This is a genomic window from Rouxiella sp. WC2420 (genome assembly GCF_041200025.1).
Lineage (GTDB): Bacteria > Pseudomonadota > Gammaproteobacteria > Enterobacterales > Enterobacteriaceae > Rouxiella.
This window is the reverse complement of sequence record NZ_CP165628.1, coordinates 3,106,626-3,164,296: the sequence shown is the minus strand read 5'-3', so window position 1 is coordinate 3,164,296 and position 57,671 is coordinate 3,106,626. Positions and strand designations below refer to the sequence as shown.

At 50.8% G+C, this 57,671-nt stretch carries 52 protein-coding genes (2 of these 52 cut by a window edge); 24 read left to right on the top strand and 28 right to left on the bottom strand.

Features of this window, described 5'->3' with window-relative positions; genetic code table 11:
• From AB3G37_RS14410 to glnT, 8 genes are all read left to right on the top strand, one after another.
• Positions 1–54 carry the end of an FAD-dependent oxidoreductase gene (locus AB3G37_RS14410; RefSeq protein WP_369788228.1) on the top strand. 1,614 nt of this gene lie to the left of the window's left edge, so 54 of the gene's 1,668 nt are visible here — the last part of the coding sequence; its start codon lies beyond the left edge, outside the window; it ends in the stop codon at positions 52–54.
• The gene (locus AB3G37_RS14405) at positions 51–815 is read left to right on the top strand and encodes an SDR family NAD(P)-dependent oxidoreductase (RefSeq protein ID WP_369788227.1); all 765 of its coding nucleotides are present in this window, start codon (positions 51–53) and stop codon (positions 813–815) included. Before AB3G37_RS14410 ends, AB3G37_RS14405 begins: the two co-directional genes overlap by 4 nt.
• Before the next feature lie 15 nt (positions 816–830).
• Positions 831–1,604: an amino acid ABC transporter ATP-binding protein gene (locus tag AB3G37_RS14400; RefSeq protein WP_009635355.1), complete on the top strand. Its 774-nt coding sequence runs from the start codon at positions 831–833 to the stop codon at positions 1,602–1,604.
• 46 nt (positions 1,605–1,650) lie between these two features.
• Positions 1,651–2,568, top strand: coding sequence for an amino acid ABC transporter permease (locus AB3G37_RS14395; RefSeq protein ID WP_237712970.1), 918 nt, complete (start codon positions 1,651–1,653; stop codon positions 2,566–2,568).
• A 50-nt stretch (positions 2,569–2,618) separates the two neighbouring features.
• Positions 2,619–3,644 carry an LLM class flavin-dependent oxidoreductase gene (locus tag AB3G37_RS14390; protein ID WP_369788226.1) on the top strand — a complete coding sequence of 342 codons (1,026 nt, stop codon included), beginning with the start codon at positions 2,619–2,621 and terminating at the stop codon, positions 3,642–3,644.
• Positions 3,645–3,740: 96 nt separating this feature from the next.
• Positions 3,741–4,907, top strand: a complete 1,167-nt coding sequence (locus AB3G37_RS14385) for an aromatic ring-hydroxylating dioxygenase subunit alpha (RefSeq protein WP_369788225.1) — start codon at positions 3,741–3,743, stop codon at positions 4,905–4,907.
• Positions 4,908–4,954: 47 nt separating this feature from the next.
• Positions 4,955–5,941 carry an aldo/keto reductase gene (locus AB3G37_RS14380; RefSeq protein ID WP_009635359.1) on the top strand — a complete coding sequence of 329 codons (987 nt, stop codon included), beginning with the start codon at positions 4,955–4,957 and terminating at the stop codon, positions 5,939–5,941.
• A 39-nt stretch (positions 5,942–5,980) separates the two neighbouring features.
• Positions 5,981–7,351 (top strand): type III glutamate--ammonia ligase, encoded by a 1,371-nt coding sequence (gene glnT, locus AB3G37_RS14375; protein ID WP_009635360.1) that lies wholly within the window; start codon positions 5,981–5,983, stop codon positions 7,349–7,351.
• 59 nt (positions 7,352–7,410) lie between these two features.
• Here the strand turns inward: glnT and AB3G37_RS14370 are convergent, their stop codons facing one another.
• Positions 7,411–8,055 (bottom strand): TetR/AcrR family transcriptional regulator, encoded by a 645-nt coding sequence (locus tag AB3G37_RS14370; RefSeq protein ID WP_369788224.1) that lies wholly within the window; start codon positions 8,053–8,055, stop codon positions 7,411–7,413.
• A gap of 197 nt (positions 8,056–8,252) precedes the next feature.
• On the opposite strand from AB3G37_RS14370, the gene AB3G37_RS14365 reads away from it, so the two are divergent.
• Positions 8,253–9,236: an alpha/beta fold hydrolase gene (locus AB3G37_RS14365; RefSeq protein WP_369788223.1), complete on the top strand. Its 984-nt coding sequence runs from the start codon at positions 8,253–8,255 to the stop codon at positions 9,234–9,236.
• A gap of 96 nt (positions 9,237–9,332) precedes the next feature.
• Here the strand turns inward: AB3G37_RS14365 and AB3G37_RS14360 are convergent, their stop codons facing one another.
• From AB3G37_RS14360 to AB3G37_RS14335, 6 genes are all read right to left on the bottom strand, one after another.
• Positions 9,333–9,758, bottom strand: a complete 426-nt coding sequence (locus AB3G37_RS14360; RefSeq protein ID WP_009635363.1) for a hypothetical protein — start codon at positions 9,756–9,758, stop codon at positions 9,333–9,335.
• 31 nt (positions 9,759–9,789) lie between these two features.
• Positions 9,790–10,266 (bottom strand): hypothetical protein, encoded by a 477-nt coding sequence (locus tag AB3G37_RS14355; RefSeq protein ID WP_369788222.1) that lies wholly within the window; start codon positions 10,264–10,266, stop codon positions 9,790–9,792.
• A 238-nt stretch (positions 10,267–10,504) separates the two neighbouring features.
• Positions 10,505–12,007: an FGGY-family carbohydrate kinase gene (locus tag AB3G37_RS14350; RefSeq protein WP_369788221.1), complete on the bottom strand. Its 1,503-nt coding sequence runs from the start codon at positions 12,005–12,007 to the stop codon at positions 10,505–10,507.
• A 62-nt stretch (positions 12,008–12,069) separates the two neighbouring features.
• On the bottom strand, positions 12,070–12,909 hold the full coding sequence (locus AB3G37_RS14345) for a class I fructose-bisphosphate aldolase (protein WP_369788220.1): 840 nt from the start codon (positions 12,907–12,909) through the stop codon (positions 12,070–12,072).
• Positions 12,893–14,668 carry a glycerol-3-phosphate dehydrogenase/oxidase gene (locus AB3G37_RS14340; RefSeq protein ID WP_369788219.1) on the bottom strand — a complete coding sequence of 592 codons (1,776 nt, stop codon included), beginning with the start codon at positions 14,666–14,668 and terminating at the stop codon, positions 12,893–12,895. Before AB3G37_RS14340 ends, AB3G37_RS14345 begins: the two co-directional genes overlap by 17 nt.
• A 164-nt stretch (positions 14,669–14,832) precedes the next feature.
• Positions 14,833–15,459 (bottom strand): TetR/AcrR family transcriptional regulator, encoded by a 627-nt coding sequence (locus AB3G37_RS14335; RefSeq protein WP_369788218.1) that lies wholly within the window; start codon positions 15,457–15,459, stop codon positions 14,833–14,835.
• A 284-nt stretch (positions 15,460–15,743) separates the two neighbouring features.
• On the opposite strand from AB3G37_RS14335, the gene AB3G37_RS14330 reads away from it, so the two are divergent.
• A complete protein-coding gene (locus tag AB3G37_RS14330; protein WP_369788217.1) occupies positions 15,744–17,171 on the top strand; it encodes a coniferyl aldehyde dehydrogenase in 1,428 nt (475 codons plus the stop codon).
• A 335-nt stretch (positions 17,172–17,506) separates the two neighbouring features.
• Positions 17,507–17,965, top strand: a complete 459-nt coding sequence (locus AB3G37_RS14325; RefSeq protein ID WP_009635370.1) for a YbaK/EbsC family protein — start codon at positions 17,507–17,509, stop codon at positions 17,963–17,965.
• Positions 17,966–18,045: 80 nt separating this feature from the next.
• Here AB3G37_RS14325 and AB3G37_RS14320 read toward each other — a convergent pair whose 3' ends face one another.
• From AB3G37_RS14320 to AB3G37_RS14290, 7 genes are all read right to left on the bottom strand, one after another.
• On the bottom strand, positions 18,046–18,495 hold the full coding sequence (locus AB3G37_RS14320; RefSeq protein ID WP_369788216.1) for a DUF4385 domain-containing protein: 450 nt from the start codon (positions 18,493–18,495) through the stop codon (positions 18,046–18,048).
• Positions 18,496–18,601: 106 nt separating this feature from the next.
• Positions 18,602–19,648, bottom strand: coding sequence for a cyclase family protein (locus AB3G37_RS14315; protein WP_369788215.1), 1,047 nt, complete (start codon positions 19,646–19,648; stop codon positions 18,602–18,604).
• Positions 19,649–19,660: 12 nt separating this feature from the next.
• Entirely contained in the window at positions 19,661–20,968 is a 1,308-nt protein-coding gene (locus AB3G37_RS14310; protein WP_369788214.1) for an MFS transporter, read from the bottom strand.
• A 97-nt stretch (positions 20,969–21,065) separates the two neighbouring features.
• The gene (locus AB3G37_RS14305) at positions 21,066–22,385 is read right to left on the bottom strand and encodes an MFS transporter (RefSeq protein WP_369788213.1); all 1,320 of its coding nucleotides are present in this window, start codon (positions 22,383–22,385) and stop codon (positions 21,066–21,068) included.
• Positions 22,386–22,482: 97 nt separating this feature from the next.
• Positions 22,483–23,433: a phosphoglycerate dehydrogenase gene (locus AB3G37_RS14300; RefSeq protein WP_369788212.1), complete on the bottom strand. Its 951-nt coding sequence runs from the start codon at positions 23,431–23,433 to the stop codon at positions 22,483–22,485.
• Positions 23,434–23,478: 45 nt separating this feature from the next.
• The gene (locus AB3G37_RS14295; RefSeq protein ID WP_369788211.1) at positions 23,479–24,363 is read right to left on the bottom strand and encodes a dihydrodipicolinate synthase family protein; all 885 of its coding nucleotides are present in this window, start codon (positions 24,361–24,363) and stop codon (positions 23,479–23,481) included.
• On the bottom strand, positions 24,360–25,526 hold the full coding sequence (locus AB3G37_RS14290; protein WP_369788210.1) for an iron-containing alcohol dehydrogenase: 1,167 nt from the start codon (positions 25,524–25,526) through the stop codon (positions 24,360–24,362). Before AB3G37_RS14290 ends, AB3G37_RS14295 begins: the two co-directional genes overlap by 4 nt.
• A 667-nt stretch (positions 25,527–26,193) precedes the next feature.
• Here AB3G37_RS14290 and AB3G37_RS14285 point away from each other — a divergent pair.
• Entirely contained in the window at positions 26,194–27,408 is a 1,215-nt protein-coding gene (locus AB3G37_RS14285; protein WP_369788209.1) for a M20 aminoacylase family protein, read from the top strand.
• A gap of 100 nt (positions 27,409–27,508) precedes the next feature.
• Here the strand turns inward: AB3G37_RS14285 and efeB are convergent, their stop codons facing one another.
• From efeB to efeU, 3 genes are read right to left on the bottom strand one after another with little or no spacing between them, the layout of a single operon-like run.
• Complete coding sequence (gene efeB, locus AB3G37_RS14280; RefSeq protein WP_009635379.1) at positions 27,509–28,777, bottom strand: iron uptake transporter deferrochelatase/peroxidase subunit; 1,269 nt, start codon at positions 28,775–28,777, stop codon at positions 27,509–27,511.
• 3 nt (positions 28,778–28,780) lie between these two features.
• On the bottom strand, positions 28,781–30,007 hold the full coding sequence (efeO, locus tag AB3G37_RS14275) for an iron uptake system protein EfeO (protein ID WP_369788208.1): 1,227 nt from the start codon (positions 30,005–30,007) through the stop codon (positions 28,781–28,783).
• 11 nt (positions 30,008–30,018) lie between these two features.
• Positions 30,019–31,635 carry an iron uptake transporter permease EfeU gene (efeU, locus tag AB3G37_RS14270; protein ID WP_369788207.1) on the bottom strand — a complete coding sequence of 539 codons (1,617 nt, stop codon included), beginning with the start codon at positions 31,633–31,635 and terminating at the stop codon, positions 30,019–30,021.
• A gap of 325 nt (positions 31,636–31,960) precedes the next feature.
• Between efeU and AB3G37_RS14265 the strand changes: the two genes are divergently transcribed.
• Entirely contained in the window at positions 31,961–32,152 is a 192-nt protein-coding gene (locus tag AB3G37_RS14265; protein WP_369788206.1) for a hypothetical protein, read from the top strand.
• Between the two features lie 190 nt (positions 32,153–32,342).
• Here AB3G37_RS14265 and AB3G37_RS14260 read toward each other — a convergent pair whose 3' ends face one another.
• Positions 32,343–33,254 carry an SDR family oxidoreductase gene (locus AB3G37_RS14260; protein ID WP_369788205.1) on the bottom strand — a complete coding sequence of 304 codons (912 nt, stop codon included), beginning with the start codon at positions 33,252–33,254 and terminating at the stop codon, positions 32,343–32,345.
• A gap of 374 nt (positions 33,255–33,628) precedes the next feature.
• On the opposite strand from AB3G37_RS14260, the gene AB3G37_RS14255 reads away from it, so the two are divergent.
• From AB3G37_RS14255 to AB3G37_RS14245, 3 genes are read left to right on the top strand one after another with little or no spacing between them, the layout of a single operon-like run.
• Entirely contained in the window at positions 33,629–34,165 is a 537-nt protein-coding gene (locus AB3G37_RS14255; RefSeq protein ID WP_369788204.1) for a sugar dehydrogenase complex small subunit, read from the top strand.
• 11 nt (positions 34,166–34,176) lie between these two features.
• A complete protein-coding gene (locus AB3G37_RS14250; RefSeq protein ID WP_009635386.1) occupies positions 34,177–35,781 on the top strand; it encodes a GMC family oxidoreductase in 1,605 nt (534 codons plus the stop codon).
• A complete protein-coding gene (locus AB3G37_RS14245; protein WP_369788203.1) occupies positions 35,778–37,181 on the top strand; it encodes a cytochrome c in 1,404 nt (467 codons plus the stop codon). The genes AB3G37_RS14250 and AB3G37_RS14245 overlap by 4 nt, the downstream gene beginning before the upstream one ends.
• A 45-nt stretch (positions 37,182–37,226) precedes the next feature.
• Here AB3G37_RS14245 and AB3G37_RS14240 read toward each other — a convergent pair whose 3' ends face one another.
• Positions 37,227–38,162: a LysR substrate-binding domain-containing protein gene (locus AB3G37_RS14240; protein WP_369788202.1), complete on the bottom strand. Its 936-nt coding sequence runs from the start codon at positions 38,160–38,162 to the stop codon at positions 37,227–37,229.
• Between the two features lie 127 nt (positions 38,163–38,289).
• Between AB3G37_RS14240 and AB3G37_RS14235 the strand changes: the two genes are divergently transcribed.
• The 5 genes from AB3G37_RS14235 to AB3G37_RS14215 all read left to right on the top strand — a co-directional run bounded on the left by AB3G37_RS14235 (position 38,290) and on the right by AB3G37_RS14215 (position 45,534).
• On the top strand, positions 38,290–39,795 hold the full coding sequence (locus AB3G37_RS14235) for a SulP family inorganic anion transporter (RefSeq protein ID WP_369788201.1): 1,506 nt from the start codon (positions 38,290–38,292) through the stop codon (positions 39,793–39,795).
• A 1,102-nt stretch (positions 39,796–40,897) separates the two neighbouring features.
• Positions 40,898–41,428 carry a spore coat U domain-containing protein gene (locus tag AB3G37_RS14230; RefSeq protein WP_369788200.1) on the top strand — a complete coding sequence of 177 codons (531 nt, stop codon included), beginning with the start codon at positions 40,898–40,900 and terminating at the stop codon, positions 41,426–41,428.
• Positions 41,429–41,539: 111 nt separating this feature from the next.
• Positions 41,540–42,196, top strand: coding sequence for a molecular chaperone (locus tag AB3G37_RS14225; protein WP_369790965.1), 657 nt, complete (start codon positions 41,540–41,542; stop codon positions 42,194–42,196).
• Positions 42,168–44,537: a fimbria/pilus outer membrane usher protein gene (locus AB3G37_RS14220; protein WP_369788199.1), complete on the top strand. Its 2,370-nt coding sequence runs from the start codon at positions 42,168–42,170 to the stop codon at positions 44,535–44,537. Before AB3G37_RS14225 ends, AB3G37_RS14220 begins: the two co-directional genes overlap by 29 nt.
• A 25-nt stretch (positions 44,538–44,562) precedes the next feature.
• A complete protein-coding gene (locus AB3G37_RS14215; protein WP_369788198.1) occupies positions 44,563–45,534 on the top strand; it encodes a spore coat protein U domain-containing protein in 972 nt (323 codons plus the stop codon).
• 160 nt (positions 45,535–45,694) lie between these two features.
• Here AB3G37_RS14215 and AB3G37_RS14210 read toward each other — a convergent pair whose 3' ends face one another.
• Positions 45,695–46,117: a DoxX family protein gene (locus tag AB3G37_RS14210; protein ID WP_369790964.1), complete on the bottom strand. Its 423-nt coding sequence runs from the start codon at positions 46,115–46,117 to the stop codon at positions 45,695–45,697.
• A gap of 264 nt (positions 46,118–46,381) precedes the next feature.
• On the opposite strand from AB3G37_RS14210, the gene AB3G37_RS14205 reads away from it, so the two are divergent.
• Positions 46,382–47,290: a LysR substrate-binding domain-containing protein gene (locus AB3G37_RS14205; RefSeq protein ID WP_369788197.1), complete on the top strand. Its 909-nt coding sequence runs from the start codon at positions 46,382–46,384 to the stop codon at positions 47,288–47,290.
• Between the two features lie 59 nt (positions 47,291–47,349).
• Here AB3G37_RS14205 and AB3G37_RS14200 read toward each other — a convergent pair whose 3' ends face one another.
• From AB3G37_RS14200 to AB3G37_RS14185, 4 genes are all read right to left on the bottom strand, one after another.
• Entirely contained in the window at positions 47,350–48,036 is a 687-nt protein-coding gene (locus AB3G37_RS14200) for a TetR/AcrR family transcriptional regulator (RefSeq protein WP_369788196.1), read from the bottom strand.
• Positions 48,037–48,058: 22 nt separating this feature from the next.
• Entirely contained in the window at positions 48,059–48,940 is an 882-nt protein-coding gene (locus tag AB3G37_RS14195) for an SDR family oxidoreductase (RefSeq protein ID WP_369788195.1), read from the bottom strand.
• Positions 48,941–49,150: 210 nt separating this feature from the next.
• The gene (locus AB3G37_RS14190; RefSeq protein ID WP_009635397.1) at positions 49,151–49,513 is read right to left on the bottom strand and encodes a cupin domain-containing protein; all 363 of its coding nucleotides are present in this window, start codon (positions 49,511–49,513) and stop codon (positions 49,151–49,153) included.
• A 223-nt stretch (positions 49,514–49,736) separates the two neighbouring features.
• Positions 49,737–50,012 (bottom strand): chromosome segregation protein ParM, encoded by a 276-nt coding sequence (locus tag AB3G37_RS14185; RefSeq protein ID WP_369788194.1) that lies wholly within the window; start codon positions 50,010–50,012, stop codon positions 49,737–49,739.
• Positions 50,013–50,756: 744 nt separating this feature from the next.
• Between AB3G37_RS14185 and AB3G37_RS14180 the strand changes: the two genes are divergently transcribed.
• Together AB3G37_RS14180 and AB3G37_RS14175 are read left to right on the top strand one after the other, a co-directional pair.
• The gene (locus AB3G37_RS14180; protein ID WP_009635399.1) at positions 50,757–51,017 is read left to right on the top strand and encodes an acyl carrier protein; all 261 of its coding nucleotides are present in this window, start codon (positions 50,757–50,759) and stop codon (positions 51,015–51,017) included.
• Positions 51,004–52,176, top strand: a complete 1,173-nt coding sequence (locus AB3G37_RS14175; RefSeq protein ID WP_009635400.1) for a pyridoxal phosphate-dependent aminotransferase family protein — start codon at positions 51,004–51,006, stop codon at positions 52,174–52,176. The genes AB3G37_RS14180 and AB3G37_RS14175 overlap by 14 nt, the downstream gene beginning before the upstream one ends.
• A gap of 226 nt (positions 52,177–52,402) precedes the next feature.
• Here the strand turns inward: AB3G37_RS14175 and AB3G37_RS14170 are convergent, their stop codons facing one another.
• From AB3G37_RS14170 to AB3G37_RS14155, 4 genes are all read right to left on the bottom strand, one after another.
• Positions 52,403–53,629 (bottom strand): HlyD family type I secretion periplasmic adaptor subunit, encoded by a 1,227-nt coding sequence (locus AB3G37_RS14170; RefSeq protein WP_009635401.1) that lies wholly within the window; start codon positions 53,627–53,629, stop codon positions 52,403–52,405.
• A complete protein-coding gene (locus AB3G37_RS14165; RefSeq protein ID WP_369788193.1) occupies positions 53,626–55,815 on the bottom strand; it encodes a type I secretion system permease/ATPase in 2,190 nt (729 codons plus the stop codon). The genes AB3G37_RS14170 and AB3G37_RS14165 overlap by 4 nt, the downstream gene beginning before the upstream one ends.
• The gene (locus AB3G37_RS14160) at positions 55,812–57,263 is read right to left on the bottom strand and encodes a TolC family outer membrane protein (RefSeq protein WP_009635403.1); all 1,452 of its coding nucleotides are present in this window, start codon (positions 57,261–57,263) and stop codon (positions 55,812–55,814) included. The genes AB3G37_RS14165 and AB3G37_RS14160 overlap by 4 nt, the downstream gene beginning before the upstream one ends.
• Before the next feature lie 76 nt (positions 57,264–57,339).
• Positions 57,340–57,671, bottom strand: partial view of an Ig-like domain-containing protein gene (locus tag AB3G37_RS14155; RefSeq protein WP_369790963.1) — the 3' portion only. The gene runs 4,381 nt beyond the window's last position; only the last 332 of its 4,713 coding nucleotides appear in the window; its start codon lies off the right edge, out of view; it ends in the stop codon at positions 57,340–57,342.

Genomic DNA, 57,671 nt, shown 5'->3' with positions numbered 1-57,671 from the left:
CGCACTTTGGCCGCACAGTCAGCGTCATTGAATGGGGGTGAAAAATCGTCATGAGTAATTTTAACAACCAGGTCGCACTGGTCACCGGCGGCGCGAAAGGCATTGGCCGCGCTATCTGCCAGGAGCTGGCAAGCAACGGGGCGCGTATTGCGCTGGTTTATCGCCACGACCGCCACAGCGCGGAAACAACCGCGATGGAGATTGTGCAGGCGGGCGGTCAGGTTCAGCTGTATCAAGCTGAGCTCACCGAACGCAGCAGCGTGGCTAAGCTGGTGAATCAGGTTGTCGCCGACTGGGGCGGGATCGACATTTTAGTCAACAACGCCGGAGCCAGCGCCCACGCCAGCCTGCTGGAACTCAGCGATAGCCAGTGGCAAACGGTGTTGCAGTCTAACGCCACCGGCTGCTTTATCACCAGCACCGAGGTTGCAAAAATCATGCTCGAGCGCGGCGGCAGCATTATTAGCATCGCCGGAGCTTCGGCCCACCGTTGTTATCCGGGGGCGGGCGCCTTTGGCCCCAGCAAGGCGGCAATCGTCAACCTGACCACCCAAATGGCGATGGAATGGGCGCAGTACGGCATTCGCGTTAATGGCGTTAGCCCCGGACCTATCCGCGAGGCGAACAGCGGCTGGCAACAGCAGGAAAAAGTATTGGCCGAAGAGGTGTCACGCCTGCCGTTAAGCCGTGCCGGAACGCCTCTTGAGGTGGCAAAGGCGGTGAGTTATCTGGCCAGCGACGATGCCGGTTACACCACCGGGCAGATGCTGATCGTCGACGGCGGCGGGGTTTGTACCTGGTATCTGGCTCCCTGAAAAAGAGGAAACATCATGGCAGCAGGCAATATACCGGCAGTAGATGCCCGGCAGGTGATCAAGCTGTTTAACGGCGTCGAGATCCTCAAAGGCGTAGATCTGCGTATCGAAAGCGGTGAGGTGGTGTGTCTGATTGGCCCTTCAGGCTCGGGAAAATCAACCTTTTTACGCTGCCTTAATCATCTCGAAAAAATTGACGGCGGTTCGCTGCAGGTGTTCGGCGAGTGGATTGGGTATCGACAGGTTGGCGACAAGCTGCACCTGTTAAAGGAGTCGGAAATCGTTCGCCAGCGAGCGCGCATCGGCATGGTGTTTCAGCGTTTTAATCTGTTTGGCCATATGACCGCACTGGAAAATGTGATCGAAGCGCCGATGCAGGTCAAGAAAGTGCCGCGCGCGCAGGCAGTGAGCGAGGCCAAACAGCTGTTGGACCGCGTCGGGCTGAGCCATCGCTATGACGCCTATCCCTCTGAACTTTCCGGCGGACAGCAGCAGCGCGTAGCGATTGCCCGCGCTCTGGCGATGAAGCCTGACATCATGCTGTTCGACGAGCCAACCAGCGCGCTGGACCCGGAACTGGTCGGCGAAGTGCTCGATGTCATGCGCAAACTGGCCGAGGACGGTATGACCATGGTGGTAGTGACCCACGAGATGGCGTTTGCCCGTGAGGTTTGTAGCAAAGTGGCATTTATGGACAACGGGGCGATTATCGAAACCGGTTCGCCGCAGAGCCTGTTTACCGCTCCCGCTCACGCACGCACCCGAGATTTTCTGACCCGCGTGCTGTGAATATCCGGACTGACTGTCCTTCCTTGCGCAAGAGTGAATGAGAGAAATGATGACAGATAATCAGCCTCGCCCGCGACTCGCACTGGCGGAGAAAGAAGCAAGCACGCGAACGCCGTCCTCATTGACGCCACCTACTTTGCAGCCAATGACGGTGGTCGCCCCGCGTTATTACGGGCGCTGGATTTCATTGGCCGTAGGGCTCGCGCTAATCGTCATGGTCGTGCATTCGATGATCACGAATCCTAATTTTGGCTGGCAAACGGTGGGCAAATATTTGTTCTCGCCGACCATTCTTGAGGGCCTATGGGTCACCGTGTGGCTGACTCTGGTGATTATGGCGCTGGCGATTGTCCTGAGTGTTATTTTGGCGGTGATGCGTCTTTCGCAAAATCCATTATTTGCCGGATTTAGCCGTGGATATATTTGGTTCTTTCGCGGCACGCCGGTGCTGGTGCAATTAATTTTCTGGTACAACCTGGCGGCGTTATATCCGACTTTTAGTATTAGTTTACCGTTTATGCCCACTCTTTACTCCGGCAGCATGAATGATCTGATTACCCCGTGGACCGCCGCAATATTAGGACTCGGCCTCAACGAAGCGGCATATATGGCAGAGATTATCCGCGCCGGAATGTCCTCGGTGGATGAAGGCCAGCAGGAAGCTGCCCGCGCGCTGGGTATGCAGAAAATCCAATGGCTGAAACGCATTATTTTGCCGCAGGCGGTGCCGTTTATTATTCCGCCAACCGGTAATCAGGTGATTGGTATGCTGAAAAGCACTTCGCTGGTCAGCGTAATTTCATTATCGGACCTGCTGTATTCCGCACAGGCCATATATTCGCGGACTTATGAAAATATCCCGTTATTGATCGTTGCCTGTATTTGGTATTTGGCTGCGACGACGGTGCTTAGCACTATCCAGAGCAAAATTGAACGCTATTTCCAGAAAGGCAAACGCCGTTAATTCACGCAGTTTTCGCCGGGGGCATGATGAAACTTGGATTATTCAATTTAATGTCTTTTAAGGACAATCCTGGAGGTATTCAGGGGGTCATCAAAGATACCCGTAAAATGGTCGCGCTGGCTGAAGAAATCGGTTTTGAAACCGCCTGGTTCGCCGAACACCATTTTACCAATTATTCACTCAGCGTTTCGCCATTGATGATGGCTGCGCACATGGCCGGTTATACCCAGCGTATCAAACTCGGGACGGCGGTGATCGTGCTGCCGTTGTATCACCCGATGCGGCTGGCACAGGAAATCGCGCTGGTCGACCGTCTGACCGAAGGCCGACTGGTGCTGGGTATCGGCAGCGGTTACCAGGCCTATGAATTTGAACGCTACGGGTTGGACGTTGACGAGCGCAATCAGGCATTGCTCGACGGTTGGGCGCAGGTAGCCTCGGCGTTGACCACTGGCAAAACCGAGTCGCTCGGCTTCAACGGCGAAGCACTGCGCACTGACTTTTTGTTAAATACGCTGCAACAGCCGCTGCCCCCGCTGTTTGTCACCAGCACCAATCCGCATATTCTGCGCGCCTTTGAACCCTGGAACCCAACGCCGTTTATGACTGCCGGTTATCGCGGTTCGCCGCGCCTGAGGCAAATGGTCAGTGATGCTCGACAGGGCTGGGAACAGGCGGGGATCGATAGCCAGCGTCCCGTCGCGGTCCAGCAATATATTCATATCACTGATAGTCAGGTGCAGGCGCATCAGGCTGCCGAGCGCGCGATGTTTGTTGCCCGCATGATTGCCGCGCTGCATGAGAAAGAAACATTGACTGACGGCGCATTTATCACCGCACCGCCGTTTGCCAACGAGCCGGACGCCGAGGAAGTTTGCCGCAATCTGATGATTGGAAATCCGCGCAGCGTGGCCGACAGAATTATTCGTGAGGTGCAGGACACTGGCGCAACGCATTACAACTGCTTTTTCCAGTTTGGCGATATGCCGATAGACCCTGCGCTGCGTTCGCTGACGCGCTTTGGTAACGAAGTCATTCCGCTGCTGGAGAGGGAGCTGGGGCGCATACGCTGCTGAGGCTAGCTGCTGAAAAAACGCCGGATAAACGATCTGCAATTAATCAATCGTCATCATGCAATCTCTTGTATAAATTGAATTTATGGAGGCTACACCATGCTCGACTTGACTCAGAGAATTGACTGTTTATTTGATGATGGACAAGCCATCGCCGATCAGATTACCGCGGCACAAAGCGCTGACGCCGGACTGGCTGCCACTTTGCCGCCGCAGGCTTATAACAGCGATGCATTTTTTCAGCTAGAAAATCAAAAGATCTTCCGTGAGGACTGGTTGTTTATTGGTCACGTTTCGCAAGTGCCTAATGTGGGTGACTATTTCAGTCTCGATATTATCGATGAACCGCTGCTTTGTACTCGCAGCGACGACGGTATTCGCGTGATGTCCCGCGTTTGCCTGCACCGTTGGGTACCGATTGTTGAAGGCAGCGGCAATGCCAGGGCGTTTGTTTGCCCGTTCCATAACTGGAGCTACAACACCAAAGGGCAGCTAGTGGGCGCGCCGTTGATGAATCAGGCCGAGGATTTTGACCGCAAGTCCTGCGAGCTGCCACAGATCCGCACCGAGATCGTCGCCGGGATGATTTTCATCACTTTTTCTGCCAGCGTTGATTCTTTGCTAACCCGCCTTGCGCCGGTCATGCCGCTGTTCGAGAAATATCATTTTGCCGAGTTGCAAACCGCCTATGAGCTGGATTACGACTGTCCGTTCAACTGGAAGATGGCGGTGGAAACTTTTATGGAGTGCTATCACCATTCGGCGGTACATCGCACGACTTTGGAAGACAGCTTTCCCGGCCGTTTGAGCTATATCGGCGAAGACGGGCCCGGCTGGACCTTCTGTCATCAGCCGCTGCGTAAAAATGGCGAAGTCAGCGAGGTATTGACTGCCGGACTGCTGCCGTTTGACGGCATGAGCGAAGAAGATCTGCGCCGTATCGACCTGATGCTTATCTACCCGTTCTGCCTGATCGGCATCAATCCCGACCGTTTAAGCATCAGCACGCTTTTGCCTATCAATAAAGATAAAACTGTTTGGCATCGTCTGGTGCTGGTTTCCAAAGAGTCGATGGCGCAGGAAGGTTTCGCCGCCACGGCAGAAGAGATGAAAAATGGCAGCAAGGCGATCATTGCCGAAGATCTCGAGATAAACAGCCTGCAGCGTCGCGGTAGTCGCTCGCAGCTGGCGAAACCGGGTCGCCTTGGGCATCTCGAACGCACAGTCTGGCATCTGGCCAACTATATGAAGCGCAAGCTTTTATAGTTCAAAAAACTTCAAAAATTAACTCTGATTACACAAAGGGACGCAGTATGAGAACGTTGAAATTAGGCCGCTCAGGCCTGGAAGTATCCGCCGTCTGTCTGGGCTGTTTGACCTATGCGCCAAAGGAAGCCAGTGGATACAGCTGGTCGCTGGACGAAACCGCCAGTCGGCCGTTTATTCGCAAGGCGCTGGATTTGGGCATCAACTTTTTTGATACCGCCAACTCCTATTCCAAAGGAGCCAGCGAAGAGATCCTTGGCCGCGCGTTGAAGGATTTTGCCAATCGCGACAATGTGGTGATCGGCACTAAGTTGTATAACCCAATCCGCAGCGGCCCAAACAGCAAAGGGTTGTCGCGCAAGGCGATTATGACTGAATGCGATGCCAGTCTGCGTCGTTTGGGCACCGATTATATCGATTTATACCAAATCCATCGTTGGGACTATGAAACTCCGCTGGAAGAGACCCTCGAGGCGCTGCACGACTTGGTGAAGGCCGGAAAGGTGCGCTACTTAGGTGCCTCGTCGATGTTTGCCTGGCAGTTTTCCAAGGCGTTACAGGTGGCAAAATACAATAACTGGACGCGGTTTATCTGCATGCAGAATCACCTCAATCTGCTGTATCGCGAGGAGGAGCGCGAAATGCTGGGACTGTGTGAGAGTGAAGGCGTGGCCGTGACGCCGTGGAGCCCGCTGGCGCGCGGTTTGCTGACGCGTCCATGGCAGCAGGCAACCGACAGCCCGCGTGCCGGTCAGGACAGCTACGCAAAACTGCTTTATGCCGCCACGGTTGATGCCGACAGTCGAGTGATCGATGCCGTTGGCGCTGTAGCGAATGCGCGCGGTGTGCCGATGGCGCAAATCGCGCTGGCCTGGCTGTATCGCCACAATTCAGTGGTCGCCCCGGTGATTGGCGCGACCAAATTTTCACATCTTGAGGATGCCGTTGCTGCCAGTGAATTGGTGTTGAGCAGTGAAGAGATCGCCGCGCTGGAAGCGCCTTATATTCCACACAATATCGCTGAGCATGATTAGCGGTCACCATTAAGATTGTTTAACAGGCGGGAACCTTACATGAAGAAATCACCGGAACAGATTGCAGAAGTTGAGCAGTCGTTGAGAGCCAAAGGCGTTGAGTATTGCATCGGCGCGTATGTTGATATTCACGGTATTCCAAAAGGTAAAGTGGTACCAATCAATCACTTTCATCAGATGGCGCAGGGTTCAGAGCGCTATACCGGCTATGCGCTGGACGGGTTGGGGCAGTCTCCACACGAGGATGAATTGACCTCGGTGCCGGATCTCGACCACATTATTCAACTGCCGTGGGAGCCGAAAATTGCCTGGATGCCCGCCGACAATGCCTTTCAGGGTGAACCCTATGCGCTAAACACCCGCGTTGCGCTGCAAAACGTCATCAAGCAGGCCAACGAGATGGGTTTTGGTTTTAACCTTGGCATCGAATGTGAGATTTATCTGCTCAAACGCGAGGAAGACGGCTCGCTGTCAGTGCCGGAAAAAGACAATAAACTGAAGAAACCGTGCTACGACATTCAAGGATTTGTTGAACAGTTCGCCTGGCTGGATAAGGTTTCCACCTGTATTAACAGTCTGGGCTGGGATTTATATTCTCTGGATCACGAAGACGGCAATTCTCAGTATGAATTTGATTTTAACTACGCCGATGCATTGACCACCTGTGACCGAATGATTTTCTTCCGCTTTATGGCCAAGCATTACGCCAGAGAAATGGGGCTGGTGGCGACCATGATGCCAAAACCGTTTTCGGACAAAACGGGCACCGGCGCGCATTTCAATATGTCGCTGTATGATTTGAAAACCGGCAGCAATCTGTTCAAAACTCAGGATGCCAGCGATGAAGATCCCTACGGGTTAGGCTTGACCGAAATTGGCTACTACTTTATTGGCGGGTTGCTTAAACACGGTCGCGCGCTCTGTGCCGCCTTTGCGCCAACGGTTAATAGCTATAAACGGCTGGTGCGACAGGGGGCAATGAGCTATTTCTCATGGGCACCGGTGTTTAACTCCTATGGCTCCAACAACCGCACCAACTCGGTTCGCGTGCCGGCAGGTGGCGGCCGCTGTGAATCCCGCAATGCCGACGGGGCGGTAAATCCTTATCTGGCGGCGACTTTGGCCCTGGCCGCCGGTCTGGAAGGTATTCGTGAGAAAATCGATCCGCGCAAACCGAATGAAGACAACTTGTATGCCATGACTGAAGCAGAGCGTGCCGCTCGCGGTATCGATTTCCTGCCGCAGAATTTGCTCGAGGCGGTGGAAGCTTTCGACAGCGATCCGTTTATTGAGGCGACGTTGGGCAAAGCGCTGAAGGATGAGTTTGTGAAATATAAAACTCAGGAGTGGAATCAGTATCACCTGAGCATCAGCCAATGGGAAATCGAGAAATATAGTTCGATATTTTAATCACTAAATAAGGAATACCTGCTCAGCAACGAGTGGGTATTCCTGTCTTAAAATTTTCACTAAGAGATAGTGTGAGGCTCTAAATGTTCCAGCACAAACTCACGCATGCAGTTGATGGCGTGTTTATATTTAAAATTAGGGAACATCACCGTGCGAAATAAAACCCCGTCCAGAAAGGTTGAAATAAACATCGACATATCCGCGGGATTCACGTCGCGGAATTCTCCGGCAGTGATGCCGTCTTTTAAGGTGTTTTTCAGCACCACTGACTCTTTCTCGTAAAACTTTTTGATCGCTTTATCGATATTGGTCAGATGCTCGTGGGTGTTGGCGTAGTCCAAACTGATTTTGGCTAGCTTCTGCATCAGCGTAAACTGCAAAATATGGATTTCAATCCAAGAGAACAGCACTTGCTTAGGTGTGGCCGAGTTGGCGGTAATAGTGTCAAATTGCAGGAATGCTTTTTCGACCGCAGCTTCTATCACTTTGAGAAATAAATCTTCTTTGGATCCGAAATAATAGTAGATCAACGCCGAGTTGAGTCCGGTGGCTTTGGCAATATCTTTAATTCGCACCGAGGAGTAATTTTGGTTGGCAAACAGGTCAAATGCCGAGTCGAGTAAAATTGCCGCAACATCGCTCTGATTTTTTTTTGCTGGCTTGTCCGTTGCAGTAATTCGGGCCGAGACTTTAGGTTCCTTCATTAGCCATCCTGTTTAAATGCTGCATAATAAGATTAACGTCAGTTTCGCATGAGCAAATGACATAATGAAATGATTTATAGGCATTTTATTAGATAATCTTGGATCTGTTTTAAAATCCCTGTCATCTCAATAAGTTAACTAGTTAATTAATTAGCAGTGAATTTATTTATCCTTTCGCAAACATAAGGAGCGTTATAGTGCAGGATCATCAGCAGTTTTTATTGGGCGATTTTCCCCTGCAAAACGGCGAAGTTTTGCAGCAGGCGTCACTGGCCTATGCGACCTTTGGCGAGCTGAATGAGCAGGGCGATAACGCCATCCTGATCCCCAGTTATTACACCGGATCGCATCGCAACTATTTCAAGCTGATAGGGCCGGGCAAAGCACTGGATCCCACGCGTTATTTCATCGTGCTGAGCAATATGTTTGGCAACGGTCTGTCGAGTTCGCCGAGCCACTCTGGGCCGCAGCATGGCGCTGATTTTCCTACGGTTACGGTGAAAGATAACGTGCGCGCGCAGTATCAACTTAGTCAGGCTCTGGGGATAAATTCTTTTGCGTTGGTTTCGGGCTGGTCAATGGGCGCGATGCAGGCGTGGCAATGGGCGGTGAGTTACCCCGGTCATGTCAGAGCGTTGCTGCCAATTTGCGGCACCGCGCGCTGCTGGCCGCTGAATCATGTGTTTCTGGAAGGTGTAAAAGCCGCACTTCTGGCCGATGGGAAATTTAACCGCGGTCGCTATGAAACGCCACCGCTGACTGGGTTGGCGGCTTTTGGCCGTAACTATGCAGGCTGGGCTTACAGCGCAGAATTCTTCCGCGACGGGCTATATAAACAGCTTGGTTTTGAGTCGCTTGAGGCGCTGCTGTTGAACTGGGAGCAGAGTCACCAAAGCTGGGATGCCAACGATTTACTGGCGATGCTGAAAACCTGGCAGGGCGGTGAGGTCAGTTTTGACGATATCGGCAAGGTCACAGCCAAAACCATTGTGATGCCCGGTAGCACCGACCAGTATTTTACCGTTGAAGAGGCGGGGCTGGAGTTTGAGCAATTACCCGTTGGCATCGGCGTGTGGTTACCGCTGGAATCCCCGTTTGGACACTGCGCGGGCGCACCGGGAAGATTTGCCGCAGAGTCAGAACAGGTCGAGCGGGCGATGCGAGAATTGCTGGGGAGTTAAAAGGGGGGAGCATGGCGAAATATGTGTCGCGGTTCCCCACCTTTGTGCTTCCCCCACATTTAATGCGAAGGAAGCGCATGAGTTTAACAATACGCGTTACTCGATAATGGCTAATTCTACGGTGCGGCCCTGATCGAACCAGGTTTCCAGACCGGTAACACGCAGTTGCAGTGAGCCTTCGATAACTTCTCCAATGTAGGAAATCGGCAGTGGCTCTTCGGCAGTGTCATCGCCGTAGACCACGCAAAACTGCTGGCGCGGGCTGTAGAAACAGACTGAACCGGTGCAGACGCCGTACTTCTCACGGCGCATTCTGCCGACCTCTTCGGTTTTGAACTTGTTTTCCCAAGGGGCGACGATGGGCATGGTGAAAAACACCATATCGCCGATCAGTTTGCCGTGCTGCAAAATACTGGTCATCGGCAGCTTGGCGCGCAGCTCTTTTACCAGATTGGGTACTTTATCTTCCCAAACTTCGATTACGCAGACGGCTTCACCGGCCACGGACATTTGTAATTTCATGCATCCCCCTGATTAGGCTAAAAATAAATGATTAGGCTTTAACGCGGCGGAAGCCGTCGCCAAGGCCCCAGGGAAGAATGAAATCAACCCACATGTGCAGACGATTGGCCCAGGACAGCGCGGCGTGAGACAGGCGAGCCAGTTCATCGAGGTTGGTACAGCGTTCGGCGGTGGCGACGTACAAATGCACCATTTTTGCCGCCTCAGGCAGGCTGACAAAATCAAAGAAATCAGCCTTGTAGCCAATTATCTCTCTGATCAGCAGTTGCAGTGTCTTCAGATCAGCCTCAGCGCTGTCTTCCGCAACGCGGATAAGCCCCCACAACATTTCATCGGCCAGCGTTCGAGCTTCACCTTCGGCAAAAATAATGGTGCTCAGGTATTGCCCGCGCGAACCGGTGCCGCGAGGCACAATGCCTTTGCCGAGATCGGCAATTTCTGCGGGTTGCTCGAACCAGATTTTTTCGCGTTCCTGTTCGAAACGCGCGATCACTTCATCAACCGTCATAACCTTTTCTCCTGATGGGTAAACTACGCCGTAAAGTCGTGCCATTTAATTAATTAACTAATTAAATGCAACTGTTATGCCAATGGGTGAAAATATATTCAGTTGTTGGTTATCAAGGAGATAGAAATTGATTGCGGAAAAGCCGGGATCGATTATTAAAAAGAGGGATCAGCACAGTGCAAAAATGCACCAAAAGCGCCAGTCGGGATCTGGCTGGCGCGGGGATGTGCGGCGAAAGTTAAGCATCGATTTCTTCGCTGGCCAGCCAAAGCTCGGCCATCACAGTTTCAATTCTTTTAAATAAACGGTAGCGCGGCTCATGGAAGGCAAACATTTCCGAATTTGGCATAAAAGGTTGTGCCGTGACGTTAACAGCCTGCGCCACGCCCGCCGAAAGATTTGGCCAGACTCCGATGCCAACTCCGGCACAGATAGCTGCACCCAATGCGCCAGTTTCTTTGCATTCTGTCACGCGGATTGGAATACCAAGCACGTCGGCAAACATCTGCGGCCAGACACAACTGCGCGCCGCGCCGCCGGACAGAGTTGCCTGAGTAAAGGGGACTCCCGCCGCTCTGAGCCTGTCTATGTGGGCGCGGTGGGCAAACGTGACGCCTTCAAATAGCGCATACAGCATATCGGCGCGAGTATGCCAGCCGCCGAGGCCGTAAAATCCGGCTTTCGCCGGGCCTGCCTTACGTCCCGAATACAAATAAGGATGATACAGCGGTAGCTGATTGTTTGGCGTTACGCTGGCAACAATGTCGCTGCTGCGCGCCGCGCCCTGACCCGCACGACCATCGTCAAATTCGCGCAGAAACCAGTCGAGGTTAGCCGCTGAAGTGGCGCTGGCCTCTATTGCCATATAGCGATCGCGCTCGATCATTGAATTCATAAATACCGGGCGCAAATACTCGGGTTTATCGACCACCACCTGATTGATGCTCCAGGTTCCGGCGACAATCGAGGCTTCTCCGCTGTGAACCACGCCAGACCCGACTGCGCTGGCGACTACGTCAAAAATTCCGGCCACTACGGGTATTCCCTCTGGTAAGCCGGTGAGCGCCGAGGCCTGCGCTGTAATATGGCCCACCACGTCGCTGGATTCGTGTAGCGGGGGCAGCAGTGTCAGAGCGTCTTCAATATCGTACAGCGCCATCAGTGATCGATCATAACTGCGGGATTGGTAGTAGAGCAGCCCGGCTCCTGCGGCGTCGGAGAAGTCAGCGGAAATTTCGCCAGAGAGGAAAAAGGCAATGACGTCTTTTGCCAACAGCAGATGACCGATATGACGATACACCTCCGGCTGCTGGTGTTTGAGCCAGCTGATCAGGACCGGCGTGGCGGCTGGCCAAGGTTTCTGCAATGAACGCTGATAGATGGCGCTGTCTTTGCCGCTGAGTTCCAGCTGGTGCACCAGACTGGCGGCGCGATGGTCAATCGACTGGATGCCCAGCAGCGGCTGGCGCTGTTTGTTCAATGCATACAGCCCGTTGCCGTGACCTGCGGCACCCACTGCGATCACCTGCAGACTCTGCTGCGAAACCTGCGCCAGGCAATCCCTTACCGCCTGAGTCACGCCGTGATAAATGTCCTCAATCGGACGCTCGGCAAACCCTTCCTGCGGACGCAAAGTTTCTCCGGCACATTCGGCGACTGACAGCACGCTGCCCTGCAAATCAAACAGCACCGCTTTGATCATGGTATTACCCGCGTCGATCCCAAGCAGACATTGACTCATTACTCCCCCCGCAATCATAGTTTGCGGCGCACTGCCTAAGCGCCAGGTATGACAAATGAAGATTAATAACGTTGATAAATCTCCAGTGCATCAGCGCCGCTTGCCCCATGATGGATGATTGCCATCAGCGCTTTCACCACCTGCGACGGATTGCTGTGCTGGTAAACATTGCGGCCATACACCATGCCCGAGGCACCTTGCGCCATTAGCGCGGCGGTTTTATTCAGCACCGCGGAAAGCTCGCCCTTGCCACCGCCGCGCACAAGAGTAGGGCAGCGTGCGGCTTCGACTACGCGGTGAAAATCTTCAACGTTGTCAGTAGGATCGGCCTTGATGATATCGGCGCCCAGCTCGCGGGCCAGACGCACCAGCGGCACTATCTTGCTGACATCACCCAAAGAACCGTAAGCTGCGCCTTGACCGGCCGGTGCCATCACCAGCGGTTCAATCATCAGCGGCATGGAATATTTTTCGCAGGCGTGGCGCAGCCGGCCAATGTTCTCTACACACTGGCGGAAAATGCCTGGTTCGTCGGGGATCATATACAGATTGACTACCACGGCGGCGGCATCCATCTGCAGTGCTGCGAGGATAGGCTCTTCGGGGTTGTGCAACACTGCCCACATCTCGCGATGGCGCGCGGCGTTATAAGCATTGCCAACGTCGGTACGCAGCACCAGCGCCGGTTTCTTTTGTGCCTGCTGCTGCAATAAATCCGCCTGACCATAGTTGACCTGAATCGCGTCTGGCTGGGCGGCAATCAGGCTGGTCATCACGCTGCTGATATCCTCTAGACCAATCAGGAAATCCGGCTCGTTGGCGATGCCGTGATCGATGGCAACATCAAGGCATTTTCCATTGTTAAACAATCTGTTAAGTCTGACTTTATTCGTTGCTGACATGACTGACTCCCTCTGAAACAGGCAGCGGATAAAGCCCGGTCAGCCCGTGCAGGCTGGCGAGGCGTGAAAGTGTAGTGGCCAGATGTTGGGCGGTATCGTCGACGTTCCAGCCTAGCTCACTGCCGAGCAGGGTGGCTATTTCCTCGACCCGAGCCAGAGTGAGTTTGCCGCTAATCGCCATCGGCGTGCGGCGAACCAGCAGGTCTTCCAGCGTCTGCACCTGTTCGCGGTGGATCAGATAGCGCAATTCATTGCGGCTGTAATCGGGGTAATGCTCAAGAGGGCAGTCAGGATCGCGGCTGATAGAGGCAGCAATATCCGCTGCGCGGGTCCCATAGCGAGAAAGTAGCTGGCCGACGCGCTCGGTTGTTAGCCCGAACTCGTTGCAAATCAGTTGGATCCAGGCCGCTTTTCTCTCTGGTGACGGGTAATCCTTGCCGCCGCCAATCGCCATTTCCGTGGTGCTGATTTTGCGCTTTTCGCCAATCAGGTTCATCACTTTGTCTGCCGCCTGTTCACCAAATTTGCGGAATGTAGTCCATTTTCCGCCAACCAGACACAGGGTCGTAAAGTCGCGTCCGGCTTCGGGGGGCAGCAACACCAGTGAATGATTGCGTGAAATCTTACCGCTGATTTTGCTGTCACTGGCGGGCAGAGGGCGAACGCCGCTAAAGGTGTAAAGCACATCGCGATCGCTGACCTCGAAATCGGGGAAAATGAATTTCAGCGATTGCAGGATATAGCGCTGCTCGTCGGCTTCGCACACCACGTCATCAGGATTGTCGATACGGATATCGGTGGAGCCGACCAGCACGTTGTCATACCACGGGAACATAATGCACACCCGGCCTTCCTGGTTTTCGTAATAGACCATCTCGCCGTTCAGCGCTTTGAACAGCTGCGGATGCCGAACAATCAGGTGTGAGCCTTTGGTTCCGCCGATCAGTTTTTTACTCGACGGGTTTTGCAACAGCGTGCTGTTAAGTCTGTCGATCCACGCGCCGGTAGCGTTAACGACGACGTGCGGGCGAAGGGTAAACCGCTCGCCGCCGAGCGTGTCTTCGAGTGTCAGACTTTCGCCATCGCTGGCAATCAGCTTGATATAATTAAGTGCCAGCGCCTGAGGGTTAGCGAGTTCGGCGTCCAGTATCAGCTCGACTCCGAGTCTTTCCGGCGCGCTTATCCAGGCGTCATAGTAGGTCGCACTACAGGTTGCCCAATCGGCAAAATTTGGCCAGCGCTGCTGTGTTTCTCGCTGATTGTTTAGCCTGTGGCGGGGCATGGAACCATATTGACGAGTGTATAAGTCATACATCGACAGCCCGGTCTTGATAATGATTGCACCGCGCCGGGACGGCTGTTCGCTTAGGCGCAAAAAGCGTTTACCGGCATTGAGCAGGCCGCCGCTCCAACTATCGATAGGAACTGTGGTGCGCAACGGGGCGACGTAATGGGGGGCATTTTTCAATAATCGATCACGTTCCTGCACCGACTCTTTGACCAGCGAAAACTCACCGGTTTCCAGATAGCGCAATCCGCCGTGGATCATCCGTGAAAGCGCGCCGCTCGCGGCCTGACACCAGTCGCCTTGCTCGACCATAATCACAGGAATGCCCTGTAAAGCCAGCTCACGGAAGGTGCTGATACCATTAATGCCACCGCCGACAATCACCACCGGCGTAGCATCGAGATGCTGCATTTTGCTAATTTTAACAGAACGTGGAGAGCTGAACGGCGGTAACGCGTTATCGTGTTCCATCAGTAAAGGCTCCGATTAAGGGCAATAAAAATAATTTTAAAAAAATGAAGGGGTTTTTAATATGAGGTATAGGGGATAAACGGGAAGGCGGCAAAAAATAGGCGATGAACAGTGGTGATACTGTGATCGGCGTCGGTGATTGGGTGTAAAAGGACCAGGCTTGCTTAAGCCTGGATGCCCAGAATTGCTTTGGTGGCTGTCATCGTTTGCGCAAGAGGTTTGCCATCACGATGCAATTTGTTGAGCAGGCTGCCGCCGAGCCACAGTTGGTAAAGTGCGGACGCTGTTTGACGGGCATCATTGGCTGGCAAGGAACCGTCTTGCTGGCCTTGCTCAACACAGGCACTCAACAGGTCAATAACTCTATTAGTACCATCGCGCAGGGTGAGGCGCATTGATTCTGAGAGGTCGGCAACTTCGGCGCTGAGCTTAACCACCAGGCACTCAAGCGCGTCACAATTTAGAGACGAGCAGTCATAGGAATAGCGGTCTTGCCAGTGCTGCCAGTAGCCCATCAGGCGATCGCGGCCGTTGACTCCGGGGGCCGAAAAGCGGCTGTCCATCGCGGCAAGATAGGTGCGGAAATAATCCTCCAGCAAAGCCTGGCCGTATTGTTCCTTGGACTTAAAATAGTGATAAAACGAACCCTTGGGCACGCCAGCCGTTTGCAGCAGTTCGTTAAGCCCTACGCTAGTAAAGCCCTTGACCGCCATCATTCGATAGCCGGTATCAAGGATATGTTGTCGAGTATCATCATAGGCATGTTTCATGCCGGGAATAATATCACTCACTAGACCAGTCGTCTAGTTTTCGTCCGTTGTTTCCCGAAGCCTTTTCCAAGAGTCAACATGATTGTTTAGAAAACCATTGACTTCATAAATCGATAAGCAGAGACTTTAACTGGTTTCTAGACGACTGGTCTGTTATTGGTTTTGATATCGATTTCATGTCTTAGATTTGACTGAGATAAATCAGTCTTAAAAACCAATGACCAACCTCGTTCAAGATATCTACTCGTTTTTAAAGTGATCCTGTAAAGCCGCTATCTTCGACTGCGGATATAAAAGAGAATATTATGCATAATCAATACCAAAGCATCAGCATCAGCCAACTTCCAGACAGGGTTGCTGCCATGAAACTGGCCCATATCGAACAAGGCCCTGCGAGCCTTGAATTACGAATCGATCGCCTGCAACGTGCCGAGCAATTACTTAAGGAAAATCATCAGGATCTGGCCAATGCAATTTGTGCCGACTACGGCAACCGCAGTCGTTACCAATCTTTGGCTGCGGATATCGGCATGTCCATCAAGTCACTGCAATACGCCCGAGAAAACGTGGCGCAGTGGATGCAGAGCCAGGAAAACAGTGAGCCGATGCCAGGTATGCAGGCGAGACTCGAGTTTCAACCGTTAGGTTTGGTCGGCATTATCGTGCCGTGGAACTTCCCGCTGAATCTGGCATTCTCGCCTTTAGCCGGGGTATTTGCCGCCGGTAACCGCGCGATGTTCAAACCTTCTGAATTAACGCCGCGCACCTCGGCACTGCTTGCCAAACTGGTAAGCCAGTACTTTGACCCGTTAGAGCTGACTACGGTATTAGGCGAGGCTGACATGGGCGCGGCCTTCAGCGCACAAAAATTTGATCACCTTATTTTCACTGGCAGCACGGCAGTGGGTCGCCATGTAATGCGTGCCGCGGCTGAAAATCTAGTACCGGTAACGTTGGAATTAGGCGGTAAATCCCCCGTGCTGGTGGCACCTGATGCTAACCTGCGTACCGCAGTGGAGCGCACGCTAACTGTTAAAACTTTTAACGCCGGTCAGATTTGCATGTCTCCAGACTATGTTCTGCTGCCTGAAGGTGCGCAGGATGAGTTTGTTGGCCATGCTCGTGAATTTATGCAGCAGGCGTTCCCCACTCTGTTGGGCAATGCGGATTACACCTCGCTGGTCTGTGATGCACACTTCCAGCGCCAGATTGCGCTGCTCGAAGACGCTGAAAGCAAGGGCGCAACGGTGATATCGCTGGCACCGCAAGGCGAAGCTGCTTATGACGCCGCGACCCGTAAAATGGCGACTGTCCTGGTCCTCAATGCAACCGATGATATGCGGGTAATGCAGGAAGAGGTGTTTGGTCCAGTATTACCATTGAAAAGCTATCAGCATGAGTCAGAGGCCGTGGCTTATATTAATGGCCATCCGCGTCCGCTGGCAGCGTATTATTTCGGGGATAACCTGGCGAATCAGCGTAAAATGGCCGAGATGACGACCTCGGGCGGTCTGGTCATTAACGATATTATGACTCACGCCTCAATTGAGAATCTGCCGTTTGGCGGCGTTGGCCCATCTGGCATGGGCGCATACCACGGTATTCACGGTTTCTTGCGTTTTAGCCATGCCAAAGCGGTGGTTGAGCAAAGTCTGGCTGGGGAATCGAGCCTGACACTGCGTGCGCCTTATGGTGAAAAGCTTGAGCAGCTTGAACAATTTTTGGCTAATTAATTCGAAGGTATAAAGTCGATCTGACGAGCCTGTATTATGTAGGCTCGTCAAATAAGAATAATCGTAGATTTATTCGATCATCGTTAATAAATGTATTTTTTAATGTGCTAAACATTTTGATCGGTATGTTGCTCGTGCCGCCGGTTATATTTCCCAGCTCTCCTTTACGCGAAGGTATAGCAAGATATATCAGCTATTAAAAGCAGAACGTAGATGAATACAGAGGGCAATGAATCCCACTTTTTGTTTACCTGCCATCTCACTCCGCGAAGTATGCTGCTGCCTTGAATATTGGCATTACTATCGTTGATTAATATACAGAATAAGGAGCGATCATGAGTGTTGAACGTGTGCAGCAGTTCCTTGCGAAACATGCTCCTGAGGCTAAAGTTCAGGTTTTGGAAAAAACTACGGCTACAGTGGCGCAGGCAGCAGAAGCTTTTGAGGTTGAAAGCGGCCAGATAGCAAAAACGCTGTCATTTCGCGTTAACGATGAGGTAGTGCTGCTGGTGATGGCCGGTACGGCGCGCATCGACAACAAAAAGTACAAGCAGCTTTTTGGCGTAAAAGCGCGGATGTTGCCTTCTGAGGATGTAGAGGCTTTAACGGGTTATCCGCCGGGCGGGGTTTGCCCCTTTGCCGCCGCGGATGCAATAAAAATTTACTGCGATCAAAGTCTTAACAGCTATGAAGAAGTGCTTCCCGCTGCAGGAAGTGTAAATTCCGGCGTGCGGATTGCCCCGGCCAGGTTGGCCAGCATCACTAATGCGACCTGGATTGACGTTACCAGCTGAGCCGCTGCGGGATACCCTAATCAAGTATGTTTTTTGCCGTTGATTGGGATTAAGAAGCGATACAAAAAAATCATCGTTGATTAGCCATACTTCAACTGATGATTTTTTTTACGTTTAAGATAGTCAGTATCGGCACGCAGGCGATCCCAATATTCTTTAAAGATGGCGGCAGAGGCGGCTTTTTCCTGGTCGATATTTCTGGTATTTATGCTGCGATCTTCTGCATATTTTCGCCCACCGGGATAGTTGGCGTAACGGCGGGCTCGAGTATAGCCCATCTGAATAAACTTTCGTGCCATATCCATGCCGACGAAATCATCTTGTTTTCGATAATTCTCGAATAACTCAATGATTGATTTGGCTGATTTCTCGGCGATAGCGGGAGTTTTAAAGCGCCAGTGCGGCAAAATTTCCGACTTATAAGGTTCAACCATCAGCACGCCTTGCTCACCGCGCCCCACCTGATAAAGCTCTGGCTGCTGGCGAAAATCAATGTTTGCAAAATCCTGCTGATAATTAAATTTGTTCATTGGACTTCCCTAATCCTTTGCTGCATCTTCCATTATTGGTCGGTAACTCTTTAGTTTAGTCGAGAAAAACCCCCTTTCGCGCTTCTGCTACTGCTCTTGCCGTTTTTTAAACAGTGGCAATCGGCGTGGCGGGCGAACCTACAGCGCCGGGCAGTCTTAACGGCGGTGCAGTCAGAAGAAAAGCCGACCGGCGATGCTCGCTCAGCCAGTCTGCCAATGCACTTAAGTGCCAAAGCTCTCCCAGATAGACTCCAAGACGGAATAAACACAAATCATGCAGAGGGTGGGAAGGGTAAAAATCCTCATTCATCGGGCGAGCAGGCAGAATTTCCACTGCCGGATTATCGGCAATCAGCGCGACGACCCCGCTATCTTTGACCCATTGGCGTAAAGCCGGATCGCTGCCGTCGAGTCCGGCGAAGTGATCGCCAAGGTATTGCATGTCTGGTGTTCCTGCCATTTGATAAATTGCTTCATCCATGCCGGTGCGAAAGCACAGCAAATCACCGGGGCGAATATCGAGATTATCTTCGGCAATGATCTGTTGTAACTGTTTAAAACCAAAGGCGAAACGTTCAATGCCAAAGTGTTTTTTGATATCAACCATCACTGCGCGCCCCTGGATCCCGTGGCTAGCCATATTTTCAATGCCGAGAGCTTTGGCACCCAGGTGACTGCCTTGCGAGCAGCCACATCCCGAACGAAAATCCGTTTCGCCCACGATATCTATCCCGGCGCGATAGCCGTTATAGAACACCATCTCGGGCTGCCCGTTACCCTCGGTGTCAAACCACTGTCCCATATGAGCCAGGCTGTCCCATTGGGTTGAATATTGCAGCGCCAGCGTCACCGTGTCGTCGCAAATGATGTCACTTAATTTGTCATTGTCCCGCGACAAAGGGTAAGTCATGTTGGGATGCTCACCCCGACGTGTGGCTGACAGCCTAGGAGGAGGGCGACGCGGATTCATCGCGGTTCCTCCCGGCAAATCCAGAGGCAAACTCAGGCAAAACGTTTTACCTGTTTTAACCTCGGCGACGCCCTGTCGCACTTTGTCTGCGGTGAGTAGATTCAGGCGACCAAGCTGATCGTCAGGCCCAAAATCGCCCCAGGTGGAATGAGCGGGGCGTTGCTTCCATCGATTTTGTTGCATGTCATTCTCCAGTTAAGCAGGTTGTTGCATAGGTTTCACTTCGGGTAACCACCAGCCATAGGCGATAGCGCCCAACAGTCCGACAACCCCTGCCAGCACCAGCGGAATAACAAATGAGTGAGTGAACTGCATCAGCACGCCAATCAGAATTGGCGAGATAATTCCGGCCATATTGGCAGCCATATTTTGGATGCCGCCAATAGTGGCGACGTTGGCGCGGTTAGGTGCCACATCCGACGGCAAAGCCCACAGCGCTGCGGAAGCACAGGTGGCGGCAAAGTTGGCAAAACACAGAGCGGACAGTGCCAGAGTTACCGTTGGCGAGAAGGCAGCAAGGCCAATAACCGCACTACCCAACATGCCAAACACCAGCGGTATTTTACGGGCAACGGTGAGTGAAACGCCGCGGCGGACCAGGTGATCCGATAACAGTCCGCCAAACCAGCCACCGATAATGGCGGCAATGCCTGGCAACATACCCAGCAGGCCAAATTTCAACAGCGAAAGATGGAAAGTTTCTACCAGATAAGTCGGGAACCAGGTAAAGAAGAAGTAGGAGACGAAATTGACACAGAAGAAACCAAACATCATCGCTTGTATGGTTCGCTGGCGAAGCAGGGTGCGAATACTCATTGGCGCGCCGGTTTCGGCATCCTGATTGGCTTCAATAAACACCACTTCGGCAGCAGAAACGGTTTTATGATGGCGTGGATCGCGATACCACAAGTACCAACCGATCGCCCAGACAATGGCAATACATCCTGAAATCGCAAATGTCATGCGCCAGCCAAAGGCAGCAATCAAAAATGAGATGATCGGAATTGCCAATGTCCCGCCAATCTTGCTGCCGTTATTGAAAGTTGCGGCCGCGAAACTGCGCTCCTGGCGTGGGAACCAGCGGGTAACCGTTGATGAACTTGCCGGATAACTTGGAGCCTCTACCGCGCCGAGCAGCAGTCGAAAACCCACAAATGCCGATACGCTGTTCGACAGACCACACAGCGCGGTGGCCAGGCCCCAGGCCAGGCTGCTAACCGCGAGGGTCACCCTTGGACCAAATTTATCAACCAGCCAGCCGCCGGGCAGTTGAAACAACACATAACTCCAGAAGAAGGCCGAGAGCAGTAAACCGCTGTCAGTGCTGGATAAATGTAAATCGCTGGACATAAACGGTATGGCTACGCTCATGGCGGCGCGGTCAATATAATTGATGGCGATGCCCACTGAAAGCACGGTCAGAATCGCATAACGCATTTTGCCCCTGGCGGTTTTTTCGTCAGTTTTGGCCATCACAGCATGGTCTGAAGAGTTGATAAACATCACTGCCTCCAATGGTTTTATTATTTTGTTGTAGGGTCATATGATTTTTACTGCCCCGGCTTAACAGGGCAGCTTTGTTGATTTTCAGGACAAAACTTTAGACTCGATGCGCTGACGCATGGTGTGTCAGACGAAGCGGTGGTTCGACTATTGGCTCGACTTTACCCATCAGGAACAGATAGTTAATGATGCCAAGGACCACCAGTGCCGCCGAGAGCACCAGTGCCATATTGAAAGATCCTGTCGCGGCTACGATGGCGCCTGTCACTATTGGGCCAATGGCACCGCCAAGATTGGATACGGTGTTTTGCAGTCCCGCCACGATCGAAACGCTGTTTTTTGGCGACACGTCGCCCGGTAATGCCCATACCTGAGAGGCGGCAACGGTGGTACCCGATTTGGCGATACAAAGCAGCAGTACTGTCATCGTTACCGACTCGGTAAAGGGCGCAAATCCGATGCACAAGGCCATGAGCAAGCCAATGATCAGGAAAAGCTTGCGGGTGGCGGTGAGAGAGAGCACTTTTTTGTGCACCATGCGATCCGATGCCCATCCTGCAATGACTTCAATCACCATGCCGCAGATAAGCGGAAGCGCGGCGACCATGCCCATTTGCAGGAAACCCATGCCTTTTTCTTTCACCAGATAGGTAGGCAGCCAGGTGATGAAGAAATAGGAGGTGTAGTTAATGGTGAAAAAGCCCAGGCACATGGCCCAGATATTGCGGTACCGCAGCAGCTTGTACCATTTCATCGGCAACACGTTTTTATCGCCGTGCCTGAGTAGCTGCCCGTCACGAATAAGGCTGACTTCCTGCGCACTGATTTTTTTATGATCCTCTGGATTGTCGGCATAAATTAGATACCAGGCGATGACCCACAGCACGCCAAGAGCGCCGACAATTACAAACGTCAGACGCCAGTCAAACATATAAATCATCCAAACAATCAGCGGCATAGCGACTGCGCCGCCAAATTTTGATGCGCTGTCAAACAGGCCGGAAACGGTGGCACGCTCGCGGTCAGGAAACCAGCGTGCAGTAATGCCGGCGTTGCTGGGATAGGCAGCTGCTTCGCCGATGCCCAATGCCAGACGCATAAGCAACAAGGATGTAAACCCGGTTGCCACGCCCATCAATGAGGTGGCTATTGACCACCAGGCCACGGCCAGGCCCAGACCTTTTTTCTGCCCGAATCGGTCGGCAAACCAACCTGCCGGGATTTGTAACAGCGAGTAAGACCAGAAAAATGCCGCCATGATGAAGCCCATCATTTCGGGCGTCAGCTTGAGCTCGGAAATGAGGTGAGGGGCCGCCGCAGAAAGGACGGTGCGATCAATATAATTAATGGCGATCGCAAACCACATCAGGCTTGCGATCCACCAGCGAATACGGGTACGACTTGTCACTTTATTCATGATTTGCAGCCCGGCACAGAGTGTTATTTTGAGCTGAATAGCAGAGCTTTCAGCTTTCGAGTGACAGGCAAGGTAGGGCTTGCCTGTTGGTGAAAATTTACAAACTGTTCATCACGTTTTGTGGACGCTGTTTTTGCTTCACACACTGAATAATCTGCTGTACACAACGTTCGCCAATGGCACTGATAGCGCCATCGGTATAGCCAGCGATGTGTGAAGTAGGGATGAAATTGCCTAAAGTGAACAGAGGATGTTTCGACAGCGGTTCCTGCTCGAAAACATCGGCAGCCGCACCTGCGATAACATTGTTTGCAAGGGCGTCGTAAAGGTCAGATTCGTTGACCACGCCACCGCGCGAAACGTTGATTAAAAAGGCGGACTTTTTCATCTGTTTCAATCTCGCGGTATCAAACAGATTACGGGTTTCGTCGGTGAGCGGCGTGTGCAAGGTGATGAAATCGCTTTGCTCGGTGAGTTGATCCAGGCTGACAAACTGCACATTGTTTTCGGCGGCAAATTTCGCATCGGGATAAAAGTCGAAAGCCAGAACGCGCATGTTGAAGCCTTTGGCACGCAGCGCGACCTGTTTGCCAATGTTACCCAAGCCAATAATGCCCAGCGTTTTGCCATAAACATCGGTGGCAAAAATACGTGGCCATGACCCCGCACGGGTTTCAGCCACGGCCTGTGGCAGCTGGCGTGCTCCCGCCAGGATCAGTGAAAAAGCAAAGTCGGCTACCGCATGCTTGTTGGCATCAGGCACATTGGTCACATAAATCTCACGAGCCTGAGTTGCCTTTAGGTCGATGTTGTCTACCCCAACGCCGTGTTTGCAGACAATTTTCAACTGAGGAGCGAGGTCTAGCAGTGCCTCGTTAACCTCGGTAAAGGCAACAATAATTGCCACCGTTTCGGCGAGGTGCGGCTCCAGCTGGTCGAGCGATGCATCGGCGGCAAGCATAACTAATTCGAAGCCTTGTTCACGCAGCGTGGCGATCAGTTGTGCATCGTATTTGGCGAAAGAGGGGGAGGTACAAATAACTTTCATAATAAATATCCTGGTATCATCATAAAAAAGCCTGCCGCTCGCCGATTACTGCGTGTATTGGTTAACAATTTGGCGGATTTGTTGTTCTTCATGCTCGCTGAATTGCACCGCATAGCGGCTTTCACCCACGTCGTGCCCCATCAGCACCAGCGCTTTTTTAACCGTGGCTGGCGAAAATCCGACGCTGTAAAGCTCGGTTCTCAGGCCGGTGACATTTTCCTGTGCCAAACGAGAACCAGTGACATCTCCGTCGCTAAATTTTGCCCAAATCGCATTGATTTCATTGGGAGCAACGTTGGCCAAACCGGAAATACAGGCTGAGCAGCCATCGACAAAGCCTTGATGAATCAGGGAGTCAGGGCCATTTAGCACGTTAAAGTTGCTGATGCCTTCTGCCGCCTTGAGAAATCCGCCAAGGCTTTCGTAGCTGCCAGCGCTGTCTTTAATGCCGATAATGTTTGGATGCGATGCGAGTGTGCGCACGGTTTCTGGCTGTAACGTGTTACCGGTTCGTGCCGGGATGTTATAAAGAAACAGCGGAACATCAAGACCATCGGCAATCGTCTGATAATGCCAAATCAGTTCTTCCTGTTTCAGCGGCACAAAATAGGGGGTAATCACCGAAACCGCATCCACGCCCAATTTGGCAATTTGCTTGCCCAGACGCAGCGTTTCACGGGTAGAAATCTCTCCTATATGGGCGACGACTGGCGCTTTACCGGCCACTTCGTCAACACAGGTTTGGGTCACGGCCAGCTTTTCTCGTTCATTGAGCACGAAAAACTCGCCATTGGTGCCGCCACAAAAAATGCCATTTCCTGCTGCCAGTTGACGACGAATTTGCGTGCGCATGGCGCGCTCTGAATAGTCACCCTGCTTATCAAAAGTAGTGACAATGGCGGTTAAAACGCCTTTAATTTCTTGGCTCATTTTGCAATTCCCCGAGTAATATTTTCTTTTGGAAACAATGTCAGATAAACGTTACGAACATCTTCTGCGCTAACCGGCATCGGTACATTTTTCATTAGCCGTTGAACGTCGAGTGCGGCATTCACCAGACTCGGTAGGTGGTCAGAACCAATTCCCAGTTCCTCGAGGCTTGCGGGCAGTTTTAGACGTTTAACCAGCGCGGAGAAATACTCAACCAGCGCCAGCGACTTCTGTTGTTGATCAAGTTGCCTATTGGCATCAGGAAGCAGGTCATAGGCCTGAGCGAACTTAGTCACCGCGGCAGGGCGAACAAAAGCCATGCAAGGAGCCAGCAGGATGGCGTTCGCTACACCGTGAGGAATGTGATATTTGCCACCGAGCGGATATGACATCGCATGCACCAAATGGGTGCCGGAATGGGCAATCGCGGCTCCGCCATAGTAAGAGGCCCACAGCATATCGAGTCGTGCCGCCAGATTTTCAGGCTCATTTAGCGTCGTTTCGAGGCTGGTAAACAGTTTTTTCAAGCCAATCAGCGCATAGTTGTCACTCACCGGGTTGGCAATCGTCGCGGTAAAACACTCAATCAGGTGACATAAAGCATCAATGCCTGTCGATGATGCTATGTGGGCGGGCATGCTGGTGGTCAATTCGGGTGCCAGGATGACGTAATCAGGGATCATCACCGGAGAAATAATGCCAATCTTGGTTTGCTTCTCCGGGATGGCCAGAATGGCATTCGGCGTAGCTTCAGATCCGGTGCCTGCGGTGGTGGGAATTAGCAGTGACGCAGTGCGATGGAGTGGCTTTTCGCCTGCCAGCAGCGCATCCAGAGACAGCGCCCCTTGTTTACAGAGTACCGACAGCAACTTGGCAACATCTAATACACTGCCGCCACCAACGCCGACCACCAGGTCAATGTCCTGAGTTTGTACAGAAGCCAACGTTGATGCAACGTCATGATGAGTCGGTTCCGGTGGAACGTTATCCACGATTTGCAGCAAAGCGACTTTGCTCGCGATCTGGCGGATTAATGCCTGAACAGCGGGTATGCCCACAATATTCTTGTCTGTGACTAACAGGACATTCCGCTTGCCGCAGAGCAGATAACCAATGTCGTTAAGTGTCTGATAACCGCTTAACAGGCTGCTATTTATGTTCATTCCCTTACCTTCTGTATTCATCGGTACATCAAAGATTGATTGAATTTCATCACCTGAAAATGCCGCCTTCGTTAAAGCGGACGCATAAATTTATAGATTAAATCGATGTCGATTAATTTGATCTTGCTCACATATAATCAATTATGATTGATTATAATCATTTCTGGCAAGGTGAACCGTGCAGCTCTTTACTCAATTATCCCCACCGGAAATGCGCGGGGCAGTAAAGCACTGACGTTCGCAGGTTATGAGAGGCAATACGAAACATGCTCGTTTATCAACGCGCAGCGAAGCAATGTACAGGCTGACCAATGAGTCACTGTAAAATCACGGTAGCCAATGTGTCTTACAGGCGAATATCGCATTGACCCAGATTAAATATTCCCAAACTTGTTTAATGTCATTTTCATTGTCTAATAAACGGCTCTTGCTACGGGTAATTATTACGTGATGGAATTGTTATTGGACATTTATCGATGGGGTGGAATTGATTATTTATTAAAGTTTTAATTTTTCTGGTTAGATGTCGTTTTTAGTTAATAAAAAAATCACCTATCAATCAGAGTAATTTTGCATTAGTTACAAATGGTATTCTCTACTTCCAAATGCTATTAATAAAATTACTGAATAAGTTTCGTAATTTCTAACCTCATTAGCTGGAGCAAGCATGCCGTATATCGAAGAAGTGATTGAGCAGGTTGAGCCTCGCATTATTCCCCTGATTGCCAGTTATGTACCAGAACTTGTTGCAACCCGTCACGATATTCATCAGCACCCTGAAATTGGTTTTGAAGAGGAGCGCACGTCGGCAATTGTCGCTGAAAAGCTGACATCGTGGGGAATCGAGGTGATTCGCGGCTACGGCGTCACGGGCGTTATTGGTCTGCTTAAGGGTAAGCATCCGGGAAATCGCAAGACTATTGGTTTGCGCGCCGATATGGATGCACTGCCGATGCAGGAAGACACAGGTCTGCCTTATGCTTCTGTTTATCCGGGAAAATTTCACGGCTGTGGCCATGATGCACATACGACTATTTTGCTGGGCGCGGCGCGGTATCTGGCTGAGACCCGTGAATTTGCTGGCACGGTACAGTTTATTTTTCAGCCAGCGGAAGAGGGGCTGGGTGGAGCAAGAGCAATGATAGCCGATGGGCTGTTTCGTGATTACCCAGTGGATGAAATTTACGGACTGCATAATGCTCCTGCCGCTTACTCGAAGCCAAATCTATTAAAGGTTTCTGCTGGCGTTTCAATGGCGGGAGCAGACTTCTTTGATATTCGATTAAAAGGCAAAGGAGCTCATGCGGCACATCCAGACGCCTCATTCGATCCCATTCCGGCGGTTGGTGCGCTTATTCAGGCGTTACAGACGATTGTTAGCCGTAATATTTCCCCTTCTGATCCGGCGGTTCTTTCTATAACCCGTCTGGAAGCGGGATCGGCCTACAACGTTATTCCTGAAACCGCAGTTATTGCCGGAACCGTGCGCGCATTTTCAGACAGCGTTCGTGAAGCCATTCGCCAAAGGATCCGAGACATCGCATCTTATACTGCTGCGGCACACAACCTGACGGTTGAAGTTGATATCCGCGACGTATTCTCGGTGTTATCCAATGATGAAAAAGCGACTGATTTTATTGCCGAATTGGGTCGGGAAGTGCTGGGCGAGTCACGTGTTTCAACGGTATCTAACCCTACTATGGGCAGTGAAGACTTTGCCGATATGCTAAAGCACGCGCCGGGTGCCTTCTTTACTTTGGGGCACGGCGGTGAGAAGCCGGTACACAATCCGGGATTCACCATCGATGACAATATTTTGCCGGTTGGCGCAACGCTGTTTGCTCGACTGATTGAGAAACGATTAGCCGTCGCGGCGGGTTAATCGCCAATCAGTTAACTGACGGCATCGCTATAAAAATATTTATGTTAGTCAGAGGCAGCAGAAAAAAAATGCCCTGATGATTGTTATCAGGGCATTAATATCAGGATTCGAACATCTGGGCACCGATGTAAGAGCCTTCCTGTGGGGCAGGGGGAATAAAGAATATCCCAGAGCCGATATGCGAGATATATTCGTTTAACGCGTCAGCGGCCCCCAATTGAGTTTGCAGCGTTTCAAACTGCGCCGGGTCTTTTTGATAGCTGATAAACAGTAATCCGGCACTCAGCATTCCGAGATTGCTTAGGCCGTCAGTATAATTATACGAACGTCGGAGGATTCGTATCCCTTTATTGTTTTCATGCGAAGCCAGGCTGATGTGCGCGGTGGCCGGAATAACCAGATTCCCAGCTTCATCTTTTTTGGTGAAATCTGGCGTATCAAACTCTTTGGTTCCGCTAAGCGGGGCACCCGAAACCTTGTGGCGGCCAAAAATATTATTTTGATCGCTGACCCGGTCGGTATCCCAGTTTTCCATGCGCATTTCAATTTTACGCACTACCTGATAACTGCCCTGTTGCTGCCAGGCTGGACCGCCATCTTTGATCCAGACGAATTTGTCGAAATCTGCCTTTTCGGTCAGGTTTCGCGTGCCGTCTTTAAAGCCAAACAGGTTACGCGGGGTTGATTGCCCTTTGCCTGCCGAAGCACGGCCAAAACCGAGCACGGACCAGCGAGTTTCAGCCGCCCCGGTCGATTTGGCGATGCGTGCCAGATTGCGGATAGCGTGATAGGCCACCTGCGGATCATCGGCACAGGCCTGCAATGACAGGTCGCCGCCGGACAAATTGGCCTGCAGGTTGTCGCTTGGAAGCGCTATCAATTCGCGCATCAGGGCCGGTTTGAATTTAGCTAAACCATAAGTATCGCCAAACACGCGCGGGCCAAGTCCTACAGTAACAGTCAGGGAGGCAGGGCCTAAATCCATCGCCTCGCCGGTGTCCATCCCCACGCCGCTGTCACGAGCCGGTTCAACCTGGCCGATGGTTTCACCTTTCATTAATTGCGCAATAGCAGACGACCAGCGCGCAAGTAGTACCTGCAAATCACGAGGATTGCTGGTGGTCAGATCAAAGGTCATGTACATGATATAGCGCTGTGGCGGTGTCGCGACTCCGGCCTGCGGGCCGTTACCATAAAACGCATGATCTTTGGATAAATCGACCATATCTTCAGGGTCGTTATTCGCCACTTCTTTGGTATGGGCGGATCCGGCCATCGGGATAGCCAGCGCACTGGCCACCGCTCCTTTTAATAAATTTCGACGTGAAAATACTCCGGCCTCCCTGGCCGGATTTTTATTACCTTTCATTAATCAGGCACCTCCGCTGGTCGCCACTTTCTCCGCAATTTTAGACAGCGGTTCTTGCAAAGCCTGCACGCTGCGGCTCAGCTTGGCGCCGTCTGCGGCTTTAATTTCAGCTGTGTAATATTTGAAACCGCCTGGATTCTTCGGCTCGCGATAGGTATCCAGCAGTTTGTTAACGACATCGAACTGGTCGGATACGCGTTTGGTCAAATCAGGGTCGATCTTCTCAAGACCCGGTTTCAGGTAAGCAAACGACTGTTGCGCACCTTCAACGTTGCCTGCGAAGTCTACCAGATCGATGTGGCTGTAAGCTTCTTCTTCGCCGCTAATTTTGGTGCCTTGTACTTCTTCCAGCAAGTCTGCAGCGCCGTTGGCCAAGTCTTCTGGCTTGTAGGTTAACTGTTTGGCGAGTTTATCCAGATGCGCCACGTTCTGTTGCAGTTCAGCCGCCAGTTTTTTGGTTTCTGGAGTGATCTTGCCATTCTGATACAGATCGCGTTCGATAGCGTGGAAACCATGCCAGCCGACTTTAGGGTCAAGGTTAGAGGCGCGCATGTCAATCAGATAGTCGAGGTTACCGGCATTGTCGGTGGCCTTGAAACCAGGCAGCAGGAAGCCACTAACGTCAGACTCGATACGCTCGTAGAAAGGACGCGCTTTCGGATAATCTTCTTTGGCTTTTTCCAGATTGCCGGCATCGATGTCGCTCTTCAGGCGGTTTACGGCAACTACCATCGCATCAACGACGCCGTTAACATAAGTGGCATAGCCTTTAGTGCCATCGGCCAGCAGGCTACCGGTGCTGCCGGTTGGCTGTGAGGCACTTTTACCGGTGACGGTAAAGGCAACTATTTCCTTGGTCGCTCCCGGGCAGTACAGCTGATAAGAACCGCCGTCCAGCGTCAGGGTGAATTTTGAAGCAGGCAGACCCGGAGCCAGATTTTCTTTCTCACCCAGAATGCGGTTGTCGCTCAGCAGTTCAAGTTCGGTGAGGGAAGTGGCGGTCTTGTTCACGATGTTAAATGTAATCGGACCCGCTTTGGCAGAAGTGTGGTCAACCACGCATGAACCGCCATCAGCGCTGGTCATGGTGATGTTTACCTGAGAAACGCCATTTTTTACCGGTGCCTGAGCCGCATCCTGTGCGTTGGCATCAACAGAAAACATTAGCAGGGCGGTCAGACATCCTGCAGTTGCCAGAGCTTCTTTTCTTTTAAAAGTCTTCTTTAACATGAATCTGTCCTTTATTTGTTATCAGGTAAAGTCGTGCTGTGTTTGGAAGAAAGCTTCAAGCCTTCTTTTTGGAATTGATGTTTTTCTCGCTGGCGGAGCTGGAAAAAACGCCTCAAGGCAATCATCAGGCAAGTTGCGGCCAGAAGTGCGAGAAATGCGGGCAGTAGACGAGCCCAGAAGCGGTAGGTCTCAAAGGTCTGGCGCTGATTCTGCAGTTGGCTCATCACGTCATGCTGATAGGCATCGGTAACCTGCCAGCGGCACGCACTATCCTGTGTTTGACCGTGAGCACTGATGGTGCGCGGCGATGAAAGCCCGCTGCCGGAAAGGGTAATCAGAGTTTCGGCCTGACCGGTTGCTGAAAGTAAAGCGCCCTGAGCGACGCTAACGTTGACCGTGCAGTTGACGGTCCATTTAGCATTGTAAGGACCCGGATGCAGGCCAGGGTTCAGGCCGATGGGAATGCGGTTACCGTAAAGCGTAACCACTTGATCCAGTGTCAAAACCGCCGGAACACCTTCAGGAGTGTAGGCGCGTTGTGAAGTCCACTGATCAACAGCAACACCACGATCGCGATAGGTTTTTTTCTCGGAATTAGGCAGCTGGGCAACGGCGGTTTTGCCATCGGCAGACTGGATATTGAGCTGGTAGCCTGCACCATCACCGTTGACCAGACTGGCTTGTCCGGCGGCAACACCGTTGCTGACCAGCGGAGCGGAAGCCGGAAGATCAGGTTCATTATTCGGGTAAAAGGCGTATAGAGAAGCGGCGGAGAGCGCCAAAGCAGCTGCTCCGGCTAAAATGGCGCGGGCAGCGACTTTCGGCGCCGGGCGAAGGCGAGCTGGCCAAAACACCATCAGCGCAACCAGAACGATATACAGCACCCAACCCATGACTTCAATTTGACGCGGGTCGGCAGGGATGCCCAGCACGCCAGAGATAAGCGCAGATTGTACCGTACCCGGCGGCACCAGCCACATCAGGTTGGTGAACTTGTCTTGACCGACATTGAGCCAGCCTGCTTCGTGGGCGCTGCGCAAAGCTGAAATAATCAGTCCGGCTGCCACTAAAATCAGGAATAGGCCAGTAAAGCGGAAAAAACGACCGAGATTAATGCGGATACCGCCAGCGTAAAGTCCCCAGCCAATAAACACCGCCATCACCAATCCGATGATGGCTCCTACTGCTGCCCAGATGGCAGATTGCGCAACCGAGAAGGTCGCGAGCAGGAAAACGCTAGTTTCAAAGCCTTCTTTAAGCACCGCCAGAAAAGCCATGCTGGCCAGAGCAAAGGCGCTGGACTGGCTTATTGCTTCAGCGGCTTCTTGTTCCAGACTTTTTTTAATATTTTTAGCGTGGGTATTCATCCACATCACCATGCCGGTGACAAAGAATACCGCGACCAAACCAATTACCGCTTCCATTGATTCCTGGCTAGCCTGTGGCAATGCGCGTTCAGTCATGCTCAGGCCTACGCCGACAACCACGGAAAGCAGGACTGCCAGGAAGACACCTATCCACATTGCAGAAAGACTTTTTCCATTTTTACGTAAAAAAGCCGCAATAATGCCGACAATAAGCGCGGCCTCAAGACCTTCGCGTAGTGCGATAACAAAGGTTGCTAACACAGGGCAACTCCGAATCAATGAATGACTCATAGAATGATAATTATTATTAATATCACTATCATTCGTTGCATGGAAGATTAAGATGGTAACAAATAAGTTAAAGTATAATAAATGATTTCTTTGTGTATCTAATTGTTTCATTGAAATTGGCGTGAAAATAATAATTCATTATAAAACAACGGGTAATGATATTTCCATCCAATGCTCCTTCACCTTAATGCTTTCTTAAGATTGTGATTAAAAGGTTAAATAAGTAATAAAAATATTAGTTAGCCGTTAAATTAATATATTTAATCATTGAGTGGTGCTGGAAATTTAGCGACGGATGAAAATAAAGTGCTTTTTTAAAAATCAAAAACGCCAAAAGAATCGTGATTTTATTAAAAAATATGAAGTAGAAGAGAAGGATATCGACATTCATAGGGAGGTGACGGGCTTTATCATCTCTTCTTATGGCGTGGGCGGAACATGTTTTTATGACGGAGCCGTTGTGGTTGGATCTAGAAGGAGAATTTAAGCCAGGTTGAATTCACAGGATTCTGAAATAACGTTCGTCCAACAGTGCCAGAAGTCGTTTTGAACGCCATTCAGGCGCAAATCATTGCCAAGACACAGGTTATGTTCCAGTCTGGCTGGAATGATGGCGGCCAGACTGGTGGTTGGGCTGTTTAGGTTAGGGTAAATATTTTCTGCAACTGAGAGAGTTGCTAAACATGTTTTGATTGTTCGGCGGGTGAATAATTCATGTTTTGCAAATCCTCGATAAGCCCGACGCCGGTGGGTTTCCAGCCCAGACGCTGCTGAGTCCAGCTGCCGGTAGCCTGTAAATCCAACGCGGCAAACATGGCGAACCAGCCAAAATGCTGCTGTGCGTTTTGCGGCAAAATTGAAACTGCCGGGATGCCAAGCCCGGTAGCAACTGCTTCGGCAATATCTCTGGCAGCAACCCCTTGTTCGTCAACGGCGTGATAACGTTCCCCTTTGCTGCCTTTATCGAGAACCAGGGCATAGAGTTTAGCAACATCCAGAACGTGTGCCGCTGGCCAACAGTTAGTCCCTTCATTGACATACGCCGCCGCCCCTTTTTCACGCGACATCTCAATGTACGGCGAGACTAGCCCTTGTTTAAAAGTATTGTGTACCTGTGGCAGGCGTACTACGCGAACGTCGATACCGGCCTCAAGGAGGACTTGCCCCTCGAGTTCCGAGGCGATACGAGGATTGGGATGCCGATGATTGAACACCGCTTCGCTAGCCGGTTTGCCGTCTTCGGCATCGCCCATTCCCGTCCCTGAAGTAATAATCAACGGACGATCCGAGCCTTTCAGTACACTGCCCATTGCCGAAATTACCCGCCGATCTGTTTCACAATTCGCGACAAAATTTGAAAAATCATGATTGAACGCCGTGTGAATCACTGCATCCGCTTTTTGCGCACCGGCGATAATACTGTCGAGATCTTCCAGCGTGCCGCGATGAACTTCAACGCCAGCTGCGGCCAGTGATTTTGCACCCGCATCCGAACGCGTCATGCCAATGACCTGATGTCCGGCGGCCAGTAGTTCGGAAACGATATGAGAGCCGATAAAGCCGGTCGCACCAGTAAGAAATACGCGCATGAGAAACCTCCTGAGTTGTGTAAAGGCTATGTTATCCCGATGGCTAAAACCTAAAAGTAGTGACTTTATGCTGGTATAGCGGCTAACAGGATCTACGCCTTAAGCATTAACAAAACTCATTAGTTGCTGTTGTCGATAATTACGCTTAAATCTTTGGCATATAAACAAAATTCATACCCCATTAACGTTAATTACATTGCTTTTTTTAGCCCTGATTTATGCGAATAAATTGGAATTGCTAATGTAAGCTTTTCGTTAAAAATTAGAGGTTTTGAAAAACAAGCACACATAATCTATAACTAATAAACAACAATAGTGTGGTTTTTAGTTACAAATAATCGTTTATTAGCGCCTTCTAATACAGGTGGCAACTTATGAGCAAAGTCGATCATACTTTTCCCTTCGAAAGAAGAAAATTCATTAAACTTTTAGCGACCACCTCGGCACTTGGCGCGGTGTGCAGTTTTATTCCGGGGCACACAGTTTGGGCGATTGATTCAGCAATTACGTCTAACGCGGCCTTTTCCACCTTCTTAAAGGTTTCAGAAACAATTTGCGGTTATTCCACGCTTGATAGCGCGCTGGGACAACGCATCTTTACGCTGATGCAACAGCGCAATGCTTCATTGGGCGATCAGCTAAACAGCCTTCAATCCTTGCTAAATGCTGACATGAGCTCCGCCGAGATGCAGGGCAAGCTTCAAAGCGTGGATAAAAACCAGCAGGCCCTTTTCAGCGATATCTTGCGTGCCTGGCAGTTAGGGATCGTAGGGACAGGCAAAGAGGCCAGGGTAGTGGCGTATGAATTTGCGCTGATGTACAAGCCTATCGCCGATGTCATTGTTTTACCTACCTATGCTCACGGGGAACCGCACTACTGGGCCCATCCTCCTGTCTTTAAGAACGCGTAAGAGAATAAAAAATGAAAACCTCTCATTCTGCCACGGTTGTTATCGTCGGTTCAGGCATCGCTGGCTCGCAGATTGCTCAAAAGCTGCAAAAAGCTGGGATTGATACTTTAATGCTGGAAGCTGGACCGCGTATCGAGCGCTGGAAAATAGTAGAAAATTATCGCAATTCGCCTTTTAAAACCGATTTCCAGTCACCTTATCCGCCGTCTGCGCATGCGCCACACCCGCAATATTCTCCAGGTGATAACGGTTATTTCATTCAGTATGGGCCGGAGCCTTACAAAGCCGGTTATCTGCGTGTGGCGGGCGGCACAACCTGGCACTGGTCGGCGCAGGCGTGGCGTTTGCTGCCAAATGATATGAAATTGAAATCGCTTTACGGTGTGGGGCGCGACTGGCCTATCAGTTATGACGACCTTGAACCTTACTACTATGAATCCGAAGTCGAGATGGGCGTTGGCGGGCCTGAAGATACCGGTTCGCCGCGCAGCAAGCCTTATCCGCAGCCGCCTCTGCCGTTGTCTGACTTTGACAAGGCGTTCAAGAAAGTCGTCGACCAAAATGGTTACCACTTGATCACTGAGCCAGCGGCGCGCAATACACTGCCGTTCGACGGTCGCCCTGCGTGCTGTGGCAACAGCAACTGTATGCCCATTTGCCCAATTGAAGCCCAGTACACTGGCGAAACTGCGCTGCGTAAAGCGGAGCATGCCGGATCGGTTTTGCTGCCGAACGCGGTGGTTTACAAGATTGAGCATGACGAGAAAGGCAATATCACCTCGGTTCTTTATAAAGACCCCAATGGCGACAGTTTCCGCGTGACGGGTAAAATCTTCGTGTTGGCGGCCAACGCAATAGAAACGCCGAAACTGATGTTGATTTCCAAAAGTGATAAATATCCTAACGGGATTGGTAACACCACCGATAACGTCGGCCGTCACCTGATGGACCATCCCGGCACCTCGGTGTATTTCCTGAGCAAAGAACCTATGTGGCCGGGGCGTGGTCCGATGCGCCTGAGCTGTATTAACAACTTGCGCGATGGGGCTTTCCGCTCTGAATATTCGGCGATGAAAATTAACCTCGGCAACTATTCCCCAACGCTTGCGGTTAGCAATTATCTGTTGAGCAAGGGAATATCCGGCAAGGAACTGCCTGCCATGGTGCGTGATTACGCTTCACGCTGGGTGGCGGTAAATACCTTCTTCGATATTCTACCGGATCGCGATAATCGTATCGTTGCGGTTGAGGATCAGAAAGACGCGCTGGGTATCCCGAAACCGGGCGTGCATTACCACATTAATGATTACATCAACAAGGCGCGCGACGTGGCGCACCAGCATTTTGACCATATTGCCGGACTGTTTGGCGGTACTGACGTGCGTCACGATGATAAGTATTTCAATAACAATCACATTATGGGCACGTTAATCATGGGTAATGACGCCAATGATTCGGTGGTCGATGCTGACCTGCGAACTCACGACCATCAAAACCTGTTTGTGGCCTCGAGTGGTGTGATGGCTAGCGCCGGTACAGTGAACTGCACACTGACACTCTCTGCGTTGGCAATGAGACTGGCTGATAAACTGATCGAGGAGTGCAAACACCTATGATGCGACTCTTAATGAAAACATCGCTGAAAACCTCTTTCAAAATGCTGTCGCTTGCCGGTTTATTATTCAGCGCCGCCAGTTATGCGCAAACGCCAGCGTCGGGCAGCCAAACTCTGAGTCTGGTCAAGCAGGGGGAATATCTCACCAAGGCAGCTGACTGCGAGGTGTGCCATACCTCTGAGGGCGGCACGACGTTTGCTGGTGGGCTGGCATTTAAAACGCCGTTCGGGGTGATCTACTCCTCGAACATCACACCTGATAAAACGACCGGTATCGGCAACTGGACCGAGCAACAGTTCAGCGATGCGCTTAAGCACGGCATCAGAGCTGACGGGCAAAACCTGTATCCGGCGATGCCTTATACTTCTTACTCGAAACTGACCGATGCAGACATCCATGCGATGTATGCGTATTTCATGTCGATTCAGGGGGTGAATCATAATCCGCCCGCTAACGAGTTAGGCTTCCCTTATAACCAGCGTCTGGCGCTCAAGGGCTGGAATCTGATCAACTTCCACTTCAAGCCGTTTGAAGAGGATCCAAAGCAGAGTGCTGAATGGAACCGGGGTAAGTATGTTGCCACCGCGCTGGGACACTGTGAGGAGTGCCATACGCCGCGTAATCTGGCAATGGGCTTGAGCGATAAAGCTTACGCCGGAGCCATGGTTGACGGTTGGGAGGCGTTTAATATTTCGTCTGATAAAACCTCGGGGATTGGCACTTGGAGTCACGATGATCTGATGCAGTACTTGCGCAGCGGTTCACTGCCGGGCAAAGCCACTACCGGCGGCGGGATGGCAGATGTCATATCTCACAGCCTGCGTTTCCTTACGCCTGAAGATCTCAGCGCGCTGGCCACCTATATTAAAAGTGTGCCTGCGCAGCAAACGTCGTCAAAAGACCGTTCTAGCGCAGGTCTGAATGCTCAGAGCGATATTACACAAGATGTGCGCGGTATGCCGATTGACGATGCCAACCCTTCGGGTGCGGTATTATTCAACGGAAACTGTGCTAGCTGTCACGGCACTAACGGGCAGGGGATTGGCGATAACAAGTTTTATCCTTCACTGTCGCAGAACAGTGTAGTGGGTTCTGACAAGCCGAATAATCTGGTGCAGATTATCCTGCACGGCGTCGATCGTGTGAACGGTGCCGGTGAGCATATTGTGATGCCTGGCTTTGGGGATAATCTCAACGATGCGCAGATTGCGACCCTGACCAACTATGTTCGCACCCAGTTTGGGCACGGCGGCACGGCGGTGGATGCCCCGTCAGTCAAAAGTCTGCGCGAAAACAGTGTAACGGTTATTCCAGGATACCTGTTGATTCTGGCAGGCTTGATTGGGGTACTGATTATCATCGCGCTGATTGTGTTCTTCAGACGCAAGAAGAAAGCCTAAAATAATGGCTCTCCCCCGCAACGTGGGGGAGCCGCACTTTTCTCGTCAGTCAAACTGCCAGTATGGCGGTGTGCCGTAAACCTCCACAAAATAGTCAATCACCGCCCTGACATTCAGCGGCGGATGGCGCGCGTGCGGGTAAATCGCGGCAATGTGCTGCGGCTCGGTTTTAATCGCAGCCTGATAGTCGCTCATGACTATCACCAGCTCGCCTTTCTTGATGCTGTCGCCTATCAACCAGTCAGGAAATAGCACCATGCCCATGCCGTCAAGCGCCGCGGTTAACAGCGTTTCGGCGTTATTGGAGGTCAGCAGGGCGGCAACAGGCGAATGCGCCCAACTGCTATCAGGCGCGCGGAACAACCAGCGGTTAGGGCCGGACGAACCGCCATACACCAGACATTTGTGCCCAGGCAGCTGTTCGGGTTTTTCGGGAGCGCCGTATTTTTCTATATATTGCGGCGACGCTGCCAGATGATAGCGCTGGGTGCAGAGTACGCGCGCATGAATCGAGGAGTCGGTCAGTGTGCCAATGCGAAAAATCACGTCAGAGGCATCGCGATGGGGATCTATGTAGTCATCGGTCTGAATTAGTTCCATCAACAGGCGAGGGTAGCGCGTGGACAAACCGGTCAGCCACGGCGCAATGTGCCTTTGTCCAAAAAATACCGGCGCATTGATTCTGATCAGACCTGCGGGTTCTAAAGCCCGGTCTTGCAATTCTTTGCGCGCCTCGCTGAGCTGCTCGGTCATGGTGCGAGCATATTCCACGAATAAACGACCGGCTTCGGTGGGGATCACGGCCCGAGTATTGCGATAAAACAGCTGCTGCCCGAGGGTATCTTCCAATTGAAGGATCACTCTAGACACCATCGATGCCGATACGCCTTCTCTTCGCGCCACCAGCGAGAAACTTTGCGCATCAAAAACGCCGATAAAAAATAGCAAAGTACGAAAGTTTATCGCGCTGGCGTCATACATTGTCTCGGTTCCTGCAAAGATGTTTCGCAGATTATACTGTTTCTTACCATCCGCTGCATATTAAGTGATTACGCAGGGTATAATCGTAAATACATACAACAAACAAATACTAGAGAATACAAATAATATGAATGACAGTCATAACCCGTCTGCCGTAGACGAGTTGGATCAGGCAATGCGGGTTTCGCAGGTTCTAAAATCTCCAAAGCTTTTGACCCGGGAATGTCTGGCAGGAGTGGTGACTGCGCTGGCACTGATCCCCGAGGTTATTTCCTTTTCAGTGATTGCGGGTGTCGATCCAAAAGTCAGTTTGATAGCCTCGATCGTGTTGTGTTTGACGCTTTCTATTCTGGGCGGTCGTCCGGCGATGGTATCGGCTGCGGCGGGTTCAGTGGCGCTGGTGATTGGGCCGATGGTCCACGCTCACGGTGTCGAATACATTTTGCCAACGGTGATTCTGGGCGGAATGGTTCAAATCTTGTTTGGCCTTTCCGGCCTGTCTCGCATGATGCGTTATATCCCACGTTCGGTGATGATCGGTTTCGTCAATGCGTTGGGGATCCTCATATTTTTCGCACAGGTGCCGCACGTTTGGGGGCAATCCAATCTGGTTTGGGTAATGTTTGCCGTCACGCTATTGATTGTCCTGCTGTTACCAAGAATCCTCAAAACTGTGCCTTCGCCGCTGATTGCCATTATTGTGGTTACCGCCGTGGCGCTGCTGATGGGCTACAGAATGCCAAACGTCGGTGATGAAGGCCCGATGAGCGCCGGTCTGCCGGGCTTTACTCACTTGCTGGTGCCGCTGAACTGGCAAACGCTGCAAATTATCTGGCCGACGGCGCTGAGTGTGGCTTTTGTCGGGCTAATGGAATCACTGCTGACCGCCAAACTGGTGGATGATTTAACCGACACGCCTTCCAGCAAGCGCCGCGAATCCTGGGGGCTTGGTGTAGGCAACATTCTTGCCGGTTTTTATGGTGGTATCGCCGGTTGTGCGATGATCGGTCAGACTATTGTAAACGTTGAACTGGGCAAGGCGCGGAGCAGGGTTTCAACCGTAGCTGCCGCGGTGGTTTTACTGATGTTGGTGACCACGCTGAGCAAGCTGTTGGCGCAAATTCCGATGGTGGTGCTGGCTGGTATCATGATGGTGGTGGCGGTGAAAACAGTGAACTGGCACAGCCTGCACCCGGCAACGCTGAAACGCATGCCGTGGTCGGAAACGCTGATTATGGTGCTTACTGTGGCGATTACAGTGTGGACCAGCAACCTGGCGCTCGGGGTATTGGCCGGTGCTGTGGTGGCGATGATTCTGTTTGCTCGCCGCATTGCGCATGTCATTCACGCTGAACGTGCCGTCAGTGAAGACGGTGATAGCGTGCGTTATACCGTACACGGCCCGTTATTCTTCGCCAGCAGCAATGACCTTTTCGAACACTTTGATTATGCTCACGATCCGAAACGGGTCATTATCGACTTGACTCATGCGCAAATTTGGGATGCTTCAACGGTAGCTGCTCTTGACGGTATCGAATACCGTTACCAGCGCTATGGCGCTCAAGTTACCATTGAAGGGCTTGATGGCCGCAGCAGCGACTTCCATAGTAAGCTGAGCGGAAATCTCGGTTAATACAAAGATAAAAGCCCTGACTTTGATAGCCAGGGCTTTTAGGTTACTTCAGACTTGATATTTAACATTAATAACTTAATGAGTACTTTCAATTTAGATACTGCTATAAATGTCCATGCTTGAAACAGATAACATCGGGCGTTAGATTTATCACCAAACCTCCCAAATAAATACCCGTTTTAATAACTTTCCTACCTTGTATTGAATAAAGGTGGAGTAAGTCAAACACGTTCATTTCCCCTCGCGATATAGACTCTTTGATGCGCGGCCTTACTTTCATTGCGATGTTGTTAAAAGCCTTTTTCAAGGGCGTTATCGCAACTATATCCAATAAAACATAGCCTTACATCATCGCGTTTTGGTCCCCATCCTGCGATTGTCGATACTGACTACGTGGCCTGAAAGCATTAATCGGTGAGAATGCAATATTCGTGACTCCGATTACTCATACAACAAACTTCGTGGCCTTTATCGCAAAAAATAATTTAATGAAACAGCAAAAACGTATTTTTCGATACAAAGAGCATATTTAATATTAACGGCGAACTCATTTATCGCTGCCGTTGATGACCACTCTACGATGATTAGGAATAGAGTCAATACTGTTTTTAAGAACATGCTTTTATTAACAGTGCTTATTTCAACAGGGGTTGGTTCAAAAAGTTGAAAATATAATAGATAACGGATTTTTGGATTCCTGGTTTGGTGCTTTTGGCCTCGGCGATTGCGGGGGCGTCCATGACATGCTGAACAGGGTAGAGTAGGAGAGGCTCAGCTCAGGCAAAAATTAGTTTTACTGGTATGTAGTTATTTGCTGATGTGTAGTTTTTAACTGATATGTAGTTATTTGCTGATGTGAAGTGATAAGCAAACGTAAAGAAAATCTCATAATTTTCTTATGAAAAGAGGGGGGTGAATTCATTAGTGAATGTTAACTTTCGATAAAAATGTGGTTTAGATCCCATTGATAATCAATAAGTAGCGATTAAACCTACCTTAACTGAAATTCAATCTGGCATGTTAAGAATTATTACATTATATTCACTAATGTGTTTGTTGCTGCATATCATAAAAAATTGCTTTCCATCATGAGGGTTAAGATATGAAATCAAAGCTGGCACCCCGTATCCTGTTATCTTGCTTGGCTTTAGCCATTATTCCCTCGGCTAATGCAGCGACCGTCACCGGGACGTTTCAGGTCCTGATTACCATCCTCAAATCTTGTAGTGTTACTGCCGGTTCAGGTTCCAATATCAATCTTGGATCTGTTGACTCCACGGCGGCTAATACCAGCGGTACCAGTGTTATCACTGCTAATTGCTCCAAAACTACCCCTTACTTTATTGGCCTGTCTCCCTCTACTGTCAACGGCGGCACGACCACGGGATCCGGTTCAATGTCATCAGTGGCCAACGCTACGAACAACACCGATAAAGTTCCTTATCAGTTAAATCAGACTTCAGCGACTGGGCCAGTCTGGGGCAATACGGCGACCACTACGACAGTGGGCAACGGCGTTGCAGCAACCGGAACCGGAGCAGCGCAAACATTTAACGTTTACGCCACTGCGGCCAGTGCCAATTTTACGCCTGACAGCTATGCCGATATTGTTACTGTAACGGTGAACTACTGATTAATTTAGCTTTACTGATCCAAAGTTGCCCACCCAGGAAAGGAGATTACGTTGAAATTGCTTGTGCGGCAGTGGGTATTTGCATGCTTGTTAGGGACATCGGTTTAGGGCATTCAGGCAGCGGCGAGTGGCCTGCAGGTTTCACCGGTAACCTTGATCTTGCCGGGAAACCAAAATGCAACTGGACTGTGGTTAAGCAATGAAGGCGATAACGTAGTTAATGCTCAGGTGCGAGTTTATCGCTGGAGTCAGAGTAACTTCAGCGATAATTTAACGGCTTCACAGTCGCTGGTGGCCAGTCCGCCAATGCTGGCACTGGCTCCTGGAGAGCGGCAATTAATCCGTATAATTCGCGTAGGGCCAACCTCCAACAGTCTGGAGGATGCTTATCGACTGGCTATTGATGAATTACCACCGCCTATTCTTCAAAAGAATAAATTGCAATTTGTTTTACATTATTCGGTTCCGGTTTTTATTCAGCCAGCCAGTATGCCGGTCGGATCGGTAAAATTGCAGTGGGGGCTTGTACATGTTGGAAATAAAGCTTTTCTGGAGGTCAATAATCTAGGGAATAGCCATGCACAGCTCTCGGCAGCAACTTATATCAGTGCTAAAGGAACTCGCAAAGATATTACACCTGGATTATTAGGTTACGTTCTTCCAGGCGCGACTATGCGTTGGATATTACCAGTCTCTTACGATAACTACACCCATGGAAGCAAAATTGAAGTAACAATCAATGGTGAAAAAACCCTACAGGATTTGTAGTAACCCAAGTCGTCTGGTAAAAGTTTTTTTTCTTAATGGAATATTAATATCTGGAGCTGCGTCCGCAGACGTTAATAATTATAGCGGACCTGTGGACGGTATTATTAATGATAATTCACATATTCCCGGCTTAGACCTATATCTTGACGTCACCCTTAATGGAAATCATGTGGGGCTGGCCCATTTTGGTTACGCCGAAAAAAAACTCTATGCCAGCGTAAGCACCCTGCGCCAGCTGGGTTTCCGGTTGCCGAAAGGGGCATCAGAAGCGGTGTGCCTGAGCGATATTAAACAATTAAAAATTGATTATGATGCCCACCAACAAACGCTGGACCTGACAGGGCCACTGAGTTTACTCGATTCAGCTACTATTCAGCTTAATGATTATGATAACAATCGTCCTGGGGTAGCTAATTCCAGCGGTATGCTGCTGAACTATGATATTTATGCGGCTAAACAAAATGGCACCACCGCTAATTCTTTCACCGAGTTTCGCGCCTTTAATTCGGCTGGAGTATTCAGCTCGACACAGCTGACCCAATATTCAGAGCAGAATCAATATTCTGGTCAGCGTAATCAGGTAAACCGGTTGGATACCAGCTGGAGATCGTCCTTTCCAGACCAGTTAATTGCGGTAAATATTGGTGATACGTTGACCGGCGCATTATCCTGGTCACGGCCGACGCGAATTGCCGGTATACAAATTGGTACTGACTACAGCCTGCAACCTAATCTTCGCACTACGCCTTTGCCGTCGTTCCTGGGGTCGGCCACTTTGCCTTCTAACGTCGAACTGTATGTCGACGGTATGAAATATTATACCGGGCAGGTCCCGTCCGGTAATTTCCAAATTAACACCATGCCCAGTATTAGCGGTGCTGGTGATGCGCAAATTATCACCACCGACGCACTAGGTAGAACGACGACTCAAAGCTTTTCTTTCTATAACGATCAGCAACTGCTGCGCCAGGGACTGACAAACTGGTCAGCCGAGCTGGGCGTAGTGCGTAAGAATTATGGCTACTCTTCTTTTGATTATGGCAGCGCGCCGGCGCTTAGCGGAACCTGGCGCTATGGGGTAAACAATAGTTTCACTGCCGGGGCGCATTCTGAAGCAACAAGCGGGCTTGCCAATGCCGGAGTCAGCAGCGACTGGATCCCCGGTTCGCGCAGCGGCACTATTTCAACTTCGCTTGCCTTTAGTTCCGACCGTGGTAGAAGCGGATCACTTTACAGTATCGGCTACCGCTGGACCGGCGGTCGCTTTAGTTTCGCTGCCAGCACCACGGCCACCACGGGCAATTATCATGATGTAGCAACCCATTATGGGGCAGCGCCACCTGAACTGAACAGCAATGCCGTTATTGGTTATGACACCGGATATTTCGGCAATGTCAGCCTCAGCTATCTGCAATTTCGTTATCCTCAGGAAAGTTCTATTCGCTATGCCAATGCCAACTGGTTCAAGCCGGTCAGCGATAATTTCTTTATTAGTGCGGGCCTAAATCAAAATATTGATAACAGCAAAGACCGCAGTCTTTACATGATGGTCACCGTAACGCTTAGCGACCGCATTTCTGCCAGCACCACGGTACAGCGCACTAATGGCAGCACGGGGTATCTTGCCAATGCCAGCCAGTCGTTGCCTTCTGAAGGAGGTTGGGGCTGGAATGTCGCGGCCAATCAGCAGGATTCTCGGCAGAGCGGGCAAGGAGAGCTGGGTTATCAGGGGAATTATGGCAAGGTTTATGCCGGTTATAACACGTTGCCTGATAGTCATTACGGTTATGCAGGGGCAACGGGATCCGTGGTAATGATGGGCGGTGGGCTATTTGCCGCTCGGGAAATTACCAATGGTTTTGCGGTGGTTTCTACCGATGGCGTTGCGAATGTGCCGGTTAAACTGCAAAACAACCTGGTGGGCAACAGTAATGATAAAGGGCTGCTTCTGGTCACACCGTTGAACAGTTATCAACGAAATCTGTTGAGCATCGATCCCATGGATCTGCCTGCCAATACACAGATAACCAGGGTTAATGCCAACGCCACGCCGGGCGATCGCTCTGGTGCAATGGTGAAATTCACCATCAAACCGATCAGGGCTGCGCAGGTAATACTGACCGATGTTACTGGCAAGGTTATCCCTGAAGGCAGTCAGGTGCGATTAAATTCTCGCGGCCCGAGTCTGGTGGTTGGTTTTGATGGCATGGTTTATTTTGACGCGCTGGAGCAGCACAACAGCTTGCAAGTGACTACGGCTGCGGGTGTCTGTTCCGTGCAATTCGATTATCCCCAAAAGGCCGAAGGGATCCCACAAATTGGCCCGTTAACCTGTAAGTAAGGCCGGCGAGTCGAGGAGCTAGTGAATGCACATAAGAAATTTGTTGTTATTGATGCTGTTAGGGCTATCTCCATCGCTAAGTTATGCGATCACCTGCTCGGTGAGTAACGTTCAGTCGGTGAATTTCTCGACGGTTAACCCGCTGGTGACTGCTACTCCGACCACCAGCATGACCTTTAGTTACTCTTGTACGCGTGGGGTATTGGATACATTGGTTGGGGGCGTCACTTTGTGCTTTAACATTGGCGCCTCGACCAATACTAATCAGGTCACTACGCGGGCGATGGCTAATACCGGTACTCCGGCGGGCACGTTAAGCTATCAGCTTTATCAAAACACTGGAGGTACTGTATGGGGGAGTCAGTATGTTGCGGGAACAACGCCAGTGATGGCCAATTTGGGATCACTGGCCATTGGGGTTCCCACCGGGGGGAGTTTGACGGTTTACGGGACGTTATCCACGCCACAAACCACGGCTACTCCAGGCAGTTACACTGATAACTTTTCGGCAGCGACCGCGGTAGTAACGTCAAATACAGCGCTGTTGATCCCACCCGGCACTTGCGGCTCGACGGTGATTTCAAACTTTGCTTTCAGCGTGTTGGCTACCGTTGCCAAGCAGTGTACCCTGACTACCAACGGCAATATTAACCTCGGTTCTGTCAGTGCCACAGCGGTCAATACCGCCTCCAGCAACACGCTTAGCGTCGACTGCACCAACAGTACGCCCTATACCATAGGACTTGTTCCTTCAAACAGCAGCACCACGGGCGCGGGTGTAATGTCAGGCACCGCACCCAATAAGGATACTGTGCCTTATCAGCTCAGGTCTACCAGTGGGATCAATGGTGTAGTCTGGGGCAGTAGCGCGGCAAACAGTATTGCCGGGACTGGGAGCGGTTCGGCCACCACTTATACAGTCTATGCTACCGCTGCGAGTGCAAATTACACTCCCGGCAGCTATTCAGATACCGTTACTGTCAATGTCACTTATTGAACGTGAGAACAGATAAAGGTTTTTACCGCAGGCATGATGAGCCTATCGGCTATAACCTTTATCAATCCCATGACTTTTTTAATCAGCCACTATTATTTGTCAATTCTAGTCGGAGGTTAAAATCTTGAGAGCCACAGTGATTAGCGACTTCCGTGAATGATTATTTGCGGTCGAGGGAGTATTTACCTGGACCCGTCAGCGCAAGCAGGAACAATCCGCCCATAATTGCGACATTTTTGTAAAAATTAATCTCGTTGGCATAATGCGCAGCTCCGGTCATGGTCCAGAAATTATGGCCGATCAGAGCGGTAATTAGGGTGTATACGGCCATAATCAGCGCCAGTGGGCGGGTATAGAAACCTAATATGATGGCAATACCGACAAAGAATTCCAGCACGACGGCAACAATTGCCGATAAGGTCGGGAACGGCGATCCAGTGGATGCCATATAGTTAATCGTGCCGCTAAAACCTATCAGTTTTTCATAGCCAAAAATAACAAATAACAGCATCAGCATGATGCGAGTAATTAACAGGATGGCATCACTGAATTTAGTAATAGAAAAATAACGCATTGTATTAATCCCTGAAGAATTGAGGTGTAAAGTTAATTAGGCAAAAACCGTGTTGGTATCTGCCGTGCATCATCATTAAAGATGATTTTTGGAATATCTAATTCCGTGCAAATGAGGCTATTCGGTTGAAAGTGGCTGATTAGCTTCGTTTCTACGTTTTTCCTGATAATTCAGCGTTTGGCAAACTGCCATAAGCTCAAATTCACTTTAACTGTTTCGTGATTGGGCATAAACTCCAGAAATGGATAACATAATCCCAAAAATGGCATAATAATGAAATTTGATCCCGCAGACTTGGTCCTGTTTGCCTGCGTTGTGGAAGAGGGAAGTTTTTCAGGGGCGGCTGAACGCCTTGATATTCCCAACTCCACCGTTTCCAGACGGATTTCGGCCTTGGAAAATCAGCTGGGTGAACGATTGATTGTCAGGACCACGCGCAAGATGATGATTACCGAATATGGCAAAGCCGTGCTGCGCCACGCGCAACAAATTTCTGCCGAAATGGAAGCCATGCTGGCGCTGACTGAAAACCGCCAGGCCAAGCCCACGGGTCAATTAAGAATATCAATGCCCGGAGATTTTTCTCAAAATTTAATTGGTGCTCTGCTGGCAGACTTTATCGAGAAATATCCACAGGTCACGCTGGATATAGATTCCTCTCAGCAACGCGTTGATATTATTGGCGAGGGGTATGATATCGCCTTGCGTATGGGTAACTTGCAGAATGATTCAACGCTGGTGGCTCGCCAACTGAGCACGTTTCGGGTTGGGCTTTACGCTGCGCCCTCGTTTATTAAAAAGCATGGGCGGGTAGATCATCCGCAAGATTTGATGCAGCGCTCGGTGCTGAGATTGCGGACGCGTGGAGGTGACGTTTCACCCTGGACGCTCACCAAACAGGGGGAGTGCTGGGAGGGGAGTCCGCCGATGCGTGCTGTTGCCAATTCACCCAGTGTGTTAATCAATCTTGCCCGCCTCGGCGCGGGAATCACCAGTGTAACTACCCATTTCGCCCACCCTTATCTGGAAACGGGTGAGCTGGTTCGTGTGCTTGAGGATTGGGAATGTCCCGGCGTTCCTGTGTGGGCCGTGTTCCCCGGACGCCGTTTAATGCCTTCGCGGACTCGAGTGTTTATCGATAGCCTGGTCGCCAGTTTCGAAAAATTCACTTCCAGGTATTAAACCTCGAGAACAGAAATTTGATGTTAAATATTATTCAAAAATGATTGTTTAGTCAGGGCTTAAATCTCACTGCCCAATCGGAGCAAAATCTCATCCATCAAACCACGCTCGCCGTTTGTCAGCGTTTGCGACTGGCCGAGCCGAGCCCTTAATGTCGTTGCCGCAGTACCGATTTTTTCATCTGCCAGTTCAAGCCTGTTATTGGTTATTGCCTGAATAACCGCCTCACGCGTTTCAGCAGCAAGGTCAAAATGCGCGGGTGTCTGTTCTTGTGCGATCAGAGAGATAACCACCCCGGTACAAGTAGCATGCATCATTGCCACTGCTCGCTCTTCACTGCCTTGCAATCTTCCTGCCAGCGCGACCGCATGTACTTTTTTAGCCAACGCTTTTATACCTGATTTTGCCGCGGGTGAGGCGGCGTTATTGCTGATTATCCTGAATAACGCAGGATTGGACAGGCCGAATGCGACATGCTTATCCCAGCCAAAGCGCAAGGCTTCAATCGGATCCGAGGGGAGATCCTCATCCTTTTTGGTGGCGACATAAGCGGCCAGCTCAAACTCTGCAACGGCATCAAGCAAGGCATCTTTATCGCCCACCAATCGATAAATCGTCGGCGGTTGAATTGATGCGGCGGCAGACACCGCGCGCGTCGTTGCTGCATCCGTGCCGTGGGTTCGAATCAGAGCGGCTGCAGCGGTAATGATTCGAGTTCTTGCATCATCAGCATCATTTACCTTCATAATCTTTATTGAAACCCCTTGGTTAATCGCTTTGGGAGGCCTGAGCAGGCTTTAGGACTCCGGTGAGAATATCACGCATAGTTTGTGGGCGACGACCAAGCAGCTTCTCTAAAGCAGGATCAACCACAGAGAAATCACCTAATCTTGCCGCCTTGAACATGCCTAACAGCAATTCGGCCATGGGCGCGGGCACTCCCAGAGCAACTTTTTCGCTAATCCACTGCGTATCGGTCAGTGTGACATGTTTTATTTCACGCTGAGTCATCTCTGAGGCGATGTTGGCTAACTCAGCCATGGTAAAGGCTTGCGGAGCAGTTAATGGCGGAGTCATACCGTCAAATCGGCCAGGATCGGCGAGAATAATCGCGTCTGCTTCTGCCAAATCATTACGAGCAGTCCAGCTCACAGGGCCATCTTCTGGAACGCGAAGCTCGCCAGTTTCAAATGCCCGTCCAATCATATGCAGTCCGCTTTCAGCATAAAAACCATGGCGCAGCGAGGTAAAAGGTGTGCCATTTGCCGCCAGCAGGTCCTCGGTTGCTGTATGGTCAACAGCAGGGACAAACATTGAATCTGCTCGTGCGCCCATGTGGCTGGTATACAGCACCCGTTGTACCCCGGCAGAACGCGCTGCGCCGATGGCATTGTTATGTAACCGAAGCGCTTCCTCTCCAAGTTTATCGACAGAAACCAGCAGAACCTGATGCATACCTGTAAAAGCATGCGCCAAGCCAGCCGGATCGGCAAAATCAGTGATTCTCAGCTGTACACCACTTTGGGCAAAATTAGCCATTTTCTGCACATCACGAGTGCCTGCAACAACCTGATTTTCCGGTATTTTATTTACAAGCTGTCGTGCGATTTCGCGTCCCAACTGCCCGGAAGCGCCTGTGATAATAATCATTTTTGACTCCAGTTTTCATTGATATCTTTTTTATGTTATCACTGGAAAATTATGAGGGGAAGGCGGTTTATTCAGCAACTATTATTTTTGTAGGCGATAAGGTGATGATGTAAACGGTCAACGACGATAGGTCAAAAGCGTCGTGGTAAAGTCGAGAAGGTTAACCTGTTGTTTTATAGCCGCCTCGTGGTTGCGAGGCGGTGAGTTGCCTTAGGCCTCGAGCGCGTCGAAAATCACGTAAAGCTTACGCATATCTGTTTCAATGACCCAAGTGCCCTCGGTATTGGCCTCAAAGAAGAATGAGTCTCCGGCGGTAAACTCAAGGGTTTCTTCTCCGTCAGGAGTAAAAGATCCTTTGCCATTCAGGAAGTGCATAATTTCGGCCTGCTTAACGGAGCGTCGATAACTTCCTGCGCTGCATTCAAATATTCCGGTATCAATGTCCTCCTTACCCGGAATGACTTTCTGGATCCCGGAGAGTTTTACAGCCGGGGTATCAGGCAAGCCTTCAACATTTCCCCACGACTCTAAAACTTTGATTGATGCGGGTTGCGCTATTTTTTGCACTTTCATTTAATAAAATTCCCTTAATGTGAAGGTTAACCAACAGCCGAAAATTTATACTGAACGGATAAATAGGTTAGTAATAACTCGACGTCCAGCTTAGGGAAATTGCAAAAAACATTGGTTAATTTATTGGCGGTTAATTAACACATTACTGCGTTAATCAGTGTGGAGAAGGCAGGAAGTTTTGCAGATGGGGAAAAGACAATGATTATTATAAAAATCCTAAAATCTAACGGCAATAGAGCAGGCTTGCACTTGTCTTACCTTCGGCAGATAAGCGAAAAACGACTTTTTGTGATTGCTCGTCGCGATATTTTTCAACCAGTCCGATAGCGAGTAGTTTGTGACAGGCGCGACGAAAGTCAGTGACTGGGACTGGTCTTGCACGATGCTGATTGAGTAAAGTAAACATAGAGATAGCGCTAAATGATACGGCTTGATTGCCCAGACCTGAATGATCATAAAGGAGCAGCAAAATATCTTTTTGGACCGTAGACATGCGCATGTGATGACCCCTCGATTAGGATCGAACATTGTCTCAACTCAGCTTGATAGGTGATTCTCAGTATAAACCATATTGTTGGATATAATCACCCGGTGGTTTTATTTAATGCATTAAAATAGTAGATTCCGACTTTGAGACGAGTAGGGCCTGAGTTATTGCAGCTATTAACAAAATTAATCAAACACCTTGCGATTTAATCTCTACCTATTAGTTATAAGATTTATAGCTGGGTTAACTTTAGAGAAGGGTTATTAAATTTCTTACTAAGCCAAATTTAAATTGGGATGGCCTTTTTAATACTCAAGTGCTTAATTGCAAAATATTATCAAAAGTAAAATAATTAATATATTCTGATAGGCATCAAGCCTAAGCTGCTGCAGTTTAACTGGCGTTACAGTCAGGGATGTGTATGTTGTTCAGGATAAGTTGGTATTTTTTGACACGAATGGTTACATTATCAGGGTGGGAACTTTTTACCTTTTATCACTTAATGCTTTATCGACGTGAATTGTCGAGGTTCAATGACGAGTTCGACCGAAACCACACAATAAGAATAGAAGATACTCCGAATAAGCTATAGGCTTAAATGTAAAGTAGATTTTAGTCATAAAAAACATTCTGATACAAACGTGAGCAACTAAAGCTTGTCTGAATCTATTAACTGGTTTCCTGTGATGGGTTAGAGCGTGTGCAGCGCAAAAAGTATTTGATTATCATTATATACTATAGGTGTGTGAAATTTTTATGTTAAACCGTGAAGTATTAATGGACTATATCCTTGAGTTCCTGCAGGGTATGGTTGAGGGCGATCATGAGGTAAAGCCGGACAGCGATCTCGTCAATGATATTGGCCTGGAATCTATTAAAGTGATGAGTCTGTTAATGAAGCTAGAAGACAAATTAGATATTACCATCCCAATAAATATCTTGCTGAATGTTAGAACCCCCGAGCAGTTGCTGAATGCGCTACTCCCACACCTGGAGAGCACCTATGGGTCTTTATGATAAGTTTGCTAATCTTGCGGACAGACTTAATGAATACCGAACGCCTGGTATAAATCCATTTGGCGCCTGTATCGATGAGATCTACTCAGCAACGGAAGGTCGTATTGGCGACCACAAAATTGTGCTGGCAGGCACGAACAACTATTTGGGTCTGACCTTCAATGAGCAAGCGATTGCCGAAGGTCAGGCTGCATTGGCAGCTCAGGGCACAGGAACTACCGGTTCGCGTATGGCCAATGGTAGCTACGGTTCGCACCTTGCGTTAGAGCATGAGTTGGCGGCCTTCTTTGACCGTCCTACTGCCATTGTTTACCCTACTGGATATACCGCCAATCTGGGTGTGATCAGTACGCTGGCGCATTCTGATGCCGTGGTCCTGATTGACAAAGATTGCCACGCAAGTATTTATGACGCGTGTGCTCTGGGCGGGGCGCAGTTAATCCGTTTCCGTCACAATGATGCCGAAGATCTGGAGCGCCGTATGGTGCTGCTGGGTGACCGTGCCAAAGAAGCGATCATCATCGTTGAAGGCATCTACAGCATGCTGGGTGATGTTGCTCCTCTGGTCGAGATTGTTGACATCAAACGTCGCCTTGGTGGCTATTTGCTGGTCGATGAAGCTCACTCATTCGGCGTCATGGGCGCGACAGGCCGCGGCCTGGCAGAAGAGCTGCACGTTGAGGATGATGTTGATATTATCCTTGGCACGTTTAGCAAGAGTCTGGCCTCTATTGGTGGTTTTGCCGTCGGTGCCAAAGCAATGGAAGTGCTGCGCTACAGCAGCCGTCCTTATATCTTCACCGCCTCGCCATCGCCATCAAGTATCGCCTCTGTACGTTCTTCTTTAAGAACTATCGCCGAGAACCCGGGCCTGCGTGAAAAGCTGTGGAGCAATGCTCGCAGACTTTACCACGGACTTGCCGAGTTGGGACTTGAGCTGGGCCCGCGCATCAGCCCGGTGGTTCCTGTGCTGGTGGGTTCAAAAGAAGACGGCCTGCGTCTCTGGCGTGAACTGATCGAAAACGGTGTTTATGTAAACCTGGCATTGCCACCCGCTGCACCGGCTGGTAATACTTTGCTGCGTTGTAGCGTGAATGCCGCGCACAGCGACGAGCAGATTGATAAAATTATTCAGGCCTTTGCCGATCTGAAAATTTAATCCCCGTCAAAGCATCAATCATGCTGCTTATTGGTAAACAATAAGCAGCATGTCTTGCACACCAGCGACATCAATTCTAACCCCCCTAGTGATTCATACTGATTCGTATTTAATCACTTGCTGATACCGCTATTAGTCTGCGTAATTAAATTGGTCGGAAATTAGTCATAAAAAATGCCGCCGGTTTCAGCTGAAAACGGCAGCATAAATAATTTATATAATGATATTAACGTTCGCGCAGCGCCTCTTTCGCGCGGTTGAACGGTTTGATCAGATAATCCATTACTGTCTTCTCACCGGTTTTAATATCAACGGTGGAGACCATTCCGGGGCTAATAGAGAAACGCTTGCCGGCTTTGTTCTGCACATAGTCATTATCAGTGCGGATAAATACGCGGTAATAATAAATCTCCGGTTTCACCTCATCCTGAATAGTGTCTGGTGAAATGCCTTCGACCACGCCGTTAATACCACCGTAAATAGCATAGTCATAAGCTGAAATTTTCACCACTGCATGCTGGCCCGGGTGAATAAAGGCGATATCACGCGGCGACAGGCGTGCTTCAATCAGCAGGCGATCGTTCATTGGCACGATATTCATTAATTCACCGTTAGGAGGAATAACCCCACCGACGGTCGACACCTTGATGTTTTTCACAATACCGTGCATAGGGGAGCGGATGGTCAAACGAGTTACGGTATCTTCGCGTCCTTTCACTACCTGTGACATGCTATCGGCTTCGGCGTTGGCCTTCGCCAACTCCTCACGCGCCTGCACATAGTATTGTGAGCGCATATCCGTGAGTTTCAATTCCAAATCTGACTTGTCACGCTGCAAGCGCAGTACTTCTACGCTGCTGGCTGCGCCGGTTTTCGCCAGCCGCTGGGTGATCGCCAGTTCGCGATTGGCTAAAGACAATGACTGATTAAACTGTGCCGTGGCATCGGTAAGCTGTGCACGGCGGGTTTTATACAGCCGAGTCTCAGAAGCGGTCAGGTCAGGGAAATCCTTTAGCTCGGACGGGAAAACCAGTGGCTTGTCATTAACTTCGGCATTAAGGCGCGCCGCAGCCGCCAGTGCCGCGCGATAACGGGCTGCGCTCTCGCCAACATTAGACTGAGAACGAGTGGGATCAAGACGGGCGACTATTTGACCGGCCTGCACCTCATCACCTTCATGGACCAGTAATGCGGTTAAAATACCGCCTTCCAGCGACTGCAACACTTGGTCACGCGAGCTGGGAATTACCTTGCCGGTGCCGGTAGACACTTCATCCAGCATGCCGAACCAGGCCCAAACCAGTGTAACCAGAAGTAATAAAGAGCTAATAACTATGAGGCGTACCGCGCCAGAATAGTGAGTTTCCGAACGCAGCTCGCCCAGCAGATCGTCAGATGAATCAACTTCTGCTGCCGTCACCAGCCTCAGTTTTCCGGGCAATTGCTTGATCATGATTTTGTCTCCGGCAGATTACCACCAGCGCGTGACGTTGACGTCGGCAGCGCATTCTCTTTCGGGCTGTCCATCACCAACTGCCCATCTTTGAGCACCAGCACACGGTCGACCAGGGCAAGAATAGCGGCGCGATGCGTTGCGACGATGAGAGTGCGCCCGTTCAGCCATTGGTCCAGACGTTCGATAAACTCTTTCTCGGTATGGTCGTCGAGGGAGGAGGTCGGCTCATCGAGCAGCACGATGTTAGGGTCACGCAGCAGCATACGCGCCAACAGCAGCGATTGCCGTTGTCCGCCGGATAGCCCGACGCCGCCTTCCATAATTGGGTGATCCAGGCCCAGCGGCAGGCGACGAATAAAGTCAGCACCACCGCTAACGCTCAACGCCGCGAAGATTGCGTCATCGGTTGCGTGTGCCGAGCCCATGGTCAGATTTTCACGCAACGTGCCGTGGAACAGTTTGGCGTTTTGCGTCAGTAAACCCACGTTTCGTCGCACATCGGCGAGATCAATGTGCGGCAGGCTGAGGTTATCGAGCCGCAGTTCGCCACTGACTAAATCCACGCCGCCAATCATTGCCTGCAGCATGGTCGATTTACCGGAACCGTTACGGCCCAGCAATGCTATCCGCTCACCCGGCTCAATGGTCAGGCTTTTGATACGCAGGGCAATAGTGAGTGAATCGGTATAATAACGGAACATGGCATCGGTAAACTGATAATGGCCAAACAGCACCGGGCAGTGAATACGAGTTTCGTCCTTGCTGTTTTCAACCGGCAGATTCATCAGCGCATCGAGGCTGTTTTTTGCCGCCTTGACTTGCTGCCAGCGCGCCAGTACGCCGCACAACGTCGCCATCGGAGCAATCATGCGCGAAGAGAGCAGGGAAGCCGCAACAATTGCACCGGTAGTCATATCACCATTGATAACCATTGGCGCGCCGACGACAATCACGCTGGCATAAACCAGCCCCTGCACCGTCACGCCCCAGCTTATCAGCGAGTGCATGACTTTGCGCATCTCAACGCCAGACTGCGCGGTGATGCGGATATAGCTGTTCCACTGTTGCAGGATGCGATCCTCTGCCTGCATCAGCTTGATGTCCTCCAGCCCTTGCACGCTCTCGACCAGCACCGCATTGCGCAGGGTCGATTCTTTCAACGCCTGCTGCGCCAGTCTGGCCAGTTTTTTCTGGCTAAACAGGCCGGGCAGCACCATCAATAGCACCGCCACCGGGGCTATCCACGCCAATGGCGGAGCAATAATTGCCATCACCAGCAGGAACAGCAGGAAAAACGGCATATCTACGATAGCTGATACCGTCGTCGAGGTGACCATTTCGCGGATCGCCTCCAGCTCACGCAACTGCGAGATAAAGGTCCCGGTGGAACGCGGCACCGCACTGTTACGCAGGCGCAGCGCGTGGCCAAAAACGCGGTCTGAAACCCGCATGTCGGCACGTTTACCCAGTAAATCGGTTACGTGATCGCGCCCGACGCGCAGGATATAAGTGAACACCACCGAGATGATCACCCCGATGTAGAGCACATAGAGAGTCGGGTAGGATTGCGCCGGAATTACCCGGTCATAGACCTGCATCGAGAAGATGATACCGACCAGCGCCAGCAGGTTGATCAGCAGTGAACCCAGCATTACGTAGCCGTAGGGGCGCAGGTCGCGCAAAACCAGGCGACGCAGCCAGTCCGGTTTGACCACGCTCAGATAACGGTCCACGCGGCTGTCTTTCGCCGCAGTTACCGGACGCAGCGCGGCAGCAAAATTGATCTCTGGCAGCAAGGTTTCCAGTGCGACCGGCGTGGGCTGCTCGTCGCCGGTGAAATGCACTCGCACTTCACTTTCACCATCAAAGCTGGTGATGACCCCTACCTGACCATCATGCAGCTCCACTGCCAGCGGCAGCCGCCAACTGGTGATTTCCCATTTGTTGTCTTCATACAATTGCAGCGACAGCCCGGCCTGACGTGCCAGGTGCCGCAATGCTTTGTCTCGGGGCTGTTTGCCCTGCCATTCGCTGGTGGCCATGATCATGCCCGGAGAACACGGTAGCCGATAATGAGTGGCAATCAGAATAATTGCCGTTGCCCAACCGTGCAGTGGCACATTTCCCCCTGTGCCACTGTTTGAGTGGTCGTCTGGGCCATCGGGAATTTGTAATTGGGTCATGGCTGGATCTCCACGGATTGGATCCGCTGATTATTCAAAGCAAACGCGGACCGCATCTGCCCGGTACTGTATAAACAATCGAGCTGCAGTGAGCGTAACTGGCTGATGGTTTGCTGGAGCGTAAATCGGGTTTGAAACACTTCTTGCTCGGCGTTCAGGACATCCAGTAATGGCCGAGTGCCAAGTTGCAGATATTGATCCTGATAAAGCTGCTGGGTTTTCTCGCCCAGGCTCTGTTGCCGCCCTTGAATGGCCAGGCTGAGCGCGAGGCTCTGTGACTCATTCTGCGATTCGCTGAGTTGCTGCCGGGCTTTTAAACGCGCCGAGTTTACCGCCGAATTGGCCGCGCCCAGCGCATTGGCAGCCGCATCACGGCTGGCCGTCATACCGCCGCCCTGATAAAGCGGCATCTGAACGTTGACACCAATCGAATACTGCGTGCGATTGAGCTCATCGCTGCCGGAGTAATGATCGTTGAGATAGCGCGATACCTGGGGATCAAGCGAAATAGTCGGCATCATTTGTGCATTGGCATTGTCCAGTTTTGCCTGTGCCTGATTGACCTGTGCCATAGCGGCAAGTACCGACGGATTGAGCTTGTCATCCGCTTTGACAAACTGGCAGGAACGCATCAGCTTGGCCGGGAAACTGTCGCTGACATTTCTTACTATTGGCCAGCCGAGATCAGTTGCCAGCGTGGCACGCCAGCGGTCAAGGTTGGCCTGATATTGGGTGAGGGTGGCGCGTGCGCCTTCGATACGCGCATCGGTTTGCGTCGCGTCGGAAAGAGACGCCGCACCTTCATCATTACGCTGACGCGCTAAATCACCAATCTTGTTCAGCGCCGTCAACTGCTCCTGGGCAATTTTCACTAGCTGCTGATAGCCTTGAACTTCCACCAGTGCAGCGGCGGTGTCGTGGGCTACAGTATCGATGCTGACCAACACGTTGGCCTGTTCTTGCGCCACGCCAGCTTCGGCAGAACGCACTGAGCTGCTGACCTTGCCAAAGTCATACAGCATCTGAGAAACCGAGAGTACAAACGAAGGGCTGTAACCTTTTTCGACATAGGAATTACTGTAGCCGTTATTCATACCGACGCTGACTTGCGGATAATATTTTGCTTTCGCCACATCAACCTGGTTGGCCTGCTCCAGCATTTTGCCGATAGCTTCGGCAATATCGGGGTGCCACTGAATCGCCCGCTGCACGGCCTGATTTATCGTTAGAGTGTCTGGTACGTTGGTCAGGGCAGGTTGGGAGATTTCACCGGTCAATGATGGCAGATCCTGTTGTTGAATCAGGCCTGCTGTAGAAATACTGCTTGCTGCAGTGAGAGCATCACTGGCAGCCATAAGTTGAGAGCTGTGAAACAAAGCAAAGCCAGCGCACAAGGCGCCGAGCTTAGTGATACGACGATAAGTTGCGCGAGATTGCCTCAAATCCATCTATATTCCACCAGTCAATGAGAGAAAAGGGGCACTTCCCTGTGCCCATACGCATCCCTGCGTTGTGTAACAACCTTTACGCTGTAGTGTTCTGGTGCGGCTGTTGCAGCAGTTCCTCAAGTGATGCGTTTACACCTTCCAACGTCACCAGCGGAGTCGTGCTGTATGCCGTACCAGTACCGTCACGGTCAATCGAAAGCACGGTGTTGCCATCAGAAGTATGGTCTACTTTCACAAAATCATTAACATTACTTGTGGAATCATTCCAACCGATAAGCAGGTTGCTGACGTCTATCTTGTCACCCTCGGAGACACTAAAGTCTGTCCAGGTATCATGACCATTACCCCCCGTGGCGTCTGCGGTAGCCAACAGGTGATAAACCAGCGTATCTGCTCCGGCACCGGCAG

What these genes read in the sequence shown, in the direction of transcription:
- AB3G37_RS14390 (WP_369788226.1), top strand. Translation starts at nt 2,619, where the DNA reads ATGTCTTTTAAGGACAATCCTGGAGGTATTCAGGGGGTCATCAAAGAT.
- AB3G37_RS14220 (WP_369788199.1), top strand. Translation starts at nt 42,168, where the DNA reads ATGGTGAAAAAACCCTACAGGATTTGTAGTAACCCAAGTCGTCTGGTA.
- AB3G37_RS14360 (WP_009635363.1), bottom strand. Translation starts at nt 9,758, where the DNA reads ATGAAATTACAAATGTCCGTGGCCGGTGAAGCCGTCTGCGTAATCGAA.
- AB3G37_RS14205 (WP_369788197.1), top strand. Translation starts at nt 46,382, where the DNA reads ATGAAATTTGATCCCGCAGACTTGGTCCTGTTTGCCTGCGTTGTGGAA.
- AB3G37_RS14370 (WP_369788224.1), bottom strand. Translation starts at nt 8,055, where the DNA reads ATGAAGGAACCTAAAGTCTCGGCCCGAATTACTGCAACGGACAAGCCA.
- AB3G37_RS14235 (WP_369788201.1), top strand. Translation starts at nt 38,290, where the DNA reads ATGAATGACAGTCATAACCCGTCTGCCGTAGACGAGTTGGATCAGGCA.
- AB3G37_RS14200 (WP_369788196.1), bottom strand. Translation starts at nt 48,036, where the DNA reads ATGAAGGTAAATGATGCTGATGATGCAAGAACTCGAATCATTACCGCT.
- AB3G37_RS14355 (WP_369788222.1), bottom strand. Translation starts at nt 10,266, where the DNA reads ATGACGGTTGATGAAGTGATCGCGCGTTTCGAACAGGAACGCGAAAAA.
- AB3G37_RS14405 (WP_369788227.1), top strand. Translation starts at nt 51, where the DNA reads ATGAGTAATTTTAACAACCAGGTCGCACTGGTCACCGGCGGCGCGAAA.
- AB3G37_RS14170 (WP_009635401.1), bottom strand. Translation starts at nt 53,629, where the DNA reads ATGATCAAGCAATTGCCCGGAAAACTGAGGCTGGTGACGGCAGCAGAA.
- AB3G37_RS14345 (WP_369788220.1), bottom strand. Translation starts at nt 12,909, where the DNA reads ATGTCAGCAACGAATAAAGTCAGACTTAACAGATTGTTTAACAATGGA.
- AB3G37_RS14330 (WP_369788217.1), top strand. Translation starts at nt 15,744, where the DNA reads ATGCATAATCAATACCAAAGCATCAGCATCAGCCAACTTCCAGACAGG.
- AB3G37_RS14285 (WP_369788209.1), top strand. Translation starts at nt 26,194, where the DNA reads ATGCCGTATATCGAAGAAGTGATTGAGCAGGTTGAGCCTCGCATTATT.
- AB3G37_RS14245 (WP_369788203.1), top strand. Translation starts at nt 35,778, where the DNA reads ATGATGCGACTCTTAATGAAAACATCGCTGAAAACCTCTTTCAAAATG.
- AB3G37_RS14230 (WP_369788200.1), top strand. Translation starts at nt 40,898, where the DNA reads ATGAAATCAAAGCTGGCACCCCGTATCCTGTTATCTTGCTTGGCTTTA.
- AB3G37_RS14320 (WP_369788216.1), bottom strand. Translation starts at nt 18,495, where the DNA reads ATGAACAAATTTAATTATCAGCAGGATTTTGCAAACATTGATTTTCGC.
- AB3G37_RS14315 (WP_369788215.1), bottom strand. Translation starts at nt 19,648, where the DNA reads ATGCAACAAAATCGATGGAAGCAACGCCCCGCTCATTCCACCTGGGGC.
- AB3G37_RS14295 (WP_369788211.1), bottom strand. Translation starts at nt 24,363, where the DNA reads ATGAGCCAAGAAATTAAAGGCGTTTTAACCGCCATTGTCACTACTTTT.
- AB3G37_RS14290 (WP_369788210.1), bottom strand. Translation starts at nt 25,526, where the DNA reads ATGAACATAAATAGCAGCCTGTTAAGCGGTTATCAGACACTTAACGAC.
- AB3G37_RS14180 (WP_009635399.1), top strand. Translation starts at nt 50,757, where the DNA reads ATGTTAAACCGTGAAGTATTAATGGACTATATCCTTGAGTTCCTGCAG.
- AB3G37_RS14325 (WP_009635370.1), top strand. Translation starts at nt 17,507, where the DNA reads ATGAGTGTTGAACGTGTGCAGCAGTTCCTTGCGAAACATGCTCCTGAG.
- AB3G37_RS14300 (WP_369788212.1), bottom strand. Translation starts at nt 23,433, where the DNA reads ATGAAAGTTATTTGTACCTCCCCCTCTTTCGCCAAATACGATGCACAA.
- AB3G37_RS14160 (WP_009635403.1), bottom strand. Translation starts at nt 57,263, where the DNA reads ATGGATTTGAGGCAATCTCGCGCAACTTATCGTCGTATCACTAAGCTC.
- AB3G37_RS14165 (WP_369788193.1), bottom strand. Translation starts at nt 55,815, where the DNA reads ATGACCCAATTACAAATTCCCGATGGCCCAGACGACCACTCAAACAGT.
- AB3G37_RS14195 (WP_369788195.1), bottom strand. Translation starts at nt 48,940, where the DNA reads ATGATTATTATCACAGGCGCTTCCGGGCAGTTGGGACGCGAAATCGCA.
- AB3G37_RS14395 (WP_237712970.1), top strand. Translation starts at nt 1,651, where the DNA reads ATGATGACAGATAATCAGCCTCGCCCGCGACTCGCACTGGCGGAGAAA.
- AB3G37_RS14265 (WP_369788206.1), top strand. Translation starts at nt 31,961, where the DNA reads ATGAAAATAAAGTGCTTTTTTAAAAATCAAAAACGCCAAAAGAATCGT.
- AB3G37_RS14340 (WP_369788219.1), bottom strand. Translation starts at nt 14,668, where the DNA reads ATGGAACACGATAACGCGTTACCGCCGTTCAGCTCTCCACGTTCTGTT.
- AB3G37_RS14215 (WP_369788198.1), top strand. Translation starts at nt 44,563, where the DNA reads ATGCACATAAGAAATTTGTTGTTATTGATGCTGTTAGGGCTATCTCCA.
- AB3G37_RS14190 (WP_009635397.1), bottom strand. Translation starts at nt 49,513, where the DNA reads ATGAAAGTGCAAAAAATAGCGCAACCCGCATCAATCAAAGTTTTAGAG.
- AB3G37_RS14255 (WP_369788204.1), top strand. Translation starts at nt 33,629, where the DNA reads ATGAGCAAAGTCGATCATACTTTTCCCTTCGAAAGAAGAAAATTCATT.
- AB3G37_RS14385 (WP_369788225.1), top strand. Translation starts at nt 3,741, where the DNA reads ATGCTCGACTTGACTCAGAGAATTGACTGTTTATTTGATGATGGACAA.
- AB3G37_RS14305 (WP_369788213.1), bottom strand. Translation starts at nt 22,385, where the DNA reads ATGAATAAAGTGACAAGTCGTACCCGTATTCGCTGGTGGATCGCAAGC.
- AB3G37_RS14250 (WP_009635386.1), top strand. Translation starts at nt 34,177, where the DNA reads ATGAAAACCTCTCATTCTGCCACGGTTGTTATCGTCGGTTCAGGCATC.
- efeB (WP_009635379.1), bottom strand. Translation starts at nt 28,777, where the DNA reads ATGAAAGGTAATAAAAATCCGGCCAGGGAGGCCGGAGTATTTTCACGT.
- efeO (WP_369788208.1), bottom strand. Translation starts at nt 30,007, where the DNA reads ATGTTAAAGAAGACTTTTAAAAGAAAAGAAGCTCTGGCAACTGCAGGA.
- glnT (WP_009635360.1), top strand. Translation starts at nt 5,981, where the DNA reads ATGAAGAAATCACCGGAACAGATTGCAGAAGTTGAGCAGTCGTTGAGA.
- AB3G37_RS14350 (WP_369788221.1), bottom strand. Translation starts at nt 12,007, where the DNA reads ATGAGTCAATGTCTGCTTGGGATCGACGCGGGTAATACCATGATCAAA.
- AB3G37_RS14400 (WP_009635355.1), top strand. Translation starts at nt 831, where the DNA reads ATGGCAGCAGGCAATATACCGGCAGTAGATGCCCGGCAGGTGATCAAG.
- AB3G37_RS14240 (WP_369788202.1), bottom strand. Translation starts at nt 38,162, where the DNA reads ATGTATGACGCCAGCGCGATAAACTTTCGTACTTTGCTATTTTTTATC.
- AB3G37_RS14185 (WP_369788194.1), bottom strand. Translation starts at nt 50,012, where the DNA reads ATGCGCATGTCTACGGTCCAAAAAGATATTTTGCTGCTCCTTTATGAT.
- AB3G37_RS14310 (WP_369788214.1), bottom strand. Translation starts at nt 20,968, where the DNA reads ATGTTTATCAACTCTTCAGACCATGCTGTGATGGCCAAAACTGACGAA.
- AB3G37_RS14380 (WP_009635359.1), top strand. Translation starts at nt 4,955, where the DNA reads ATGAGAACGTTGAAATTAGGCCGCTCAGGCCTGGAAGTATCCGCCGTC.
- AB3G37_RS14175 (WP_009635400.1), top strand. Translation starts at nt 51,004, where the DNA reads ATGGGTCTTTATGATAAGTTTGCTAATCTTGCGGACAGACTTAATGAA.
- AB3G37_RS14260 (WP_369788205.1), bottom strand. Translation starts at nt 33,254, where the DNA reads ATGCGCGTATTTCTTACTGGTGCGACCGGCTTTATCGGCTCTCATATC.